General features: G+C 73.3%; 43 protein-coding genes, 1 tRNA gene and 3 pseudogenes. 20 read left to right on the top strand and 27 right to left on the bottom strand.

Features of this window, described 5'->3' with window-relative positions:
* Window positions 1–212: 212 nt before the first annotated feature.
* Window positions 213–374: pseudogene (locus ACFWBY_RS18595) on the top strand (DUF6191 domain-containing protein); the annotation flags it as partial.
* On the opposite strand, the gene ACFWBY_RS18590 reads toward ACFWBY_RS18595, so the two are convergent.
* The 5 genes from ACFWBY_RS18590 to ACFWBY_RS18570 form a co-directional block, all read right to left on the bottom strand.
* Window positions 352–1,107 (bottom strand): hypothetical protein, encoded by a 756-nt coding sequence (locus tag ACFWBY_RS18590; RefSeq protein ID WP_385336718.1) that lies wholly within the window; start codon window positions 1,105–1,107, stop codon window positions 352–354. The pseudogene ACFWBY_RS18595 and the gene ACFWBY_RS18590 overlap by 23 nt on opposite strands.
* Window positions 1,104–2,684 carry a serine/threonine-protein kinase gene (locus ACFWBY_RS18585; protein ID WP_385409675.1) on the bottom strand — a complete coding sequence of 527 codons (1,581 nt, stop codon included), beginning with the start codon at window positions 2,682–2,684 and terminating at the stop codon, window positions 1,104–1,106. The genes ACFWBY_RS18590 and ACFWBY_RS18585 overlap by 4 nt, the downstream gene beginning before the upstream one ends.
* 159 nt (window positions 2,685–2,843) lie before the next feature.
* A complete protein-coding gene (locus tag ACFWBY_RS18580) occupies window positions 2,844–4,106 on the bottom strand; it encodes a Tm-1-like ATP-binding domain-containing protein (RefSeq protein ID WP_385336713.1) in 1,263 nt (420 codons plus the stop codon).
* 48 nt (window positions 4,107–4,154) lie between these two features.
* Complete coding sequence (locus tag ACFWBY_RS18575; RefSeq protein ID WP_385336710.1) at window positions 4,155–4,649, bottom strand: NUDIX domain-containing protein; 495 nt, start codon at window positions 4,647–4,649, stop codon at window positions 4,155–4,157.
* Window positions 4,650–4,683: 34 nt separating this feature from the next.
* Window positions 4,684–5,727 (bottom strand): cation diffusion facilitator family transporter, encoded by a 1,044-nt coding sequence (locus ACFWBY_RS18570; protein WP_385336706.1) that lies wholly within the window; start codon window positions 5,725–5,727, stop codon window positions 4,684–4,686.
* Between the two features lie 171 nt (window positions 5,728–5,898).
* Here ACFWBY_RS18570 and ACFWBY_RS18565 point away from each other — a divergent pair, with 171 nt between their 5' ends.
* From ACFWBY_RS18565 to ACFWBY_RS18555, 3 genes are read left to right on the top strand one after another with little or no spacing between them, the layout of a single operon-like run.
* A complete protein-coding gene (locus tag ACFWBY_RS18565; RefSeq protein ID WP_385336703.1) occupies window positions 5,899–8,253 on the top strand; it encodes an FHA domain-containing protein in 2,355 nt (784 codons plus the stop codon).
* Window positions 8,254–8,259: 6 nt separating this feature from the next.
* Window positions 8,260–8,868: a hypothetical protein gene (locus ACFWBY_RS18560; RefSeq protein WP_385336700.1), complete on the top strand. Its 609-nt coding sequence runs from the start codon at window positions 8,260–8,262 to the stop codon at window positions 8,866–8,868.
* Window positions 8,868–9,842: a serine/threonine-protein kinase gene (locus ACFWBY_RS18555; RefSeq protein ID WP_385336697.1), complete on the top strand. Its 975-nt coding sequence runs from the start codon at window positions 8,868–8,870 to the stop codon at window positions 9,840–9,842. Before ACFWBY_RS18560 ends, ACFWBY_RS18555 begins: the two co-directional genes overlap by 1 nt.
* A 66-nt stretch (window positions 9,843–9,908) precedes the next feature.
* Here the strand turns inward: ACFWBY_RS18555 and ACFWBY_RS18550 are convergent, their stop codons facing one another.
* Together ACFWBY_RS18550 and ACFWBY_RS18545 are read right to left on the bottom strand one after the other, a co-directional pair.
* Window positions 9,909–10,295: a hypothetical protein gene (locus tag ACFWBY_RS18550; RefSeq protein WP_385336694.1), complete on the bottom strand. Its 387-nt coding sequence runs from the start codon at window positions 10,293–10,295 to the stop codon at window positions 9,909–9,911.
* 98 nt (window positions 10,296–10,393) lie between these two features.
* The gene (locus ACFWBY_RS18545) at window positions 10,394–11,662 is read right to left on the bottom strand and encodes a streptophobe family protein (RefSeq protein ID WP_385336691.1); all 1,269 of its coding nucleotides are present in this window, start codon (window positions 11,660–11,662) and stop codon (window positions 10,394–10,396) included.
* 148 nt (window positions 11,663–11,810) lie between these two features.
* Between ACFWBY_RS18545 and ACFWBY_RS18540 the strand changes: the two are divergent.
* A pseudogene (locus ACFWBY_RS18540) lies at window positions 11,811–13,151 on the top strand (DUF6777 domain-containing protein); the annotation flags it as partial.
* A 535-nt stretch (window positions 13,152–13,686) separates the two neighbouring features.
* Here ACFWBY_RS18540 and ACFWBY_RS18535 read toward each other — a convergent pair.
* Window positions 13,687–14,610 (bottom strand): C40 family peptidase, encoded by a 924-nt coding sequence (locus ACFWBY_RS18535; RefSeq protein ID WP_385336688.1) that lies wholly within the window; start codon window positions 14,608–14,610, stop codon window positions 13,687–13,689.
* Between the two features lie 30 nt (window positions 14,611–14,640).
* Window positions 14,641–15,669, bottom strand: coding sequence for an SPFH domain-containing protein (locus ACFWBY_RS18530; RefSeq protein ID WP_385336685.1), 1,029 nt, complete (start codon window positions 15,667–15,669; stop codon window positions 14,641–14,643).
* Between the two features lie 949 nt (window positions 15,670–16,618).
* On the opposite strand from ACFWBY_RS18530, the gene ACFWBY_RS18525 reads away from it, so the two are divergent.
* Window positions 16,619–18,772 carry a SpoIIE family protein phosphatase gene (locus tag ACFWBY_RS18525; RefSeq protein WP_385336682.1) on the top strand — a complete coding sequence of 718 codons (2,154 nt, stop codon included), beginning with the start codon at window positions 16,619–16,621 and terminating at the stop codon, window positions 18,770–18,772.
* A gap of 83 nt (window positions 18,773–18,855) precedes the next feature.
* Here the strand turns inward: ACFWBY_RS18525 and ACFWBY_RS18520 are convergent, their stop codons facing one another.
* From ACFWBY_RS18520 to ACFWBY_RS18505, 4 genes are all read right to left on the bottom strand, one after another.
* Window positions 18,856–19,359 carry an FBP domain-containing protein gene (locus ACFWBY_RS18520; protein WP_385336679.1) on the bottom strand — a complete coding sequence of 168 codons (504 nt, stop codon included), beginning with the start codon at window positions 19,357–19,359 and terminating at the stop codon, window positions 18,856–18,858.
* 113 nt (window positions 19,360–19,472) lie between these two features.
* Window positions 19,473–21,473, bottom strand: a complete 2,001-nt coding sequence (locus ACFWBY_RS18515; protein WP_385336676.1) for an ABC transporter permease — start codon at window positions 21,471–21,473, stop codon at window positions 19,473–19,475.
* A gap of 190 nt (window positions 21,474–21,663) precedes the next feature.
* The gene (gene modA, locus ACFWBY_RS18510; RefSeq protein ID WP_385336673.1) at window positions 21,664–22,491 is read right to left on the bottom strand and encodes a molybdate ABC transporter substrate-binding protein; all 828 of its coding nucleotides are present in this window, start codon (window positions 22,489–22,491) and stop codon (window positions 21,664–21,666) included.
* Window positions 22,492–22,586: 95 nt separating this feature from the next.
* Entirely contained in the window at window positions 22,587–22,982 is a 396-nt protein-coding gene (locus tag ACFWBY_RS18505; protein WP_385336671.1) for a molybdopterin-binding protein, read from the bottom strand.
* A gap of 212 nt (window positions 22,983–23,194) precedes the next feature.
* Between ACFWBY_RS18505 and ACFWBY_RS18500 the strand changes: the two genes are divergently transcribed.
* The 3 genes from ACFWBY_RS18500 to ACFWBY_RS18490 all read left to right on the top strand — a co-directional run bounded on the left by ACFWBY_RS18500 (window position 23,195) and on the right by ACFWBY_RS18490 (window position 27,855).
* Window positions 23,195–23,584 carry an RNA-binding S4 domain-containing protein gene (locus ACFWBY_RS18500; RefSeq protein WP_385336667.1) on the top strand — a complete coding sequence of 130 codons (390 nt, stop codon included), beginning with the start codon at window positions 23,195–23,197 and terminating at the stop codon, window positions 23,582–23,584.
* A gap of 517 nt (window positions 23,585–24,101) precedes the next feature.
* Window positions 24,102–27,137 (top strand): carbohydrate binding domain-containing protein, encoded by a 3,036-nt coding sequence (locus ACFWBY_RS18495; protein WP_385344969.1) that lies wholly within the window; start codon window positions 24,102–24,104, stop codon window positions 27,135–27,137.
* A 91-nt stretch (window positions 27,138–27,228) separates the two neighbouring features.
* Window positions 27,229–27,855 carry an alpha-ketoglutarate-dependent dioxygenase AlkB gene (locus ACFWBY_RS18490; RefSeq protein ID WP_385344966.1) on the top strand — a complete coding sequence of 209 codons (627 nt, stop codon included), beginning with the start codon at window positions 27,229–27,231 and terminating at the stop codon, window positions 27,853–27,855.
* A gap of 9 nt (window positions 27,856–27,864) precedes the next feature.
* Here the strand turns inward: ACFWBY_RS18490 and ACFWBY_RS18485 are convergent, their stop codons facing one another.
* A complete protein-coding gene (locus tag ACFWBY_RS18485; protein ID WP_385344964.1) occupies window positions 27,865–28,161 on the bottom strand; it encodes a YkvA family protein in 297 nt (98 codons plus the stop codon).
* Entirely contained in the window at window positions 28,161–28,625 is a 465-nt protein-coding gene (locus tag ACFWBY_RS18480) for a MarR family winged helix-turn-helix transcriptional regulator (RefSeq protein ID WP_385344961.1), read from the bottom strand. The genes ACFWBY_RS18485 and ACFWBY_RS18480 overlap by 1 nt, the downstream gene beginning before the upstream one ends.
* A 115-nt stretch (window positions 28,626–28,740) precedes the next feature.
* Between ACFWBY_RS18480 and ACFWBY_RS18475 the strand changes: the two genes are divergently transcribed.
* Both ACFWBY_RS18475 and ACFWBY_RS18470 read left to right on the top strand, forming a co-directional pair.
* The gene (locus ACFWBY_RS18475; protein ID WP_385344958.1) at window positions 28,741–29,292 is read left to right on the top strand and encodes a DoxX family protein; all 552 of its coding nucleotides are present in this window, start codon (window positions 28,741–28,743) and stop codon (window positions 29,290–29,292) included.
* A 60-nt stretch (window positions 29,293–29,352) separates the two neighbouring features.
* Window positions 29,353–31,200 carry a glycoside hydrolase family 15 protein gene (locus tag ACFWBY_RS18470; RefSeq protein ID WP_385344955.1) on the top strand — a complete coding sequence of 616 codons (1,848 nt, stop codon included), beginning with the start codon at window positions 29,353–29,355 and terminating at the stop codon, window positions 31,198–31,200.
* Between the two features lie 49 nt (window positions 31,201–31,249).
* Here the strand turns inward: ACFWBY_RS18470 and ACFWBY_RS18465 are convergent.
* From ACFWBY_RS18465 to ACFWBY_RS18430, 8 genes are all read right to left on the bottom strand, one after another.
* A tRNA-Arg gene (locus ACFWBY_RS18465) sits at window positions 31,250–31,368 on the bottom strand.
* A gap of 39 nt (window positions 31,369–31,407) precedes the next feature.
* Window positions 31,408–32,841 (bottom strand): APC family permease, encoded by a 1,434-nt coding sequence (locus ACFWBY_RS18460; RefSeq protein WP_385342425.1) that lies wholly within the window; start codon window positions 32,839–32,841, stop codon window positions 31,408–31,410.
* A gap of 286 nt (window positions 32,842–33,127) precedes the next feature.
* Entirely contained in the window at window positions 33,128–34,033 is a 906-nt protein-coding gene (locus tag ACFWBY_RS18455) for an STM4011 family radical SAM protein (RefSeq protein WP_385342431.1), read from the bottom strand.
* Between the two features lie 17 nt (window positions 34,034–34,050).
* Window positions 34,051–35,379, bottom strand: coding sequence for an STM4012 family radical SAM protein (locus tag ACFWBY_RS18450; protein WP_385342423.1), 1,329 nt, complete (start codon window positions 35,377–35,379; stop codon window positions 34,051–34,053).
* Window positions 35,379–36,209 (bottom strand): STM4013/SEN3800 family hydrolase, encoded by an 831-nt coding sequence (locus ACFWBY_RS18445; RefSeq protein ID WP_385342429.1) that lies wholly within the window; start codon window positions 36,207–36,209, stop codon window positions 35,379–35,381. Before ACFWBY_RS18445 ends, ACFWBY_RS18450 begins: the two co-directional genes overlap by 1 nt.
* Before the next feature lie 77 nt (window positions 36,210–36,286).
* A complete protein-coding gene (locus ACFWBY_RS18440) occupies window positions 36,287–37,237 on the bottom strand; it encodes an STM4015 family protein (protein ID WP_385342421.1) in 951 nt (316 codons plus the stop codon).
* A gap of 117 nt (window positions 37,238–37,354) precedes the next feature.
* Window positions 37,355–39,592 carry a SpoIIE family protein phosphatase gene (locus ACFWBY_RS18435; RefSeq protein WP_385342419.1) on the bottom strand — a complete coding sequence of 746 codons (2,238 nt, stop codon included), beginning with the start codon at window positions 39,590–39,592 and terminating at the stop codon, window positions 37,355–37,357.
* Between the two features lie 42 nt (window positions 39,593–39,634).
* Complete coding sequence (locus tag ACFWBY_RS18430; RefSeq protein WP_385342417.1) at window positions 39,635–41,104, bottom strand: MFS transporter; 1,470 nt, start codon at window positions 41,102–41,104, stop codon at window positions 39,635–39,637.
* A gap of 151 nt (window positions 41,105–41,255) precedes the next feature.
* Between ACFWBY_RS18430 and ACFWBY_RS18425 the strand changes: the two genes are divergently transcribed.
* Complete coding sequence (locus ACFWBY_RS18425) at window positions 41,256–42,269, top strand: LysR family transcriptional regulator (protein WP_385342427.1); 1,014 nt, start codon at window positions 41,256–41,258, stop codon at window positions 42,267–42,269.
* Between the two features lie 631 nt (window positions 42,270–42,900).
* Complete coding sequence (locus tag ACFWBY_RS18420; RefSeq protein WP_385342415.1) at window positions 42,901–43,602, top strand: class I SAM-dependent methyltransferase; 702 nt, start codon at window positions 42,901–42,903, stop codon at window positions 43,600–43,602.
* Between the two features lie 131 nt (window positions 43,603–43,733).
* On the opposite strand, the gene ACFWBY_RS18415 is transcribed toward ACFWBY_RS18420, so the two are convergent.
* Window positions 43,734–44,645 carry an alpha/beta hydrolase fold domain-containing protein gene (locus tag ACFWBY_RS18415; protein WP_385342414.1) on the bottom strand — a complete coding sequence of 304 codons (912 nt, stop codon included), beginning with the start codon at window positions 44,643–44,645 and terminating at the stop codon, window positions 43,734–43,736.
* Window positions 44,646–44,851: 206 nt separating this feature from the next.
* Here ACFWBY_RS18415 and tdh point away from each other — a divergent pair, with 206 nt between their 5' ends.
* The 3 genes from tdh to ACFWBY_RS18400 all read left to right on the top strand — a co-directional run bounded on the left by tdh (window position 44,852) and on the right by ACFWBY_RS18400 (window position 48,217).
* Window positions 44,852–45,883: an L-threonine 3-dehydrogenase gene (gene tdh, locus ACFWBY_RS18410; protein WP_385342412.1), complete on the top strand. Its 1,032-nt coding sequence runs from the start codon at window positions 44,852–44,854 to the stop codon at window positions 45,881–45,883.
* A gap of 134 nt (window positions 45,884–46,017) precedes the next feature.
* Entirely contained in the window at window positions 46,018–47,229 is a 1,212-nt protein-coding gene (locus ACFWBY_RS18405) for a glycine C-acetyltransferase (protein ID WP_385342411.1), read from the top strand.
* Window positions 47,230–47,302: 73 nt separating this feature from the next.
* Window positions 47,303–48,217 carry a LysR substrate-binding domain-containing protein gene (locus ACFWBY_RS18400; protein WP_385342409.1) on the top strand — a complete coding sequence of 305 codons (915 nt, stop codon included), beginning with the start codon at window positions 47,303–47,305 and terminating at the stop codon, window positions 48,215–48,217.
* A gap of 25 nt (window positions 48,218–48,242) precedes the next feature.
* Here ACFWBY_RS18400 and ACFWBY_RS18395 read toward each other — a convergent pair whose 3' ends face one another.
* Window positions 48,243–49,022, bottom strand: a complete 780-nt coding sequence (locus tag ACFWBY_RS18395) for a DeoR/GlpR family DNA-binding transcription regulator (RefSeq protein ID WP_385342408.1) — start codon at window positions 49,020–49,022, stop codon at window positions 48,243–48,245.
* A 182-nt stretch (window positions 49,023–49,204) separates the two neighbouring features.
* Here ACFWBY_RS18395 and ACFWBY_RS18390 point away from each other — a divergent pair, with 182 nt between their 5' ends.
* The 4 genes from ACFWBY_RS18390 (at window position 49,205) to ACFWBY_RS18375 (ending at window position 52,833) form a co-directional block, all read left to right on the top strand.
* On the top strand, window positions 49,205–50,107 hold the full coding sequence (locus ACFWBY_RS18390) for an SIS domain-containing protein (protein WP_385342406.1): 903 nt from the start codon (window positions 49,205–49,207) through the stop codon (window positions 50,105–50,107).
* Window positions 50,104–50,940 carry a ketose-bisphosphate aldolase gene (locus ACFWBY_RS18385; protein WP_385342404.1) on the top strand — a complete coding sequence of 279 codons (837 nt, stop codon included), beginning with the start codon at window positions 50,104–50,106 and terminating at the stop codon, window positions 50,938–50,940. Before ACFWBY_RS18390 ends, ACFWBY_RS18385 begins: the two co-directional genes overlap by 4 nt.
* A gap of 25 nt (window positions 50,941–50,965) precedes the next feature.
* Window positions 50,966–51,487 carry a hypothetical protein gene (locus tag ACFWBY_RS18380; RefSeq protein ID WP_385342403.1) on the top strand — a complete coding sequence of 174 codons (522 nt, stop codon included), beginning with the start codon at window positions 50,966–50,968 and terminating at the stop codon, window positions 51,485–51,487.
* A gap of 155 nt (window positions 51,488–51,642) precedes the next feature.
* Entirely contained in the window at window positions 51,643–52,833 is a 1,191-nt protein-coding gene (locus ACFWBY_RS18375) for an acyl-CoA dehydrogenase family protein (RefSeq protein ID WP_385342402.1), read from the top strand.
* A gap of 316 nt (window positions 52,834–53,149) precedes the next feature.
* Here ACFWBY_RS18375 and ACFWBY_RS18370 read toward each other — a convergent pair whose 3' ends face one another.
* Window positions 53,150–54,325, bottom strand: a complete 1,176-nt coding sequence (locus ACFWBY_RS18370) for a tetratricopeptide repeat protein (RefSeq protein WP_385409677.1) — start codon at window positions 54,323–54,325, stop codon at window positions 53,150–53,152.
* A 426-nt stretch (window positions 54,326–54,751) separates the two neighbouring features.
* Window positions 54,752–56,232 (bottom strand): annotated as a pseudogene (locus tag ACFWBY_RS18365) (tetratricopeptide repeat protein); the annotation flags it as partial.

Genomic DNA, 56,232 nt, shown 5'->3' with positions numbered 1-56,232 from the left:
GCGCCCGGCGGGCCCGCCCCCCCCCCGCCCCGCCCCCCGGGCCAGGCGCGCTCCCACCACACACCCCCGGGGGGGCGCGGGCCGCCCCCGCCCCCCCCCCGACCCCGATCGCCCTGGCCGTAAGACCCGGACGCCAGGCCGCCGCGATAGGCCGAACGGATGACAGGGCCAGGGCCTGGAGACGGCCTAGTGGGGTGGCCATGGCCTTCATCGCCGGCTTCTCGCCGGGCACGCAGAACGAGCTCAAGGAGCGGCAGAGCGCCCTCGTCCTGCGCGACGACGAGGAGGACGGCGCTCCGCCGCGCTCCCGGGTGGACCTCGACGCCGGTCGCGCCGTCATCCGTGTGCCGGCTACGGGCGGCAGCGGTACGTGAACTCCGCCGCGGCGGTCTGCTGCGCCGGCGAGATCAGCTGGAGCTCGGCCTTCGCGGGGTAGGTGCCCGCGCCCTGGAACGTCCACAGCAGGTGGAGGCGGGCCTCGTGCCGCCCGCTCGGCACCCGCTCGGTCAGCTGTTCCGAGCGCGTGCCGTCGCTGCGCACCCAGCGGTAGGTGAGGGTTCCCGGGCGCCCGTTGGTCCGTACGACGGCCACCACGTCGGCGGTCGCGTCACAGCCGGGGCCCTCGGGGGCGGTGGTGACCGCCACGTCGCGGACCTCCAGGGCCGGGCCGTAGCGCTGCCAGCCCAGGTACACGAGGACCGCGAGCAGGATCACCGCCGCCAGGGTGTAGCGCCGCCATTCGCCTGGCCGGCGGGGTGGCGCGGGTGCCGGGGCCACCGGGAAGGGCAGCGGGAGAGCGGCCGTCACTCCGGGGCCGAACCGCAGCACGGACCCCTCGACGCGGTCCGGCCGGGCCCCGCCGGGCAGCCGCCGGGTCCCTTCACCGGCGGGCGCCTCCAGCTGCCGGGTCGCGTTTCCGCCGGGTATGTCCAGCTGTTGGGTCGCGTCCTCGCCCGGCGGGTCGAGCCGCCGCGTCGGGCTCTCGCCGGGCGGGTCCGGCCGCTCGGTCTCGTCCGGGTGCCGGGGCGGGCCGCTGATCCAGTGGCTGCCGAGGACGGTGGCGCTGTACTCGTCGTCTTCGCCCTGCGGGGCGCGGGGATCGCTCATCGGGGCACGACCACGCAGCGCGGGATCTGGGTGGTCGCGTACGCGTACCGCTTGGGCGCCGCGGGTTTCGTGGAGACGCGCACCGTCAGGTGGCAGCCGCTGCCACGCGTGAAGGTGTGCCTCTGCGACAGCGTGCTCGGCGCCCCGGCGGGAGCGGGGAGGCTGTCGGTGCCGTCCGCGACGGCGAGGTCGTTCGGCGCGTTGCCGAGGAACCACTCGAGAACGACGGTCACGGGTCCGCCTTTGGCGTTGAGGTTCACGGTCGCGTCACCGACCGTGGGGCCGGCTTTGAGGGTGACGGACACCGAGGAGACGACCACGCTCGGGCTGGGCGTGGGTGTCGGGGACGCGGTGGGGGACGGCGTCGGGGACGGCGGGACGCTGTAGCTCGGCGTGGCGGACGCGGACGGCGTCGGACTGGGCGTCGGGCTCGGGCTCGGGCTGGTGCTCTGGCTCGGCGAGGCAGACGGCTCCGGGGACGGGGCGGCGGCAGGGGGCGCCGCCGACGCGCTCGACGTCGCGAAGGAGTTCAGGGCCTTCGCCCCGCCCGGCTCCGCGCCGACCGCCTGGTAGCCGAGCACGGCCACGATCCCCAGCACGAGGGTGGCGCCGGCCGCGACCAGGCCGCGCCGGCCCGGGGTCCAGCGCGGCGCGGGAGCCGGCAGCGTCGTCGTGGCCAGCGCGGTGGTGCCCTGCGTCGGGGCGCCGGCCGAGGGGAAGAGCAGCGGCAGCAGCGCGGCCAGCGCGGCCAGCTTGCGCTGGCCGCGCTCCTCCCACTGCGGGCCGTAGGCGGACAGGGCCACCGACTCCAGCTCCGCGACGAACCGCTCGGCGTCTTCGGGCCGCTGCTCGGGGGCCTTCGCCAGCCCCCGCCGGATCAGCGGGCGCACCGGTTCCGGGGCCTCGGTCTCGGGCACCGGCGCCTCGACGTGCTGGACCGCGAGCTCCGCGAAGCTCTGACCGTCGAAGGGCTTGCGGCCGGTCAGGCATTCGAAGAAGGTCGCCGTCGCCGCGTACACGTCCGCCGCGGGCGAGGCCGGCCGGCCCTGCCACTGCTCCGGCGCCATGTAGGCGGGCGTGCCGGCGGCCCCCGGTGTCGTACCCAGCGGCGTGGCGATCCCGAAGTCGACCAGTTTCGAGGTGCCGTCGGCCGCGACCAGCACGTTCGCCGGCTTGTAGTCGCGGTGGACCACACCGGCACGGTGGGCGTCGGCGAGTCCGAGCAGGGAGCCCTTCAGCAGGACCAGTGCGGCTTCGGGACCGGTCTGCCCGCACTGTTTGAGGAGGGCGTTCAGCGGGACGCCGTCCACGAGTTCCATCACGATGCCGGCGCCGCCGGGCGCCTCCACGTACTCGTACAGCCCGACCACGTACGGCGACCTGAGATCACCGAGCAGCTGGGCCTCCGCCCGGAACTCGCGGACGAAGGCCGGGTTCTCGAGCATCCGGTCGTTCAGGTACTTCACCGCGACGGCCGTGCCGGTGCCGTCGTGGACCGCGAGCACCACGCGGCCGCTGGCCCCCGAGCCGAGCGGACGGACCTCCGAGTAACCGGGAACCGACCACATGCCGTTCATACCTTTCCCCCTGCCGTGGCGTGACCGCGCTCCGGGACCGGTCTTCGCAAGGGACCGGCCACCACCTGGGACACGTTCTCGCCACGGCTGGTTCCCGGCAGGGCACCGGACCCGGCCGAGCGCTGGTCCCGGCCGGGTCACGCGAGCGTGGCGGCGGCGTCAGGCCGCCTCCGCCTCCGCCTCCGCGCCGATCATGGCGTGCAGCCGGTCGGCGGCCGCCCGCCCGAAGTCCGGATCGTTGATGTGGGTGTCGTAGTCGTAGAGCCGGGCGGCGCTGCCCCGCAGTCCCTCGCGCAGTGCCGAGAACAACGCCCCGTCGGCGTCGGGGTCATGGTAGGGCCCGCCCGGCGCGCCGAGCGTGGACAGTCCGCGCAGTGGGACGCAGACGGCGGTGGGGCCGGTGGCCGCACGGAGTTTGGCGGCGACCCGGCGGCCCAGTTCGGCGCATTCGGCCCCGGTCGTACGGATCACCGTGATCGAGGGGTTGTGCACGCGGACCCGGCGGAAGCGGACCCGGTCCGGCAGGCTCTCCATCGGGCCGAACTTCACCATGTCCAGCGCCCCCAGGCTCACCACCTGCGGGATCCCGGCCCGACCGGCCGCGCTGAGCCGGTCGGGACCGGCGGTGAGGATGCCGCCGCACAGGTCGTCGGCGAGCTCGCTGAGCGTGAGGTCGAGGACGCCCGCGAAGATCCCCTGGCCGGCGAGGGTCTCCAGGGTCCGCCCGCCGGTACCGCTGACGTGGAAGACCAGTACCTCGTAGCCGAGGTCCGTCAGTCGCTCCCGGGCCGCGTCCACGCCGGTCGTGGTCACCCCCGCCATGCTCGCGGCGATGAGCGGCCGGCCGCCCTCGCCCAGCCGGGCCGGCCGCCGCAGTTCCGTCGAGGCGCGTTCGAAGGCCTTGGCCATGGCCGCGACGGCCGCGACGGCATTGGCCAGGACCGGTGCGGAGACACTGTTGATCCCCGCGATGTCCACGATGCTGTACATCATGGTGAGGTCCGCGGATCCGACGTACGGGGCCACGTCCCCGGACGCCATGGAGGAGACCATCACCTTCGGGACGCCCAGGGGCAGCGCGCGCATCGCCCGGGTGGCGATGGACGTTCCGCCGCTGCCGCCGATGGCGAGGACCCCGTGCAGGCGGCCCTCGGCGTGCAGGCGTAACAAGGTCGCTTCCGCGCCCCGGGCCATCGTCGTCACGGCCGCACCCCGGTCGGCGGCCGCGCGCAGTTCGGACAGTTCCGTTCCCGCGGCCCGCGCCACCGCTTCACGCGGCACATCGGCGGGCACACGGGGCTCGTTCATGATTCCTGTGTCGACCATGACCACTTCGACGCCGGCGCGCAGCAGCCTCTCGCGCAACCAGCCGTACTCCACACCCTTGGTGTCCAGGGTTCCCACCAGCACGACGTTCGTCATAGGTGCAATGTCCATGCAGGTGGGGTTTGCTGGCAAGTAAAGGTCGGGTCAACCCTCGTTGTCGAGGAGTTCCAACAGCCTTTCCAGGAAAGGGATCTGAGAGACCACCAGCTTGTTCCGGGCCGTCTCGGGGCCGAACCACTCCACCCGGTCCAGCTCGGGGAACTCCGCGGTCCGCCCCGATTTCGGCGGCCACTCCATGGTGAAGGTCCCGTGTACGGCCAGCGCCGGATCGAGGTCCGCGCGCACCGCCCAGACCGTCACGAGTTTGCCGCCGGGTATCCGTACCTCGCCCAGCGGCAGGTACGGGCCCTCGGGCGGCGGCAGCCCGACCTCCTCCGTGAACTCCCGGCGCGCGGCGTCGCGCGGAGCCTCCTCGGGCCCGTACTCGCCCTTCGGGATCGACCAGGCGCCGGCGTCGCGCCGCTCCCAGAGCGGGCCGCCCATGTGGCCGAGCAGTACTTCGGCGGCGGCGCCGCCGCCGGTCTCCGTCGTGCCCGTCTGCCTGAACAGGAGCAGTCCGGCGCTGCGCTTCGCGGTCATGGCCTCATGTATGCCCCGTCCGGGCCGGACGGACTCAGTGGTCGTGCGGGCCGTGCCGGTGCACCGGGCCGTGGGAGTCCGCGCAGTGCGGGTCCGGCGGCGGGTAACCGCTCTCGCCCGGGCGGCCGACCGTCAGCAGGGAGTCCTGGACGTGGTCCACCTGGAGGGTGGTGTGCGTGATCCCGTACTCCTTGGCCAGCAGGGCCTCCAGGTCCCGGCGCACGGCGTGGCAGTCGCCCTCCGGCGCCACCAGGACGTGCGCGGACAGCGCGGCCTGTCCGGAGGTGATGGTCCAGATGTGCAGGTCGTGGACCTCGGTGACCGGCGGCTGCCCGACGAGGCGGTCGCCGACCGCGTCCGGGTCCACGTGGGCCGGTGCGGCCTCCAGGAAGATCCGGCCGGACTCCCGGACCAGCCCGTAGCCCGCCTTGACCATCAGGGCGACCACGACGAGCGTGGCGATCGAGTCGGCCTGCCGGAATCCGGTGGTGAGCACGATCAGACCGGCGACGGCGGTGCCGATGAAGGCGAACAGGTCGTTGAGGACGTGCTGGTAGGCGCCCTCCACGGCGAGCGAGGAGCGGTTCGCCTTCGAGATGCACCAGGCCGCCGCGATGTTGACGACGATGCCCGCGAGCGCCGTCACCAGCACGAGACCGCCCTCCACGGGCGGCGGGTCGGCCAGCCGCCGCACCGCCTCGTAGGCCAGCCAGAGCGCCAGCAGGAGCAGGGTGAGCCCGTTGGCCTGCGCGGAGAGTATCTCCGCGCGCTTGAGGCCGTAGGTGAATCCGCCGCGCGCCGGGCGGGCGGCCAGCCGCATCGCGATCAGCGCGAGGACGATCGAGACGGCGTCCGTCAGCATGTGGGCGGCGTCCGAGATCAGCGCCAGGGAGTGGGCCAGGACGCCGATGACCACCTCGATGGCCATGAAGCCGGCGATGAGGCCGAGGGCGATGGCCAGCCAGCGGCGGTCGGCGTCGGCGGCGACACCGTGGCTGTGGCCCGCGTGGCCGTGGCCGCCCTGCGCCGCGTGGCCGGTGGCGTCGTGATCGTGCGGCGCGTGGTCGTGCGCGCTCATGGCGTCCCCCGTGGGTCGGTTCGCGTTCCTGTTCCGCGGAACGCGTCGCCTGAAGTGAAGCGCACCGCACGGCTATGGGCAAAGGCTGCAACGGGGACCGTTGTCATTACCCATAAGACGGCCCTGACCTGCGGTTATGCCGTGCCGGTCGGATCGTGGGAAAATCTCTTCATGGTCCAGCGCCACGGTGCGGGTACCGCACCCGAGCTCGTATTGGAAACCGACGGGGGCTCCACCGCGCTGAGCCCGCGCCAGACGTACCACGTCGGCCGGGACCCTCTCTGCGAGATCTGCCTCGAGGACGCCCGGGTCTCCTGGCACCACGCCGTCCTGCGCCCCGAGGGCGACCACTGGACGCTGCAGGACGACAACAGCACCAACGGCACCTGGGCCGACGGCCACCGGATCCACGAATGGGCCGTCGGAGTCGGCAGCGAACTGCGCTTCGGCAGCGCCGCCGACGGCCCGCGGGTGCGCTTCGTCGATCCCTCGCCCGCCGTCGCCCGCCCCTCCTCGGTCTCCCACCCGAACCTCACCACCACCTTCCGGCAGCCGACGTCGATCCGTCCGCTGGCCCCCGCCGCCGCCGTCCGCATCGGCCGCGCCCCGGACAACGACCTCGTCCTCGACGACCTCGTCGTCTCCCGCTACCACGCCGAACTGCGCGCCCGCGTCGACGGCACGTACGAGATCGCCGACCTGGGCAGCCACAACGGCACCTACCTCAACGGTGCCCGCGTCGCCAGGGCCGTGGTCATAGGCGAAGGCGACGTCGTCGGCATCGGCCACACCGCCTTCTGCCTCGTCGGCGACCAGCTCCAGGAGTACGTCGACACCGGCGAGGTCTCCCTCGACGTCCAGGACCTCGGCGTCGCCGTCGACCACGGCCGCAAAACCCTCCTCGAACACGTTTCCTTCCCCGTCGGCGCCACCACCCTGCTCGCGGTGGTGGGCCCCAGCGGCGCCGGCAAGTCCACCCTGCTCGGCGCGCTGACCGGCCTGCGCCCAGCCGACCACGGCACCGTCCTCTACGACGGCCGCGACCTCTACCGCGACTACGCGGAGCTGCGCAGTCGCATCGGCCTCGTCCCGCAGGACGACATCCTGCACGCGCAGCTCACCGTCCGCCGCGCCCTCGTCTACGCGGCCGAGCTGCGCTTCCCTCAGGACACCGCCAAGGCCGAACGAGAGGCCCGCGTCGACGAGGTGATCGGCGAACTCGGCCTCCAGCAGCGCGCCGACCAGCCCATCCACAGCCTTTCCGGCGGCCAGCGCAAGCGGGTGTCCGTCGCCCTGGAACTGCTGACCAAGCCCTCCCTGCTCTTCCTCGACGAACCCACCTCCGGGCTCGACCCGGGCATGGACCGCTCGGTGATGCACATGCTGCGCGGACTCGCCGACGACGGCCGCACGGTCATCGTCGTGACGCACAGCGTGCTCAACCTCAGCGTCTGCGACCGCCTCCTGGTCCTCGCGCCGGGCGGGCGCATCGCGTTCTACGGCCCACCCGACGAGGCACTCGGATTCTTCGGCTTCGACCAGTGGCCCGAGGCCTTCGAAGCCTTCGAGAACCAGCGCGACCGTGACTGGGCCGGGGGATTTCGGGCCTCACCGGTGCACCAGCGCTACGTCCAGGCCGCCGCCGGCGGGCCCCCGCTCATGGGGCAGCCCGAGCGGGCCGCCGGCCTCGCGCCCAAGCCGCCGCCCAAGGCCCAGAGCTGGGGCTCCCAGCTCTCCACCCTGATCCGCCGGTACTCCGCCGTGCTCTGCGCCGACCGCACCTTCCTGATCATCATGGTCGCGCTGCCGTTCGTCATGGGCGCCATGGCCCGCGCCCTGGCCGGTAGCACCCTCAACGCCGAGACGGCCCTGAACGCCCTGTTCATCCTCTGCGTGGGCGGAGTGCTGACCGGCGCCGCCAACGCGGTGCGCGAACTCGTCAAGGAGCGCGTCATCTACCAGCGCGAGCGCGCCGTCGGCCTGTCCAGATCGGCGTACCTGATGTCCAAAGTGGTCGTCCTGGGCACGGTCACGGTCGGCCAGGCCGTGGTCCTCACCCTGGTCGGCCTCGCCGGAGTCACGACCAACGCCCCGGGCGGCAAAGGCGTCTACATGCCACCGCTGTTCGAGATCACCCTCGCCGTCGCCCTGCTGTCCGTCACGGCCATGCTGCTCGGACTGCTGATCTCCGCCCTCGTGAGCAAGGAGGAGGTCACCATGCCGCTGCTGGTCCTCCTCACCATCGTCCAGGTCGTCTTCTGCGGCTCCCTGCTGAAACTGACCGGCGTCCCCGTCATCGAACAGTTCGCCTGGTTCGTGCCGGCCCGGTGGGCCATGGGGGCGATGGCGAACACCATCGACCTGGGCGCCATCGTGCCCGGCAAGATCACCCAGGACCCGCTGTTCGATCACGAGGCCGACCTGTGGCTGATCGAGATGGGCATGCTGGTCGCCCTGTGCGTGCTGTTCGGCGTACTGGTGGTCCGGGTGCTGCGACGCCACGAACCGGCCATCATGCGGAAGTAGCCGCCCATGACCAGCCCCGGCACGGCCGAGGACTTCAGGCCCACCCACATCGTCCCCCAGCAGGGCCTGCCCGCCTGGGAGACCCCCGACCTGTCCCGCCCCACCGTGCCGCTCGACGGCTTCCTGCCCGTGCAGATGCTGTCCCGGCGCGGCGAGTGGGGGGAGGTCCTGTGCGCGAACGGCTGGGCCGCCTGGGTGGACGGGCGCATGCTCGTCGCCGTGCCGCAGCCCCCGCCCACCGGCGGACGCCCCCTGACGCGCACGGAGGACCCGCAGCCGCTGCTCGAACGGTGCGCCGGCGAGCTGGAACGCTACCGGCGGGCGGTCGCCGAGCTCGCCGACGGGCGGACCGACCCCGATACCTTCCGGCGCACCGTACGGGGACTGCGCGCCGGCGTCGTCGTCGACGGGGAGGCCGTGTGGCTCTACGACGAGACGGCGGGACGGTGGATGTACGCGGACGGCACCCGCATGTCGACCTACGCGGTCGTCGCGGGACCGGGTGCCAGGCCCGGGTCGGAGTCGCCGCCGCGCGAGGCGGACACGGCGCCCGTGCCCGACGTACAGCACGCTCCCACCAGGATCGTGGACGTGCCCGGACCCGAGGCGGGGTGATGGGCTCGGCGCCGGGCGCCGACCCGGTGCACGGGCGCGCATCCGACCTGCGGGGGAGACGGATCGCCGGCTATGTGGTGGAGGCCGAGATCGGGCGCGGCGGGATGGCGGTCGTCTACCGGGCGCACGACGTACGGCTCGACCGGACCGTCGCGCTGAAACTGCTCGCCCCCGAGCTGGCGCGCAACGACACCTTCCGACAGCGGTTCGCGCACGAGTCGAAGGTCGCGGCGGCCATCGACCATCCGCACATCGTGCCGGTCTTCGAGGCGGGGGAGACGGACGGGCTGCTGTACATCGCCATGCGGTACGTGGCCGGGCAGGACCTGCGGGCCATGCTGGACCGGACGGGGCCGCTGCCGGTGGACACGGCGGCGCGGATCGCCGGCCAGGTCGCCTCGGCGCTGGACGCGGCGCACGACCACGACCTGGTGCACCGGGACGTGAAGCCCGGCAACATCCTGGTCGCGGAGGGGACGGACAGCGACCACCCCGAGCACGTCTACCTGACGGACTTCGGGCTGACGAAGAAGTCGCTGTCGCTGACCGGCTTCACGAGCGTCGGGCAGTTCGTCGGCACCCTGGACTACGTCGCGCCCGAGCAGATCGCCGGAAAGCCGGTCGACGGCCGCTGCGACGTCTACAGCCTGGCCTGTGTGGTCTACGAGACGCTGACCGGCGGGCCGCCGTTCCAGCGCGATGACGACTTGGCCCTGCTGTGGGCCCACCAGTACGACCCGCCGCCGCCGGTGAGCTCACGGCGGCCCGGCCTGCCGGCGGGGGTGGACGCGGTGCTGGAGCGTGCCCTCGCCAAGCTACCGGAGGACCGGTGGGACAGCTGCCTGGATTTCACGGGGGCGCTGCGGCGGGCGGGGTCCGGTCCCGCCGTGCCCGTCCGCGAGCCCACCCGGGTGACCCCGGCATCCGGCGAACCCGCGCCGCCACCGCCGCGGTGGGCGCTGCCGGTCTTCTAGGACGGCTGTGGGTCTTCTAAGACGGCTGCCGGTCTTGCAAGACAGGGGAGGGCAGGCCGGGACGGCCTATTCCCCGTCGGGGGAGGGCGCGCACACGACGTGCGCGGTGACCTCCGCGTGCGAGGCCGAGGTGTACCAGCCCGTGCGCCCGTCGCCGTCGACGACGGGGTGGCTGGCAAGGACCGCGTGCGTGGGGGAGCCGTCGCGGGCACGGCCCCAGTGGGCGGTGGAGTACCCGCCGGACTGCACGATCGTGCCGCGCGGGCAGAACACCCGGCTGACGGAGACCGCCTCGGCAGTGGCGTCCTCGCGTCCGGTGTCCCCGGAGAGGTGGCGGACGCCCGAGCCGGTCGCCTGGGTGGGAAGGGCGGTGGAAAGGGTCAGGGCGAGCGCGGAGAGGGCGATCAGGCCAGCGGCGTGAAGCGGCCGGAACAGGCCTTTGGTCATGTTCACGGAGGCGAGCGTGACATGCGGAAACGATCCACCGATGAACCGATATCCGTCCGTTCACCCGGACGGCTCAATGGCCGGCGTGGGAGACAGCCGGCTGGTCAGCCGCGGTGCCGGCGGCGCGGGAACAGGGCGCCGAGGAACCCGGCCGCCCCTCCGGCGACGAAGGCGAGACCGACGTTGCGCCAGAGGACCGGCCGCAGCTCCACCGTGCCGCTGAGGTTGTCGACATCACCGATGCCGAGGAGGGAGAGACCGAACTCGGCCTGGATCCCGGTCAGCAGGCAGACCGTCAGCGTCGCCAGCGCCAGGGCCACGGCCAGGTGGAGGGCGTGCTGCCAGGGCCGTACGTACGCCGGGGAGCGGGCGGCGGCCAGGGCGCCCGCTCCGAGCAGCAGGACGACGGCGAGTGCCACCAGCCACCACGCCCGGGAGTCGCGCTCCGCGAGCGAGGCCACGTCGACGGTGGACAGGTCGGAGCCGGATCCCGTGCCGCGCAGCACCTCGTCCAGGATCCGAGGCATCGGCAGCCCGAACGGCCCCTCGGCCTTGCCCTCCCAGGCGCCGCCGAAGCCGAGCGTGAGGGCGAGCCAGACGAGGTTCGGCAGGCCCAGCAGGACCACCGCCATGGTGCGGGCCGCGTGCCCCTGGGTCAGGGCCACCAGCACGCCGGCGCCGACGCCGATGACCACGTACGCGAGGAGCAGCGCGACCACGGCGGACGCCGCCGGCCGAACCGCCGCGTGGAAGCGGACCAGGCCGCTGGGCAGGGGGGCGCGGCGCGAGACCAGCAGGGCGATCAGCAACAGGCCCAGGATCCACAGCAGTCCGAACAGGAGGGTGGCGGGCACTGCCGCCTCGAAGCCCACCGTCGGGCCCGAGTCGAGGACTTCGGTGATTTCTCCGACGGGCGAATCCCCCGTGGAGATCGCGAAGTCGTGGCGTGCCAGGAGCGCGGCTCCGGTCAGCGCGGCCAGCCAGAGGAGGACCAACGGCGCCGCGCGGGCGAGGAGTTCGCGCGCCCCCGCCACCGCCCGGTTGTGCAGGGGGCGCAGGAAGAGCCATCCGGTGGTCAGCGCGCCGGCCAGGCTGACGGAGAGGGGCAGTACGGACAGGTGCGCGTCGGCTTCCGCCAGGAAACCGGCTCCGCCCGTCACCTCGACCACGCCGCCCGCGGCCATGACGACGACGGCTGCGACCACGTGGGGGAACGCGTCGTCCGGGAGGTCGCCGGCGCCGGCGAGGAAGAGGCCCGCGGCGGCCACGACGGCCATCACCACGAAGCCCGATACCACCGCGACGAGGCCGTCGCGCCAGGCTCGCGCGGCCGATGTCGGTGTGGCTGGGGAGGTCACCTCGGCAGGGCTCACCCTGCCACCGTAGGCACCCTCGGCTTGCGGCCACCACCCGAACGGCGCACACAATGGTCGCCAGGAGTGCAACAAATCAGGAGATTTCCGTGCAGGTACGCGGAGCCTCCGTCGGGACCGGAACTCCTCCGTCTGGGAAGAAGAGCCCGTGACCACTGAACCCGCCGGCCAGCCGCCGCCGCAGCCCTCTTCGCGGCCCTCACAGCCGCCGCCGTCCGAGCGCCCGACGGGCCCGCCTTCAGGGCCACTGTCCGGCGGGCGCGAAGGCCCGCCGCCGCTGCCTCCCCCGCCCCCGTCCGGAGGACCTCCCGCGCCTCCTGGAGGCCCGGGAGGCGGCGCCGGGGGCCCGTCGTCGCAGCCTCCCGCCCGGGGGCCCTGGTGGCGGTCCATGCCCCGGCTCGCCACCGCGGTGGTGGCCCTCGCCGCCGCCGTGACCCTGGCCGTCGTACTGATCCGGCCGTCCGGCGACGGCAGCGGCACCAGGGCGGAGGCCGAGGTGTTCCTGCAGCCCGTCGCAGCGTCCGGGCCCGACCCCTTCACCGAGTCCACCGCCGCCAAGCAGGCCACGCCGCCACCGGAGAGCCCGTCGCCGTCATCGAAGGCCTCCGCCTCCGCCTCCGCCTCCGCCACGCAGACGGGGCCCACGACCACCCGTAGCGTGAGCGGGGCGACGCCCGGCCTGTACGGGGGCACCCAGGGCGCGGCCAGCTGCGACGTCGAGGCGCTGATCAAGGACCTGTCGGCCTCGCCCGCCAAGAACTCCGCCTTCGCCTCGTCGCTGGGTATCCAGCCGGCGGCCGTACCCGGCTACCTGCGCTCGCTCACCCCGGTCCAGCTGCGCAATGACACCCGGGTCACCAACCACGGCTTCCGGGACGGCGGGAACACCAGCTACCAGGCTGTGCTCCAGGCCGGGACGGCCGTGCTCGTGGACGACCGGGGGGTGCCGAGGGTGCGCTGCGCGTGCGGCAACCCGCTGAGCCCGCCGGTGGCGCTGCAGGCCAATCCGAAGCGGTTCGGCCAGCCCTGGACCTCCTACCAGCCCTCGCGGTCCGTGGTCATCGCGCCGTCGGTGACCATCGTGAACACGTTCGTGATCTACAACCACTTCGACCAGCAGTGGTACGAGCGCGACCGGGGCGACCACCACGGCAAGCACGACAAGCCGATCCCGCCGCCGGTGATCCCGACGCTGCCGATCGCCTCGCCGTCGGTGACGTTCCCGACGCCGTCCTCGAAGTCCCCGTCGGTCTCGCCGTCCGGGACCCCGTCGAAGTCGCCGTCGAAGTCGCCGTCGGAGTCCCCGTCCAAGTCCCCGTCGAAGTCGCCGTCGGAGTCCCCGTCGAAGTCGCCCTCGGAGTCGCCGTCGAAGTCCCCGTCGAAGTCGCCGTCTGAGTCGCCTTCGAAGTCGCCGTCTGAGTCCCCGTCCAAGTCACCCTCGGAGTCGCCTTCGAAGTCCCCGTCCGAGTCTCCGTCGAAGTCGCCCGCGCAGTCTCCGTCGAAGTCCGCGTCCCCGTCGAAGTCGCCGTCCCGGTCACCCTCCGTGTCGGCCTCCGGTTCGCCGTCGGCGTCGCCCTCGCAGGCCCCGTCGAAGTCGCCCTCGGGCTCCCCCTCCGCGAGGGTGTCATCCGAGCCGGCCTCGCCGTCGGCGCCGTCGGCGCGGACGGAGCTTCCGCCGTCCGCGCCCGAGCCGTCCGCGCCCGAGCCGTCCGCGCCCGAGCCGTCCGCCCCGCCGCCCGAAGAGCCCTCCCAGGTCGAGCCCTCCCAGCTCGAGCCGCCGCCCCCGCCGCCGTCCCAGGGCGAACCGGAGACAGGTGAGAACGAGGGTACGGACGCGGGTACGGACGCGGGTGCCGCCGGCCGGTGAGTACCGCGCGGCAGCAGTCACCGCGTTGTCGGGGCGCCCGAGTACTCCAGCACTCGGGCGCCCCTCCGCCTTGCCCTGCACGGCGCCGGACACCGCTGGGGGAGATGCACCGCATCCGACGCCGTGCGCCGATCCACCGGGGAGTGCGGGACAGCCTTTAGCGCACGCGGCCGTACAGGTTGGGGTTGTAGGCGCTGAAGCTGGACACGCGGACCGTCTTGCCCGGGCGGGGAGCCTCGACGTACTTGCCGTCGCCGAGGTAGACGGCGACGTGGTGGACGCCGGACGCGCTGCCGTTCGAGGACCAGAACACCAGGTCGCCGCGGCGCAGTTCGGAGCGGGAGACCGGGGTCGTGGCCCGGTACTGGTCGGAGGCGACGCGGGGGAGGGGGATCCCCGCGGAGCGGTAGGCGGCCTGGACCAGGCCCGAGCAGTCCCAGGCGTGCGGGCCGTTGCCGCCCCAGACGTACGGGTCGCCGAGGCGGCTGTTGGCGAAGGAGATCGCGCCCTCCGTGCCCTGGCGCAGGGGGGTGCCGGAGCCGGAGGCGGCACCGCCCGAGCCGCCCGAGGCCCCCGCTGTGCCGGAGGATCCCGAGCCGCCCGTGTTGCGCTCGTACTTGTCCTTGTGGCTGGTCCAGCGCCACCAGCCCGTCGCGTCCTTGTACCAGTACACGCGGTCCGTCGCGTCCCAGCCCGCGCGGCCGCGGAAGGTCGGCTCGGAGGTGCGTACCGAGGAGGAGGCGGCGGACGAGGGCGACGCGGGCGACGAGGGCTTCGCGGCGGCGGAACCACCGCTGTTCGCGGCGTACTTGCTGTAATGCGCGGTCCAGCGCCACCAGCCGGTCGCGTCCTTGTACCAGTACTTCGAGCCGTCCCAGCCCGCTTGGGCCGGCGCCGGCTCGGCGGACGCGGTGGCCGCGCCGGTGCCCATCAGCAGGGTGGCGCCGACAGCCGCGACCACGGCCCCGCGCAGGGTGCAGCGACGGCGGTGGTCCGTGGAGGCCACGGCCGTCGTGCCGCGAGCGCAGCCGGAGCAGTCGCAGCTATCGGGTATTTCCTCGGTGAACTCGGGGGCGCGCATGCCTGGTTCCTCTCCATCGGGGGTGTGTGATCAGCGGGCGTCGGCGGCAGGGCCGCGCGCCGTGTAGAAGGCCACGGTCAAGTCCTTGACCAGTGCCTTGCGTTCGTAGTCGTCGAGGCCCACGAGCCCGCGGTCGGACATCCGGTGAACGGTGTCGTCGACCGCGTCGAGCACGGACGTGAGGACGGAGTCCCGGTGCCGGGCGTCGATCGAGGCGATCCGGCGCCGCTGCATCGCGGCGGCGACCTCGGGGGCGTACTCGACGTGCAGCGGCCGGGCGGAGAAGACCTCGACGCCGACGGCCTTGCACTCGGCGGTGAGCAGTCGGGTCAGTTCGTCGCCGACGGCCTCGGTGTCGCGCAGTGTCCGCGGTTCGGCCGGCTCCGGGCCGAAGGAGTCGGCGGGCATCCGGGAGATCACCCGGGCGGTCGCGGACTCCACCTGACCGCGCAGGTACTCGGCGTGGTCGTCGACGGCGAGCAGGGCGCGGGCGGTGTCCTTGACCCGCCAGACGACGAGGACGACGGCCCGCAGCGCGGTGCCTTCGGCGTCGACGACGCAGAGCGGCTCGCTGCGCCAGTGCCTCAGCCGGACGTCGACCCGGGTGTGCCGGGGCAGCGGGTTGGACCATAGGAGACCGGTACGCCGGATCGTGCCCCGGTAGCGGCCGAAGAGGGTCAGCGACCACGCCTGGCCGGCGCGGCCCCGGCGCAGCCCGGCGAGGGCGGCCAGGGTGAGGGCCGCGGATCCGGCGACGAGGGCGAGCGGCCAGGCCTCGGCGGGTGACGAGGAGGCGCGGAGCTCCTCGTGGCGCGCGAGGACGGCGGCGCCGGCCGTGGCGAGCGCGGCGGTGAGCAGGGCCCACCAGCCGGAACAGGTGCGCGCGGGGCGTTCGGTGAGCCCGGGGTCGAGGACGGGGGGCAGCGTACGCGGTCCGGGCGCGGGTTCCGCCCGGGTGGCGGGCCGGGGTACCGCCCCGCGTACCGGGGCCTGCCGGATCGTGTCGGAACCCGCCGGCCCGCCGACGCCGGTGGCGCGACCGGCGCCGGTGGTTCCCACGTGCCGGTCAGGGTCGTCGAAACCAGTGGGTCCCATGTGTCTGGCGGGATCACCGGGGCTCATGTGGCCAAGGGGCTCCGCGTAGCCGGCGGCCCGGTTCGAGCCGGCGGCGTGGGCGTTCGCGTGGAGCAGGTCGGCCGGTTCCTCGTCGCGGAAGAGCGGGCCGAGGACGAGCGGGTCCCGGTACGGCCGGACGACGAGGCTCCCTCGACCGGTCCGGGTACCACCGCCACTGCCGTCACCCGTGGCAGAGGGCGTGGAGGCGGAGGACGAGTGGCGGTCGGGGCCGAGAGCGGTCCCGGTGTCGCCGGCGGAGCCCGCGCCGTGCCCGGCGCTGCGGCCGGCGCCTGCCCCCGATGCCCCCGAAGGGTCGGCTCCTGCCCCCGAGGGGTCGGCTCCCGCACCCGAAAGGCCCGTTCGCGAACCCGAGGGGCCCGAGCCCGGAGTGCCGACGCCCGGGCCCCAAGGGGAGCCCGCGCCTAGAGCGCCCAGGCCCGGACCCCAAGGGGAGCCCGTGTCCGAGCTCGGGCCGGTGCCGGCCGCGGCCGAGCCGCCGAGCGGGGTGGCCGTCCGCCCCGCGGCCGTCGCCCCGGGCCCCTCCCGCGTTCCTCCCTCCGCTGCCTCGCCCGGCCCTCCGGTCGTCCTCGGCGCTTGCGACAAGCCACACCCCACACAGCCATGGGCGTCAACGACCCCGTGTCGGCGGGTTCCTGACACCACCCAAGATGATCATCAATGGTTCGATCTTCGCGAAATCGAGCAAGACGCCCGTTCGGTGAAGGTCACTACAAGCCAGGACTTTGGTCCCTTTCATGACGATGCGGGGAAGATTTGGGTGGATTAGGCACATCGAGTGCGAATATTCCGGTCGACACGCCGTAGGCGCCCTGCGCGCAACGCGAACAGCACCGGCCCGGCGCGGTCGGCCGAAGAGTGGCACTCTGAAGGTGTGGCGGAGAGGGGACTGACCCCCCAGGTCGAGTGGCCCGCCCGGACGGACACGAGCCTCGCGCTCAACCGCATGGGCACCTTCGACTGGAACCTCGACAGCGGGCAGATGTATCTGGACACCACCGCCCTCGAGGTCCTCGAGCTGCGCCCCGAAGAGTTCACGGGCACCCCCGCCGGGCTGCGCGGACGTCTCGCGCCCGGAGAGGAGGGCCGCCTCGACGCGCGCGTCGCGCAGGCGCTCAAGTCCGGCCGCAGTCACTACGGGGCCTACGTCCGCAGCCGCGCCCGGGACGGCTCGCCGGGCTGGGCGCACATCCAGGGCCACATCCTGAGGGACCCGCACGACCGCCCGTACCGGATCATCGGGATCATCCGCGACGCGGCCGACGACCCCGGCGAGCCCGGAGCCGGCGGCGAGCGGGACGAAGGCCGGCGCCGGCTGACGGGGGTGGTCGAGCGGACCACGGCGATCCTCGCGCACGCCCGCACCGTCAACGACGTCACCGACATCCTCAAGGACCCGGAGGCCCTCGGCCATCTCGGCGCGGTCAGCGTCATGCTCGGCGTCGTCGACGGAGGCCGCATCCACCTCGTCGCGGAGGGCCGGCTCGGCTCGTACGTCCCGGAGATCGAGTACACGCGGATCGACGCGGCACTGCCGATGAGCGAGACCGTACGGACACTGCGGCCGGTGTTCCTCGGCTCCCGCGAGGAGTTCCAGAACCGCTACCCGGTGCTGTGGCCGTACATCGAGCCGTTGGCCGTCCGCAGTGGGGTCTACCTGCCGCTCATCGCCCACGGCCGTGCCATCGGAGCGCTCGGACTGCTCTACACGCGGGACGAGGACTTCACCGCCGAGGAGCGCAACGTGCTGATGGCGCTCGGCAGCGGCATCGCGCAGAGCCTCCAGCGCGCCATGCTCTTCGAGCAGGAGCACGACCTCGCCGAGGGCCTCCAGCGGGCCATGCTGCCGCGCCGGATCCCGGAGGTGCCGGGGGCGCGGATCGCCGTGCGGTACCGGGCCGCCCGGATGGGGCGGGACATCGGCGGCGACTGGTACGACGTCGTCCCGCTCGGCGACGGGCGTGTCGGTGTGATGATCGGAGACGTGGAGGGGCACGACACGGACGCCGCGGCCGTCATGGGGCAGCTGCGCATCGCGCTGCGCGCCTACGTCGCCGAGGGACACACCCCGGGCGCCGCGATGTCGCGGGCCTCGGCCTTCCTGCGGGAACTGGAGACGGAGCGCTTCGCCACGTGCACGTACGCCGACATCGACCTCACGACCGGCATGGCCCGGCTGGTCCGCGCCGGGCACCTCGAACCGGTGGTGCGGCGCGGCGACGGCAGCTGCCACCGGGTCCAGGTCGTGGGCGGGCTGCCGCTGGGCCTGCCCGCGCACGAACCGTCCGGTGCCGGCTCCGGAGCCGGCACGGGGCCAGGGCTCGCCGGAGGCACGGGATACCCCGTCACCAGCCTCGAACTGCACCCCGGGGACACCCTGCTGCTCTGCACGGACGGCTTGACCGAGCGGCCCGACGGCGACCGCGACAGCGGCATGCGATCGCTCATGGAAGCGGTCGCGGGCGGCCCGGCCGACGTGGAGGAACTCGCCGACGTCCTGTGCGACCTGCTCGGGGAATCGGGCGGCGGGGACGACATGGCCCTGCTCGTGCTGCGCCGCCGGGGTACCGCGGCCCCGCGCGGCGGCGGCCCGCTGAGCCACACCCTGACCCCCGGTGACCGGGACGCCCCCGCCATGGCCAGACACCTGATCCGGGCGGCGGTCGCTGCGTGGGGCGCGCGGGACCAGGCCGACGGGATCGAACTGGCCGCGGACGAACTCATGACCAACGCGCTGGTGCACACCGACGGGGTCGGCCACGTCAGCATGCGGCTGACCGCGGACGGCCGGATCCGGATCGAGGTGGAGGACACCAGCAGCGCTCTGCCGCAGCGGCGGGAGGCGGACGACTGGGCGGTGTCGGGACGAGGCCTGATGCTGGTGGACCGGCTGGCGGACTCCTGGGGCGTCGAGCCGCGGGGCGGCGGGAAGTGCGTGTGGTGCGAGTTCGCCATCCCGGGCGCGCCCGCCCCGGGAGGTCCGGCGAGCGGACCGGCCCCGGTACCCGATGGGGGCCGGGACGGGTGACGCGACCGGTCGCGGTGGTCCTCGTCCGCGCCCCCCCGCAGCGGCCGCCCGGCCCCCGCCGGCGACCGGCTCCGGCCGCGGCGCTAGCCGGTGACCCTGGCGGTGAAGGCGTCGAGGTTGCCCAGCGCGCGCTCGATCTTCTCGTCCACGGTCAGCGTCTCCTCGTAGCCCCGGTTCTTGAGCTTCGGCTGCCGCTTGCCCCTGATGTACAGGGAGCAGGCGAGGTCGGAGCAGATGTACGTCCCGACCGTGTTGCCCTCGCGGCCGCGGGCTCCGGCGAGTGGGGCGACGAGGAGGGTGACGCCCGAGGAGGTGTGCCCGGTCAGGCAGATCTGGCAGATGCTGGACTTGAAGCCGCCCACGCGGTTCGCGGCGGGGACGCGCAGCGAGATGCCGACGGCTCCGCCGTCGCGGCCGGGGCGCACGATGTGGGCGCGCAGTGGCGCGGCGGGATCCACCCAGCCGAGGAAGTCGAGGTCCTCCCAGGGGAGTTCGGCGAAGTCCGTCGGCAGCTTGAGGCGCGCGGCCTCGCCCTTGGTGCAGTTCACGAAGGAGGAGCGGATCTGTCGGTCGGTGAGCGGGTCCATGAAACGTACGCTACGTGGCGGTAAGAGCCGTGGTCACCCGCTTTTCCCGGCAGGGCGCGCGCCCCGTCCCGGCCCGGCCCGCAAGGGCGGCGCGCTGCCCGGACGGAGTTGCCCTAAAGGCGGACGAGGGTGACCTCGGTGGCCTTCACGCTGGTCCACACCTCGGCGCCGTCGGTGATGTTCAGCTCGGCGGCCGCCTCGGGCGTGATCTCCGCGACCAGGTCGGGCGTCTGCGCCGAGCCGATCAGCACGCGCAGCCGGCTGCCGACCGAGGTGATCTCCCGCACGGTGCCGGGCCAGACGTTGCGCGGACTGCCGCCCGGGCGGTCCCGGTACACGCCGACCGCCTCGGGGGCGATGATCGCGAGGGCTTGAGCCCCCTCGGGCAGCGCCTCCGCCACCACCAGACTGCCGCCGCCGGCGAGCTCCAGCCCGTGGGCCGACGCCGTGCCGGGCCACGCGTTGCGCCCCAGCATCCGGGCCACCCACGCGGAACGCGGATGCCGGGTGACCTCGGAGGGCGGTGCGTCCTGGAGGGTCTTGCCGTCGGCGAGTACGAGGACCCGGTCGGCCAGTGAGACCGCCTCCACGGGGTCGTGGGTGACGATGAGGCAGACCCCGCCGAAGCCGGCCAGGTGGGTGCGCAGGGTGTGCCGGACGTGGGCACGCGTCGTCTGGTCGAGGGCCGCGAGCGGCTCGTCGAGGAGCAGGAGCCGGGGCCGGGCGGCGAGTGCGCGGGCGAGGGCGACGCGCTGGGCCTGGCCGCCGGAGAGCTGGGCGGGCTTGCGGTGGGCGAGGTGGCCGACGCCCAGCCGGTCCAGCCAGGCCTGGGCCTGCGCGCGGGCCTCGGCGCGCGGAACCTTGCGGGCCCGCAGTCCGTAGGCGGTGTTGGCGAGCGCCGTCAGGTGCGGGAACAGCGCGCCGTTCTGGGGCACCCACGCGACCTGCCGCTTGTGCGGGGGCAGCGCGCTCACGTCGGTGTCGCCGAGCCTGAGGTCGGCGTGGGCGCGGGGGGTGAGACCGAGGAGCGCGCGCAGGAGGGTCGTCTTGCCCGCGCCGTTCTCGCCGACGACGGCGATGGTGGTGCCGGGTCCGGCGTCGAGGGTGAGCTCGTTGAAACCGGTGACCGTCGCGTGCAGCGGCCATCGCCCGCCAGGAGCCGCAGCGGCGGGGGAGTCGGGAGAGTCGGATGAGGCTGAGACGCCCGGGGAAACCGGGCCGGCGGGACCCGCCGGCCATGCCGCCGGTCCCACCGTTCCCGGACGGGGGAACTCGTCGGCGACCGCGGGTGGCTCCGGCGCGTCGCTGCGGGTCACGGGGGCACCCGTCCACCTGCCGCGCAGGGCGACGAGCACGGCCATGGCGATCGCGAGCAGCAGCAGGGAGACGGACGTGGCGGCCTCGGGCTGCTCCTGGAGCAGCAGGTACACCTGGAGCGGCAGGGTCTGGGTGGTGCCGGGCAGGTTGCCGGCGAAGGTGATCGTGGCGCCGAACTCCCCGAGTGCCCGGGCCCAGGTCAGCGCGGCTCCGGCGATCAGGCCGGGCAGGACCATCGGCAGGGTCACCGTGAAGAACACGCGGACCGGCGTGGAGCCCAGAGATGCCGCGGTCTCCTCGTAGCTCTGTTTGAGGCCGCCGAGCGCTCCCTCCAGGCTGATCACCAGGAACGGCATGGCGACGAAGGTGGCCGCGAGGACCGCACCGGAGGTGTGGAAGGGCAGCGTGATGCCGAAGGTGCCCTCGAGCCAGGGACCGAGCAGCCCGCGCCTGCCGAAACCGAGCAGCAGGGCCACGCCACCGACGGTCGGCGGCAGGACCATCGGGAGCAGCACGAGCGAACGCACCAGGGCCTTGCCCTTGAACTCGACGCGGGCCAGCAGCCAGGCCAGTGGCACCCCGAGAACGAGGGAGAAGCCGAGCGCCCACAGGGAGACCAGCAGCGAGAGCCTGAGCGCCTCGACCACACCGGGACTGGTGAGGTGCGTGGCGAGGTCGCCCCACGGGGTGCGCGCGAGGATGCCGAGGAGGGGCATCAGGAGGAACGCCACGGCGAGCAGCGCGGGGATCGCGAGGGCCAGGGGGGGCCGGGAGCGGCGGGTACGGACTGGGCGCATGTGGGTTCCTGGCTGGGGAAACGGTGGCGGCGGGTGAAGCGTAGTGCGGTGTGCGGCGGTCCACGGGCGCCGCGGCCCGGGCCGGTACGCCGCCGCGCGGACACCGCCGTCCGCGCGGCGTGGCACGCGGGCGGGGCTGTCCGTCCCCCCGGACGGGCGGCGCCGCCGCGTCACCGCCGCCGAAGGCCGGTCACGCCTGCTGGAAGCCCGCGTCCTGGAGGATCTTCTGTGCCTCCGGAGTGCTCAGCCACGCCACGAACGCGGCCGCGGCCCCGGCGTTCTTCGACCCCTTGAGCGAGGCGGCCGGGTAGGAGGCCACGGCGTTCTCGGCGTCCGGGATCTCCACGACGGCGACCTTGTCACCGGACTTGACGGTGTCGGTGCGGTAGACCAGACCCGCATCGGCCTCGCCCAGCTCGACCTTGCTCAGCACGGCGCGGACGTTGGGCTCCTGGGAGACCGGCTTCACCTCGATCTTCTGCGCGTCGAGGATCTGCTTGCTGTAGCGGCCTACGGGGACCTCGGGCGCGGCCAGCACGACCTTGATCTTGGTGTCGGCGAGGTCCTTGAGGCCGGCGACCTTGAACGGGTTGCCCTTGCCGGTCGCGATGACCAGGCGGTTCTTCGCGATGACCGCCGGGGCGTTCACCTCGGCCTCGAGGCCGTCCATGGTCCTGGTGTCGGCGGTGACCAGCGCGTCCGCCGGGGCGCCCTGCTTGACCTGGGCCGCGAGCTCCTGCGAACCGGCGAAGGAGAACTTCACCTTCGTGCCCGGGTGCGCCTTCTCGTAGGCGGCGCCGGCGGTCTTGAAGACGTCGGTGAGGGAGGACGCGGCGAGCACCGTCAGCTCGGCGGCCTCGGGTCCGGCGGACGCCGGGGCGCCGGGGGTGGCGCCGGCGGCGTCGTTGCTCTTCTCGTCACCGCTGCCGCAGGCGGCGAGCACCGGTAGGAGGAGGGCGGCGGTCAGGGTGAGGGCGGCGGCGCCGCGACGGGGGTTCAGGGGCAGGATCGGGGACATGGGCTGGTGCTCCTCGGTCGGGTCGGCGGCCGGGCCGGGCCGCGCGGCGGTGACCCGCGCCGGTGACGGCGGAGCGGGCGGGGGTGGCGGGAGGTTCAGGGGCGGTCGATGTGCACGCTCGTGGACTTCACGCGGGCGGTGGCCCGCATGCCGACCTCCAGCCCGAGCTCTTCGACGGCTTCACGCGTGAGCAGGGAGACCAGGCGGTGGGGGCCCGCCTGGATCTCGACCTGGGCGGAGACCTCGCCGAGCTTGACGGCGGTGACGATGCCCGGGAAGGCGTTGCGCGCCGAGGTGGAGGCTTCCCCGTCCTCGGTGTGGGCCCCTTGGCCCACCTCGATGGAGAACGCGGCCAGCGCGCCGCCGTCGATCATGCGGCGGCCGCTCTCGTCGCGGTGGGTCGAGACTCGGCCGGCGTCGGCCCAGCGGCGCGCGGTGTCCGGGCTGACGCCGAGCAAGCGCGCCGCCTGACCGATGGTGTAGGACTGCATGTGCGACACGGTAGAGGCAGCCAGCCGGCATTTGCAATTCTTTTGGGATGATGCACATGGCAGATGCTGCAACCCTTGTTGGAAGCACCAAAAGAGACGCGGGACCGGCCGCCGCGCCAGGACGCCGCGGGCTCGACCTGGACGATCCGAAAGGGACGCCCCCGAGGGCTGTCCCCCGCAATCCCCGGCGGGCCAGCCCTTAGAGTCGGTGTATGGCTGAAGAGGGAACCGCGGGTGCGGGGTCGGCGCGGGTCGACGTGTGGATCTGGTCGGTCCGGCTCACCAAAACACGGGCGATCGCGGCCGCGGCGTGCCGTGCGGGCCACGTCCGGGTCAACGGGGAGCGCGCGAAGCCCGCGCAATCGGTGCGCGCCGGGGACGAGGTGCGCCTGTTCCACGCGGGGCGCGAACGCATCGTGGTGGTCCGGCGCCCGGTGACCAAGCGGGTCGGCCCCCCGGTCGCCGCCGAGTGCCTGATCGACAACAGCCCGCCGCCGCCGACCCCGGTGGAGGCGGCGGTGGTCGGCATCCGCGACCGCGGCGCCGGCCGCCCGACCAAGCGCGAACGCCGCGAGATCGAGACCCTGCGCGGCATTCGCTAGTGCTGTGACCGGGAAGGTCCACCGGGTCGCGGCGCCCGGCACGGCACCTCGCCGCGTTGTCGGGCCACGGCGGTACGTCCAGTACGAGCCGTGGCCCTCCGTCTTGCGCTGCACCGCACCGAACACCGCGACCCGGCACACCTTCCCGGCCACAGCACTAGCGCCCGTCGTCGAAGTCGGGCCCGGCGCCACTGTGACGACGGAGCCCGGCGCCGGGGGATCGCGCGAGCCGAGCGGCCCGCCTGACGACCGAAGCCCGGTCCGGCATCGCGCCGGACCGGGCTTCGGCGTCTCCGTGCGCCCTGCCGCGCGCCGGAAAATTTCTGCAAGAGATTGCTCCACTTCGCCCGAAAAGGGCGCTCGACGTGGAGTCAACACGTGTCAGACCGCGAAATTGCCGGTTCACGAGGGCTTCACGCACTGGTCACACCGCCAGTAGCCTCCCCGCAAAACCTTGCGGCAAGTTTTCAACGCCGCGCCGCCGCAGGGCCGTTGGCCCCGCTTCGAGGAGCAGACCTTGAGATCACGCACACGATCACGCCTCGGGGGGCGGTCGACGGCTCTGGCCCTTGCCGTCACGGGGTGTCTGGCATCGATACCGGCGGCCGCGCTGCCGGCCGCCGGTGCCCCCGCCGACTCCGGGGCGCGGACGACGGCAGCCGCCGCGACGGCCGCCGCCGACAACACGGCGACGGTCTTCTACTACACCAAGACCCGCAACTGGACTGCGTACAACCTGCATTGGGCGCCCGACGGTGGAAGTTGGACGACCGCGCCCGGCACCGGCATGGAGACCGCCTGCACCGACTGGGTGAAGAAGACCGTCAGCCTCGGCTCGGCCGCCGGACTCCAGGCGACCTTCAACAACGGCCAGGGCACCTGGGACAACAACGGGGGCAAGAACTACGCCTTGGGAACGGGTGTGATCACCGTCAAGGACGGGGTGGTGGCGCACAGCGACCCGTGCGCGGCGGACCCCGGAACGGGCACCGGCACCGGCGCGACCGCCACCGTCTACTACTCGACGACCACGGTCGGCTGGCCGACCGTCAACCTGCACTGGGCGCCGACCGGCGGATCCTGGACCACCGTCCCCGGCACCGGCATGGACCCGGCCTGCACGGGCTGGGTGAAGAAGACGGTCGCCCTCGGCTCGGCCGCCGGACTCGCCGCCACCTTCAACAACGGCAACGGCACCTGGGACAACAACAACGGCCGCAACTACGCGCTCGGTACGGGCCTGTCCACCGTGAAGAACACACAGGTCACCGCGAACGCGGCCGACCCGTGCGCCGCCGTGGTCCCCGACACCACCGCGCCCACCGCGCCCACCCGGGTCCAGGCCGCCGCCACCGACGTGTCCGTGGTCGTGACGTGGGACGCGGCCACCGACGACCGGGGGGTGACCGGCTACCAGGTCACCCGCACCGGCGGAACCAAGGGCGCCGTCGTCACCCACGCCACCTCCACCGTGCTCACCGAGTCCGGCCTGGAGGAGCGCACCGCCTACGCCTACACGGTCAAGGCCGTCGACGCGGCGGGCAACCTCTCGCCCGCCTCGGACGAGGCCGTCGCCGGCACCGGTACCCGGCCGCCGGTCCCGGCCGGGTCGGCGCCGCTGGGCGGCGACCCGCGCAAGGATCCGATCTACTTCGTGCTCACCGCCCGCTTCAACGACGGTGACGCGGCCAACAACCGCGGCGGCAGCCAGCACGTGAAGTCCGGGAACGCCGCCAGCAACGACCCCATGTTCCGGGGCGACTTCAAGGGGCTCGTCGAGAAGCTCGACTACGTCAAGGCGCTCGGCTTCTCCGCGATCTGGATCACCCCGGTCGTCCTCAACCGCTCCGACTACGACTACCACGGCTACCACGGCTACGACTTCTACAAGGTCGACCCCCGCCTGGAGTCGGCCGGCGCCTCCTACCAGGACCTGATCAACGCCGCCCATGCCAAGGGCGTCAAGATCTACCAGGACGTCGTCTACAACCACAGCTCCCGCTGGGGCGCCAAGGGCCTGTCCACCCCCACCGTCTACGGGGTCCGCGACGCGCAGTGGTCCTGGTACTACGACGAGAAGCAGACCGGCTTCGAGTACGACGGGCTCACCGTCGAGCCCAAGAGCGGCAAGTCGTACTACAACGGCGACCTGTGGTCGACCGCCGAACCGGCCGGCAACACCTGCGTCAACTGGGGCGTGGCCACCCAGTACAAGAGCGCCGAGGGCTACACCATCTACAACTGCCAGTGGCCGACGCCCACTTCGGGCATGTTTCCCAAGGCCCTGTTCCACCAGTGCTGGATCGGCAACTGGGAGGGCGAGGACGCCCGTTCCTGCTGGATCCACGAGGACCTCGCCGACTTCAACACCGAGAACCCGGCGGTGCAGGACTACCTGATCGGCGCCTACGCCAAGTACATCGACATGGGCGTGGACGGCTTCCGCGTCGACACCGCCGTGCACATCCCCCGCGTCACCTGGAACCGGCGCTTCCTGCCCGCCATCCAAAGTCGCGTCGCCCAGCAGTTCGGGGCCCAGAAGGCGAAGGACTTCTACGTCTTCGGCGAGGTCGGCTCCTTCGTCAACGACAAGTGGAACCGCGGATCGGCCAACCAGTCGGCCCAGTACTACACCTGGAAGGAGTCCGCGACGTACAGCGCGGACGACGCGACCGCCGCCCTCCAGCAGTACACGGGCGACAACGACCCGGCGAAGCAGCCCACCAGCAACAACGCCTTCCTGAGCGGCAACCTCTTCCACGCCCCCGACCACGCCATGGCCTCCGGCATGAACGTCATCGACATGCGCATGCACATGAACTTCGGTGACGCGGACAACGCCTTCCAGAACGGCAAGGACTCCGACGACAGCTACAACGACGCCACGTACAACGTCGTCTACGTCGACAGCCACGACTTCGGCCCGGGCAAATCGTCGACCCGCTACGCCGGCGGCACCGACGCCTGGGCCGAGAACATGGCCCTGATGTGGACCTTCCGCGGCATCCCGACCCTGTACTACGGCTCCGAGATCGAGTTCCAGGTCGGCAAGCAGATCGACTGCGGCCCGACCTGCCCGCTCGCCACCACCGGCCGCGCCTATTACGGGGACAAGATCGCCGGTTCGGTCACGGCCGCCGGATTCTCCAAGGTCGGTGCGGCCTCCGGAGCCGTCGCCGCCACCCTCGAATCCCCGCTCGTCAAGCACCTCCAGCGGCTGAACGAGATCCGGCGGGCCGTCCCGGCGCTCCAGATGGGGCAGTACTCCACCGAGGGCATCTCGGGGGGCATGGCCTTCAAACGCCGCTACACCGACGCCGCGGCCGGCCTGGACAGCTTCGCGCTCGTCGCCGTGACCGGCGCCGCCACGTACACGGGAATCCCCAACGGCACGTACGAGGACGCGGTCACCGGCGACGTGCGGACCGTCACCGACGGCAGGCTGTCCGTCGCGGCGCCGGGGAAGGGCAACCTGCGGGTCTACGTACTGGACCTCCCCGGCGCGGGCGCCGCGCCCGGCAAGGTGGGCGCCGCCGGCCCCTACCTGAAGTAGTCGCCGGTCGTCGCGGCAGCCGCTGCTCCGGGGCTGCCGCGAGGCCGCCGCCGTTCGGGCACATGTTCGAGTGGCGCGCTACCCTGGACCCATGCACGCACTCCAGGGCTCCCTCTTCGATCAGGGCGACGAGATCGGCCCCGCCCCGACGACCGGCCTGCGGCGTACGGACCTGGGCGCCGGCGCCTGGGTGGACCACCGGCCCGGCTGGCTGTCCGGAGCCGACGCGCTGTTCGAGCGGCTCGCGGCCGACGTGCCGTGGCGCGCCGAGCGGCGGCAGATGTACGAGCGGGAGGTCGAGGTACCGCGCCTGCTCGCCTTCTACGGCGAGGACGACCCGCTGCCCCACCCCGCGCTCACCGCGGCCCGCGAGGCGCTGACCCGCCACTACGCGCCCGAGCTGGGCGAACCCTTCGTCACCGCCGGCCTCTGCCTCTACCGCGACGGCCGCGACAGCGTCGCCTGGCACGGCGACCGCGTCGGCCGCTCCGCCACCGAGGACACCATGGTCGCCATCCTGTCGGTGGGCGACCCCCGGGACCTGGTCCTGCGGCCCCGCGACGGCGGCCCCACCCTCCTCCGCCTCCCGCTGGGCCACGGCGACCTGGTGGTGATGGGCGGCTCCTGCCAGCGCACGATGGAACACGCCGTGCCCAAGACGGCCCGTGCGGTGGGTCCCCGCATCAGTGTCCAGTTCCGCCCGCGCGGGGTGCGCTGAGCAACGGGGCTACGCCGCGTCGAGTTCCTTCGCCGGGCGGCCCGCCGTCGCGGCCGCGTGCAGGGAGCGGAGCGCCAGCAGCAGGATGCCGATGTCGTCCAGGTAGACCGGATCCGGGATCAGGTCCACCGGCGAGACGGTGTACGCGACGGCCGCCCAGAACAGTGCCTTGTCGCGCAGCGGGATCCCCGCGCCGCGCAGTAGCCTCCGCGCCGCGAAGACCCGTACGAGGAGCACGGCCGCGGTGATCGCCAAGCCGGTCGCGACGACCGCCGCGACGACGAGCCAGAGCGTCGTCGTGTCCATCAGGCCCCCTGCTCGCGCAGTCGTCGGCTGACCTCGCCCAGTCCGTCCCCGAGCGCGTCGAGCTGCTCGGGGGTGAGTACGTCCACCAGGGCCTCCCGGACCGCGCTCACGTGACCCGGTGCGGCTTGCGCCAGACGGGAGCGGCCGGTCTCGGTGAGCACGGCGTAGACCCCCCGGACGTCGGAGGGGCAGGTGCGGCGGCGGACCAGGCCGGTCTTCTCCATCTGGGTGACCTGGTAGGTCAGGCCGCTCTTGGAGTTGATCAGCCCGTTCGCGAGCTCCGTCATGCGCAGCTCGCCCTGCGGCGCCCTGGCGAGCCGTACGAGGATCTCGTACTGGGGGTGGGAGAGGCCGGATTCGTCCTTGAGCTGCTGGTCGAGGCGGCGGTTGACCAGTGCGGACGCGGCCAGGAAGCCCTCCCAGGCGCGCATCTCGCGGTCGTCGAGCCATCTCGTCTCAGCCATGGAATCAGCCTACACCGGTCGTTCCAATTTGAATCAGACCCCGGTCGGTGGTTAGGGTCGAAGGGAGTCGTTTGAATTTGAACAACCTTTCCCGCCCGACCGGAAGGCCCCCCTCGTGACCATCCCCGCCACCGCCACTCCCGTCGCCCCCGCCGCGACGAGCTCGCCGCTCGCCCCGTCAACGCCCGCCCATGACGTCGGCCTGCTCCTGCTGCGCGTCGTCCTCGGGCTCACCATGGCCGCCCACGGCGCCCAGAAGCTCTTCGGCTGGTTCGGTGGCGGCGGCGTCAGCGGCACCGGTCGGTTCTTCACCGCCAGCGGCTATCCGGCGGGCGACGCCATGGCCGTCCTCGCCGGCCTGACCGAGACCCTCGGCGGCCTCGGGCTCGCCGCGGGGCTGCTCACCCCGCTCGCCGGCGCCGCCGTCGTCGGCACCATGATCAACGCGATCGCCGTCCACGGGGCCGGCTCGTTCTTCGCCCCGCAGGGCGTGGAGTACGAGATCCTGCTCACCACGGGCGCCGGCGCCCTCGCGCTCACCGGTCCCGGCCGCTACGCGGTCGACCGCTTCCTGCCCGTCCTGCGCGGCCACCGCCTCGCCCACGGAGTCCTCGCCGTCGCCCTCGGCGCCGTCATCGCGGGCGCCCTGCTCCTCGTGCGGAACTGACCCGGCGCGCGGACCCGAACGGGCCGATTGCCGCGGGGCATTCGGGGGAAGTGGGCATGAATGACACAACCCATCGAAGACTACGCACTCATCGGCGATCTGATGACCAGTGCTCTGGTCGGCCGCGACGGGTCCATCGACTGGCTGTGCCTGCCGCGCTTCGATTCGGCCGCCTGTTTCGCCGCCCTCCTCGGCGACCAGGAGAACGGCCACTGGCGCATCGCCCCCGCCGCCTCCCCCGAGTTCTCGCACTGCACCCGCCGCGCCTACGTCGACGGCACCCTCGTCCTGGAGTCCTTCTGGGAGACCGGGGACGGCGCCTCCTTCAAGGTCGTCGACTTCATGCCGCAGCGCGACACCGCCCCCGACGTGATGCGGATCGTGGAGGGCCTCACCGGCGAGTCGACCGTGAGCAGCGTCCTGCGCCTGCGCTTCGACTACGGGCACGTGGTCCCCTGGGTCCGCCGCTTCCGGGGCGAAATCGGCGGCGAGCCCGGCCGTGACGGCGACGGCGACCGCGTCGCCGTCGCCGGACCCGACTCCGTGTGGCTGCGCAGCGAACCTCCCGTGCGCACCTGGGGCGAGGAGAACAGCACGCGCTCCGAGTTCACCGTCGCCGCCGGCGAGCGCGTGGCCTTCGTCCTCACCTGGCACCCCTCGCACGAGCCGCGCCCCGAGGCCCTGGACCCGTACGACGCCCTGGAGCAGAGCCTCGCCGACTGGCGGGAGTGGGCGTCCCAGTGCCGGTACGAGGGCCCCTACCGGGAGGCCGTGACCCGCTCCCTGATCACGCTCAAGGCCCTCACCTACGCCCCGACCGGCGGGATCGCCGCCGCCGCGACGACCTCCCTGCCCGAGGAGATCGGCGGAGTCCGCAACTGGGACTACCGCTACTGCTGGCTCCGCGACTCCACCCTCACCCTCGGCTCCCTGCTGGCCACCGGTTTCCTCGACGAGGCCAGGGCGTGGCGGGCCTGGCTGCTGCGGGCCATCGCGGGCGACCCGGCCGACCTGCAGATCATGTACGGCATCGCGGGCGAGCGGCGGCTCCCGGAGAGCGAGCTGCCGTGGCTGAAGGGGTACGCCTCCTCCGCGCCGGTCCGGGTCGGCAACGCGGCCGTCGACCAGCTCCAGCTCGACGTGTACGGGGAGGTCCTCGACTCCCTCTACCTGGCGCGGTCTTCGGGGCTCGCGGCCGAGTGGCACGCCTGGAAGATCCAGCTCGCGCTCCTCGACTTCCTGGAGTCCAACTGGCGCCGGCCCGACGAGGGGCTGTGGGAAGTGCGCGGCCCGCGCCGCCACTTCACGCACTCCAAGGTGATGGCGTGGGTCGCCGCCGACCGGGCCGTGCGCAGCCTGGAGGCCGATCCGCGACTGCCCGGCGACGCGGAACGCTGGCGGGCCATGAGGGACGAGGTGCACCGCGACGTGTGCGAGAAGGGCTACGACCCCGTGCGGGGGACCTTCACCCAGCACTACGGCTCCACCGAACTGGACGCGGCCACCCTCCTCATCCCCCGCGTCGGCTTCCTGCCGCCCGACGACCCCCGCGTGATCGGCACGGTCGACGCGGTGCGCGCGGAGCTCGGCAGCAGCGGGCTCGTGCGGCGATACAGCACCGAGGGGCTGTCCGTGGACGGCCTGCCCGGCGACGAAGGGGCCTTCCTGGCCTGTTCGTTCTGGCTGGCGGACGCACTGCACATGACCGGCCGGGAGAAGGAGGCGCGGGAGCTCTTCGAGAGGCTGCTCGCGGTACGCAACGACGTCGGACTGCTCGCGGAGGAGTGCGACCCCGTCTCCGGCCGCCAACTCGGCAACTTCCCGCAGGCCTTCAGCCACGTGGGCCTGGTGAACACCGCCCTCACCCTGGGCGGCGGCGGCGTGAGGGCCGGTGGCGCGACGGGGTGACGGCGCCGCGGGGACGCTCCGGACCGCGCCGCCGGTCGCCGGCCGGGTGCGGGGCCGACGGGATTCGAACCCGCGGGGCCGGTGGGCGGGTCCGCCGCCCGGCCGCAAGTCGTCGGCGCCGGGGACCCCCGGCGCCGACGATGCAATGGACCGCTCTGCCACGGCCCCGCACCCTGCGGGACCGCGCGATCCCGCCGGCGAGTGAATCTACAGAGCCGCGGCCGCGGGTGCAGCAGGATTTTCCTCGTTCTCCTCGTCCCGCGGAATGCTGACCAGCCAGCGCGTGTCCTTGCGCGGGCGCAGGTACAGCGCCCAGTACAGGGTGGCGACGGCGGTGATCCCGCCCGTCCACAGCAGGTACTGGGTTTCCTGCTGGGTCAGGATGTACGCGAACACCAGGACCAGCACGACGGGGACGGCCGGCCACAGCGGCATCCGCCAGGCCGCCGTGTCGCGGTGCGCCCCGCGCCGGCTGGACAGCGCGGCCACCGCGACCAGCAGGTACATCCCGGTCACCGAGACACCGGTGACCCCGTACAGGGTGTCGAGGTTGACGAAGCACATCGCCGCACCGGGCACGCCGACGAGCAGGGTGGCCACCCAGGGGGAGCCGAACCGGCCGAGCCGCGAGAGCGCGGAGTTGACGGGCGCGGGCCAGGCCTTGTCGCGGGCGGACGCGAAGAGCACCCGGGAGTTCTGGATGACCATGACGATGCCGGCGTTGACGATGGCGAGGGCCACGCAGAGGCTGACGAAGGTACCGACGGCCGAGTTGGACCAGGCGCTCACCATGGCGCCGAGGTCGCCGGAGGCCAGCGCGTCGAGGTCGGGGGCGCCCATGGTGATGGCGATGACCGGGACGAGGATGACGGCGGTGGAGATGGCGAGGGTGGCGAGCACGGTCCGCGGGACGTTGCGGCGCGGGTTCTCCAGCTCCTCGGAGAGGTAGACGGCCGTCGAGAAGCCCTGGGTGATGAACAGGGCGATGGCGAGTCCGGAGACGACCATCATCGCGGTGACGGTGGACGTGCCGCCGCCCTCCGCGGCCACCGAGCCGTGCACGAGGGCGTCCGCACCCCGCTCGCTGTGCGCGAAGCCGAGTACGGCGACGAGCGCGGCCGCCACGACCTCCAGGACGAGGAAGACGCCGGTGATCCAGGCGTTGGCCCGCAGGTCCAGCAGGCCGGCGAGGGTGGCGAGGAGCATCACGCCGGCGCCGGCGGCCGGCGCCGGCACGTCGATCACGGGAGCGAGGTAGTCGGCGGTGCCCATGGCGATCACGGGCGGCACGATCATCACGACCAGCAGGGACAGTACGAAGACCAGCCAGCCGGCGAGCCGTCCGGAGAGGGTCGACACCATCGCGTATTCGCCGCCGGCGCTGGGGATGAGGGTGCCCAGCTCCGAGTAGCAGAACGCGACGCCGATGCAGAGCAGCGAGCCGATCGCGATGGTGAGCGCGGCCCAGGTGCCGAGGCTGGAGAAGAGGTCCGGCACGACGACGAAGAGCGTCGAGGCCGGCGTCACGCACGACAGCGTGAGCAGGGTTCCGCCGACGACGCCGATGGAGCGCTTGAGCTTCGGGGGGATGGGCCCGGTGGCGGGGGCGAGGGCCTGGGGGGCACTGATCGTGTCAGACATCGGTGCTGTGTTCCGATCGGCAGGTGCGGTGAGTGAGAGCGGGAGCGGTATCGCCTCCGGGGCGGTGGTCGGCAAGGGTGGTTCGGTGGCTCCCGGGGCGTCATGCAATCTCCACGAGATCCGCAGGTCAATAGGCGTTCACCTGCGGATTTCGTTGTGCGGCTGCCTACTGACTGCCCTTCGCGGTGTTAAGACCGCGTAAATGCCGTGCAATCACGAGGTGCGATAACCGCACGTGACCGCCGGTAAATTTCCTTCCGCTTTGCCGACCCGCCGCGCTCCCGTGTCACGGGCGGATCGCGACGTCGACAGGGCCGCGGGTCGGACCGCAGGCCGGGACGCCGTCCGGGCCGGGGGCCGGCACGCGCTCCAGGACACCGCCCGCGAAGACGTCGTACAGCGGGAGGGTCTCCAGGTGGACGTATCCGATGTGGCAGTCGCACACCGCCAGCGGGCACGGGCGGGGGCGCAGGGCGCGGCGGTAGGAGCCGTCGTAGAGGTTGCCGAGCTCCGCCTTCACGAAGTGGCAGCGGCGGACCGTGCCGGCGCCGTCCACCGAGATCACGGAGGCGCCGGTGCGGCACGGCAGGCCCGCCGAGCGGTGCGGGTGGCGGCTGAACGGGAAGAGCGGGTCCAGGGCCGTCCAGTCGGCCGCCTCCGGGTCGGTGTAGGTGCGGCCCTCGGCCGCGTTGATCCACAGGTACACCTCGGACGGCAGGGCGCTCCGCAGCCGGCGGGCCTCCTCGAGGTGCTCCGGCAGGCCCACCACGCCCACGCTGAAGCGCACCCCGGCGTCCGCCAGCTCCCGACACTTGCCGAGGAAGCGGTCGTAGGGGGTCTGTCCCGGGTGGTACGTGCACCACAGCGCGAGCGTTTCCGGGTCGGCCTCGGCGGTCCAGCCGGTGCGGCCGCTGAGGTTGGTCTGGATCGCGACCCGGCGCACGTGCGGCAGGTGCGACAGCTCCACGAGGGCGCGCCGGTACCAGGAACGGACCAGGCCCTCGCCCCACGGCGTGAACAGCACGGACAGCCGGTCCCCGGTGTTGCCGGCCGCCCAGGCGGCGAACCGCTCCAGCGCGGCCCGGTCGGCCGTCAGCCGCTCCCGGCTGTCGCGCCGCTTGGCGAACGGGCAGTACGGGCAGTCGTAGTCGCAGGAGGACAGGGGGCCCCGGTAGAGGACCGTCAGGTCCATCGGCCCCTGGGCGCCCGTCACTTGCGCTCGTAAGCGGCCATCGCGGCCCGCACGTCGGCCGAGAACAGCGCGGGGCCGGCCGCGTCGGAGTGCGCCAGTCCCTCCGGGGTCAGCCGCAGCAGCTCCGCGTCGTCCACGAGCCAGCCGCGCTCCCCGAAGGCCGCCAGCTCGACCGGGAAGTCCTCCCGGGGGTGGCTCCCGAACCGCTCCCGGTACTCGGTCACCGGCATGCCCGGCGCCTGCAGCAGGGACTGCAGCAGGTGGCGCCGGCGGGCCTCCCCGGCGTCGATCCACCGGCCGTGGTCGGCCCGCGCGAAGTCCGCCTCCGGGCGCCGGACGTACGCGTCGATGATGCCGCGGATCTCGCCCATGCCGACGGCGTAGTCGAAGGAGTAGTGCAGGTCGGCCGTGTAGGAGCGGGCCCCGCAGCCCAGGCCGATCATGCCGTCCGTCTGGCAGGCGTGGTCGTCGGCGCCCTCCGCCGGAGCGTCCGCCCGGCGGAACATCCGCATCGACACCTGCTCGTACCCGGTGGCCAGCAGGTGGTCGCGCCCGGCCCGGTAGAGCCGCAGCCGCTGCTCGTCCCACCCTGCGGCCGAGGACTCGCCCGGCCGGCGCCCCAGGCCCGTCAGGGGGCGCACGTACAGCGGGTAGAGGTAGAGCTCCTCCGGCCGCCACGCGAGGGCCGCGTCCAGCGAGTGGCGCCAGCTCTCCTCGGTCTGGCCGTCGATGCCGTAGATCAAGTCGATGTTGAGCACCGGTATCGCCGCGTCCCGGATCAGCGACAGCGCCGCCTCCACCGTCGCGCGCTTCTGCGGCCGGGCCGCCGAACGGGCCTCCGCGGCGACGAAGCTCTGCACGCCCAGGCTCAGTCGGGTCGTGCCCCGGTCGGCGAGGACCGCGAGCCGGTCCGCCGTGACGGTGGACGGCGAGGCCTCAACCGACAGCGGGACCGCCCGCAGATCGGCGCCCGCGCGCTTCTCCGCGATGTCGCAGAGCCGCTCCAGCTCCGAGGCCGTCAGGAAGGTCGGCGTCCCGCCGCCGAAGGCGGCCGACGCGAACCGCACGGGCTCCTCGTCGCCCAGCGCCTCGCGGACCGCCGTCGCCTGCCGTTCCAGGGCGTCGAGATAGGCCGTGGTCAGCCCCTCCGGCGCGCCGATCCGGGTGAAGAGGTTGCAGAATCCGCAGCGCACCTCGCAGAAGGGGATGTGGAGGTAGAGCGACAGGGCGTCCTTGGGCTGGTCCGCCCACAGATCGCGCAGCGCCGGCCGGTCGGGCAGCGGCCGGTACGCCGTCTTGTGCGGGTAGGCGTACACGTAACTCTCGTACGGGGTGGTGGATTCCATCAGCCGGTCTGCTCCTCGTGGTTCGGCCCCTCGTGGTCCAGGGGGAACTGCGCGTACGGGACCGTCCAGACCGCCTCGTGGGCGAGCCGGTGCCCGGTGTACCCGTCGTCCCCGTAGGTCGTCCCGTGGTCGGAGCAGACGATCGCGAAGCAGCGGCGCCGTGATCGCATGACGTCGAAGAGCCGGCCGATGTGCCGGTCCACGTACTCCAGCGCGGCCGCGTGCGTCTCCCAGGAGTCCCCGTCGTCCGCCGTCGCCCCGGGGGAGTGGAACCAGTTGGGCTGGTGCATCGCGGAGACGTTGAGGAAGAGGAACAGCCGCCGGTCGTGCGGCAGTCCGGCCACGACACGCTCCGCGCACGCCACCTGCGCCTCGAAGGACGTCGGCGACGCCACCCCGAACTCCGGCTCCCAGTGGCTCTCCTGGAACATCCCGGGCAGTACGGAGCCCAGCGCGGCAGCCTTGTTGAAGAATCCGACGCCTCCCACGCACACGGTCCGGTAGCCGGCTCCGGCCAGCCCGGACACCAGGTCCGGGGTGTCGAACACCCACGTGCGCCCGGCGGTCGTCTCGCTGCCCGGGAACCGGGCCGCGAACAGCCGCGGGTGCGGGCCGGGCCCTTCGGGCGTGGGCAGGAACCCCGCGAACATCGCCTGGTGGGACGCGTAGGTGAAGCTGCCCGGGGCGTGCCGCCGCTCCCAGGCCCCGCCGGGCAGGTGCGCCGCGAGGTGCGGGATCCGGCCTTCGGCGGCCAGCCGTGCGGCGACGTCGTGGCGCAGCGTGTCGAGGGTGACGAGCAGCAGGTCGTCGCGGCCGACGACCTCGTTCATGTCGGGGTTCGTCTCGGGGTTCGTGTCGGGGGATCCGGCGCCGTCGCGCGCGGGCGGGGACGGCCGCACCGTAGGCGTCACTCCGCCACCGCGATGTAGCGGTGCACGTCGCCGCCGTGGACGGACGGGGCCTGGGGGTCACCGAGGTCCACCTCCACACCGTGCGGGGACAGCGCATCCAGGATCCGCATCCGCAACGGCTCGGTGACGTAGTGGTGGTGGAGGTCGAGCTTGGTGAGGTGGGTGAGCGGGCGGCCGGCCAGCAGGGCCGCGGCGCCCTCGTCGTCCAGGACGCCCATGGAGAGGTCCAGGACCTCCAGCCGCTCCACCACCGGAGCGCTGGCGAGCGCCGCCGCGACGGCGTTCTGGATCTCGCTGTTGCGCAGCGCGAGCCGGCGCAGGGCCGGCAGCCGCTCGCCGCTCAGGAACGGTTCGAGGTCGGTGACTTCCGCGTCCCCGCCGTAGTCGGGCGTTCCCAGCCACAGGTCGAGCTCGGTGAGGGCGGGGAAATCGCTCTGCGCGACCCCGCGCACGACCTCCCTGGGGAGCCCGCCGGTCTCGATGCGCAGCACCCGCAGCGCACCGTGCTCCACGGGCGGGAAGACCAGGCCCTCGCCGCCGCGCACCCCGAATTCCTCCAGCGCGGGATACGCCCGGAGCAGCGGGCTCACGTCCGACTGCTGGATCCAGGAGATCTCGCACTCCTCGTACGTGGCATCGCCGACGAACAGTGCCCGCAGCGCGGGGAACCGCTCGGCGGCCTCGACGAGCGCCACGACGATGTCCGCGTTGGGGCTGTCGTAGGCCTCGGACCAGCCGCCCACGATCAGCGACCGCACCTGCCGGGTGTCCACGGAATGAACGAACCGTGCGAAGGCCTGCGTCCACTGCTCATCGGCGTCGTACACGTCCGCCGAGATCCGCCAGGCCACGGCCCCGGCCTCGGGGAGCGCGCGGACGTCCTTCGGCCCCGGGAAGTCGAAGGCCGGCAGGCCTCCCAGCTCGCTCAGGTGGTCCCCGATGGTCATGTGCGCTGCTCCTGACGGTGTGGCGGGCGGTGATCCCTGCCGTGTGGCTCGTGCGACACCAGTTCTACCAACCGCCACCGACAGCGCCGGCGCCCGGTCACCGGCCGTCGACCACGGTCACCCGTCTCGGCCGCCGTCTGCGGGAGGACGCGGGCCGGGGGACGCCAGGAGCAGGGCGATGTCGTCCGGCCGGTCGGCGGAGTTGCCCGCCTCGCCGATCAGCCGGTCCGCGGTCTCCGTCAGCGGGACGGGACCGGCGGCCGCCAGCGCGGCCCGCAACCGCTCCACCCCCGTGTCGATGTCCGTGCCCGGGATCTCCACCAGTCCGTCGGTGTAGAGGGCGAGCACCGCCCCGGGCTCGATCCACAACCGCGTCACCGGATATTCGGCTTCGGCGTCGATGCCGAGCACCACCCCGCCCGGCAGGTCCAGCACCTCGGTCCGGCCGTCCGGATGCCTCAGCAGCGGCTGGGGATGACCGGCCCGGACGGCGAGGACGAGGCCCGTCGCCGGGTCGAGCAGTACGTAGCAGCAGCTGGCGAACTGACCGGGGTCGAGGTCGATGAGCAGCTGGTTCGTGCCGCGCACCACCTGCTCCGGAGTGTTGCCGCTGAGCGCGAAGGCCCGTACGGCGCTGCGTAGTTGGCCCATCGTGGCGGCGGCCGCCACCCCGTGGCCCTGTACGTCGCCGATGACCAGCGCGAGGCGTCCGCCGCCCGCCTCGATGACGTCGTACCAGTCGCCGCCGACGTCCATCCCGGCGGTGCCGGGAAGGTACCGACCCACCGTCACCACGTGCTCGTGCACCGGCAGCCGGTGCGGCAGCAAAGCCGCCTGGAGCCCGCGGGCCAGCGCGGCCTCGCTGTCGTAGCGCCGCGCCCGCTCCAGGGCCTGCGCGATCAGTCCGGCCAGCGCCGTGAGCACCGTACGCTCCTCCGGGCTGAACCCGCGGGGCGCGTCGAACCCGAGGATGCACGAGCCGACCGGCCTGCCCGAAGCGATCAGCGGGAGGAACGCGCGGGCCCCGACATCGGCGTCCAGCGGGATGCCCGGGTAGGCGGAGGCCAGGTGCTGCATCGACTCGAAGAACAGCGGCCGGCCCGAGGTGAGGGTCTCCACCCCCGGCAGCCGGACGTCCAGCGCGACCCCGTCGAAGCGGCTGAGGAAGCCCCTGGGGAAGCCCGTCTCCCAGGCCAGGTGCAGATGCCCCTCGCCGAGCAGGTAGATCGCCAACTGGCGCCCGCCGAAGGCCGGCAGCAGTTCCTCCGTGACCACCGCCGACACCTGTCGGGCCGTCACGGCCTCGGTCAGCGCGATCGCGAGGGCCACCGGGCGGTACAGGACCGAAGCCCGGTCGGCGGGCGAGCCCAAGCCGGGTGCGTCGAGGCGGGCCGAACCGATCCCCCCGCCGGGCCGCCCCATCGACACGGGGGCGTACGCGGGTGCGTCGGTCCCGGCGAGGGTGACGGTGACGCCGTCCGGCCCGGGGTGCAGGCCCACCGCCAGCCACTGCGGGGTCGGCAGGCCGCTGCGGCGGGGGGCCTGGAAGTGGACGGGCGCGGGGGACAGGTACGCGGCCCGGAAATGGTCGTCGTAGGCGGGCTGGCGAAGCCAGGGCAGCGCCTCCCACAGCGGCCGCCCGACCAGTTCGCCCCCTTCGGCGCCGAGCAGGGTCTCGGCGCCCGAGCGGGCGGCGGAGTTGGCGAACACGATGACGCCCCGCCGGTCGACGGACAGGACCGCGTGGTCCAGCCGGTCCACCGCAGTGCGGGCGCTGCTCGGCGATCCGTCCGCCGGGGTGCCCGCCGGGTCGTCCGCGGGTCCGGGGCCGGGCACGCACACCGGGTCGCCCTCCCACATCACCGGGGCCCCGCGCGCGGCGAGCGCGGACAGCTCCCCGGCCAGCCGGTGCGCCACCGCGCGCAGTCGCTCGCGGTCGCCGGGCCCGACCGGGACCCCGGGGGTCGCCGGGCGCAGGACCACCAGCACGCCGTAGCGCTCGGACCCGAGGGTCACCGGCTCGTACAGCGAGCCGAAGGGGAACGGCAGCCCGGCCATCAGCTGGGGAAAGCGCCGCATCGACGATTCCGTGTCGGGCAGGTACACCGGCTGCCCGGCGCGGTACGCCTCGGAGACGGGGTACGGGCGGTTCACGTGCATCCGCCACCAGGCGCGGAACAGCGGCCCCGGAATCCCCGTCAGGGCGGCCATCCGCAGCAGGCCCTCCGTACCGGAGCGCAGGTAGACCCCGCCCGCGTACCCGCCGACGGCCCCCGCGGCATCGAGAGCGGCCCGCGCGAGCACCCGGGCCGTGGCGTCGGAGAAGGGGCCGCCGCTGTCCGGTCTCGCCGTCATCCCTCCAGGATGCGCCCGGGAGGGCCGCTTCGCCCTCACAGGTCAGGCCGACGGCCCCGCTCCGGCCGGGGCGCGGTCCCGGTAGCCCGCCACCACGGCGACCGCCGCCAGCAGGAGCACCGCGGCCGCCGTGCGCAGTCCCGCCCCCATGGCGTCCGTGAAGGCCGTGACCTGGGCGGCGTCGTGCGGCACGCCGTGGAAGCGGGAGGCCAGCACCGTTCCGACCACCGCGACCCCCAGGGCCGCACCGATCTCGCGGGCCGCGGTGTTCAGGCCGGAGCCCAGTCCCGCCTGGTGCGCGGGCAGCTCGGCCACCACGGTCAGCGTCAGCGCGGGCGCGCACAGCCCGGTGCCGACCGACATCACCAGCAAGTAGAGGGCGTACAGGGCGTACGGGGTGCCCGCGTCGGCGGTGGAGACCAGCAGCAGGCCGCCGCCGATCAGGGCGAGTCCGGCCCCCACGGGCAGCCGGGGCCCCGTCCGCTCCTGGAGCCGCGCGCCGAGCCTGGGCACCAGGGCCATGCCGATGGTCAGCGGGACGATCGCGAGGCCCGTCCGGGCGGGGGAGAAGCCCTTGGCGTACTGGAGGTACTGGGCGTTGACGAAGAACAGCGCGAACAGTCCGAAGAACGCGGCGCCGATGCCCAGCGTTCCGGCGCGCAGCCCCCGCGAGGCGAAGATCCGGGGGTCCAGCAGCGGGCGGGCGGCGCGCAGCGCGTGACCGGTGAAGGCGGCGAGCAGCGCCGCGCCCGCGGCGAAGGCGCCGAGTACGCGCACCGAGCCCCAGCCGTACGAAGGCCCCTCGATGATCGCGTAGACCACCGCGAAGAGCGCCCCCGCGAGCAGGGCCGCCCCCACCGGATCGACGGCCGCGTCGGCCCGGGCCGGGGTACGGGGCACCGTGCGGGCGACGGCGAGCGCGAGCAGCGCGCCGAGCGGGACGACCGCCCAGAACAGGGCCCGCCAGGTCAGGAACTCCCCGGCGAGGCCGCCGCCGACGTTGCCCGCCAGGCCCCCGAGGCCCGCGGCCAGCGTCCAGGTGGCCAGTGCCCGCCCGCGCCGCTCGGGCGGGGACAGGTGGACCAGGACCGACATCGTGGCGGGCATGATCAGGGCCGCCCCGGCTCCGCACACCCCGCGCCCGGCGACCAGGACGGCCGGTCCGGAGGCGAGCGCGCTGACCGCGCCGCCCGCGGCGAAGAGGGCCAGCCCGGCCAGGAGGGCGCCCTTGCGGCCGTACCGGTCGCCGAGGGCTCCGGCCGGGATCAGCAGCGCGGCGAAGACGATGACGTAGGCGTCGACGGTCCACAGCAGCTGTTCGGGGGTGGGCTTCAAGGTGGAGGCGGCGAGCTGCGGGATCAGCAGGTTCACGGCGGCGACCATGGCCTGGGCGACCAGGACGCAGGCGCACAGGACCAGCAGCGCGGTACGGCTGAGCGCGGGGGCCGGGCCGGGGGTGGGGCCGGGAGCGGGGTTCGCGGTCGGTTCCCGCTTGAGGGCATGGCGGAGCACGGCTCCTCCTCGGAGTCGGTGGGCGTGATGGGGGAGGGGACGGGAGGGTGCGGCCGAGCCGGCCGGGCGGGCTCGCGGCCGCGGCCCTGATCCCGTGTTCACCGTAGGCTTGGCGTGACCTGCTTTCCAGTGCAAGTTATGCAAGGGATCCCTGCACTTGACGCAATCCAGCGCCTCCGGCCTCGATCTGAACCTCCTGGTCGCCCTGGACGTCCTCCTGGAGGAGTCGAGCGTGTCCCGGGCGGCGGCCCGGCTGCACCTGTCCGAGCCCGCCATGAGCCGCACCCTCGGCCGGATCCGCAAGGCCCTCGGCGACCCCGTCCTGGTCCGGGCCGGCCGCGCCATGGTCCCCACTCCGCACGCACTCGCCGTCCAGGGGGAGGTCCGGGCCGTCGTGGAGCGGGCCCGCGCGATCTTCCTGGCCGGTGGCCGGGTGGACCTGGCGACCTTGACGCGTACGTTCACCGTGCTGGCCAACGAATCCTTCACCGCCGTCTTCGGCGCGGCGCTCCTCGGCCGGGTCACCCGGGAGGCGCCCGGAGTCCGGCTGCGCTTCCTGGCCGAGAGCCACATCGACGTACCGGCCCTGCGCGAGGGCGTCGCCGACCTGGAGCTCGGCATGATCGACACCCGCTCCCCGGAAGTGCGGACCGAGCACCTCGGCGACGAGCGCATGCTGGGCGTCGCGCGCGCCGGACATCCGTTGCTGCGGGGGCCGGTCACCGCTCCACGGTTCGCCGCCGCCCAGCATTTGATCGTCTCCCGGCGCGGCCGCCTGGAAGGCCCCGTGGACGCCGCGCTCGCCCAACAGGGGCTCACGCGGCGGGTGGTGGGCAGTGTCGGCACCTTCCCCGCTTCCCTCTTCGTCCTCCGTGAATCCGACCTGGTCGGGCTGATCACCGGTCAGGCGGAGCCGCTCGCAACCATGCTGGGACTGGAGGTCTTCGAAATCCCCCTCGATCTCCCCCCGTTGCCCCTCGGCATGGCCTGGCACCCGCGCCACGACGCCGACCCCGGCCACGCCTGGCTGCGCGACTGCGCCCGCGCGCTGATGCGACCGGCCCCGCCACGCCCGTCGCCCGGGCCGTCGGCGTCGTCTGCGCCCGGGCCGCCCGTGCTGTCTGCGCTGCCTGCACCGCCTGCACCGCCTGCGCCGGCGGGCTGATGCGATCGGCTCCACCGAGCCCGCCCCTGCGCAGCATGCGCCTGTGCCGTGTGTGCCGGCGCGCCCATGCGACCGGGTCCGTCGCACCGTCCCGGGCCGCCAGCACTGCCTGTGCCCGCGCCGCAGGGCCCTGCGCCACCCGCACACACCGCACGGCCCGCGCCCGGTCTGGGCAGATCGGCGGAGACCGGGCGACCGACGCGGCAGCCCGGGCGCCCCCCCCGTAACCCGCACGGTGGCCGGACGCCAAGGCTGCCCCACAGGGGAGGAGCGCCGGTCTCCGCCGACGCAGACCGAGCGGTCCCGCGGTGCGGCCCGCCCGGCCGCACCGCCCGAGGCCGACGGCGCCGACGCGGACACCGCCGGGCCCGTGTCGGCGCGCCGCACTGCCGCGCGTTCCCGCGCTGCCGCCCCCGCGCTGCCGCGCGTCTTCGCCCCGCGTTCCCGCGCCGGCAGCTACCCGCCCCGGCGGCGCCGTGTCCCGCCTGCCCGTGGCTCCGACCGGTGGCTGAGCCTCGTACGGCCCCGGCCCCGGCCCCGGCGCCGCGCTGAGCCGAACGCCTCGCCCGTCCGGGGGAGGTCCGGGCCCGGGACCGCTCCGGGGTGCCGCCGTCCGGGCAGGCTTGCGAACATGCGACAGCAGTACGACACGTCAACGCCCCCGCCGGCCTTCTCGGTCGCCGACGCCTTCACCCTGCGCACCGCGCTGGACGCCCTCGGAGGGGTCCGCGGACTCGACACCCTCGACGCGGCCTGCGGCCACGGCAGCACCACGCGGCTGCTGGCCAGCGGCGGAGCCCGCCGGACGGTGGGCGTCGACAACTGCCCCGAACGCATCCGACGGGCCAAACAGGGCGGTGGAGACGTCGAGTACGTCGTCGCCGAGGCGGAGGACATCGCGGAGCTGGGCCCCTTCGACCTGGCCACCGCCGTGTACCTGTTCAACCAGGCCCACGACCGGACCGCCCTGCACGCCATGTTCCGGGCCGTGCGCGCGGGTCTGCGCCCCGGCGGACGGCTCCTGGCCATCGTGCCGAACCCGGGCGCCTTCCCCTACGCGGACTGGTCGCCGTACGGGATCAGCGTCGTCGAGCGGACTCCGGGCGGTGACGCCCCACTGCTGCGGGCCCGGCTGGAGACCGATCCGCCGGTCCCCTTCGAATGCCGGGAATGGGCGCACGCCGACTTCGCGGAGGCCGCGGCCGACGCCGGCTTCACGACCGTCTCCTGGCAGCCCACCCGTACCCCGCCGGCGTGCGCGACCCGGGACGAGACGTACTGGGCCCGCTACCGCACGGCCCCGGTGGGCTCCCTGATGAACTGCGTGGCCTGACGGCCCCGCCACGCCGCGAGGACGACGACGCCGCCGCTGTCGCCGGCCGGGGCAACGAGCACCGGGTACGCCGGACCGGTCGCCGCGCCGCCGCTTGCCCCCGCGGCCGCCGGTGCCCGCCGCGCCGAGGCTCAGGCCTCCGCCGCCGCGATGCGGATCAGCTCCACGATCCGGTCGCGGGCCGCCCTGCCCTCCGGGACGGGGAGCAGCGGGTACGCGTGCGGCAGCCCCGGCTCCTCGTGGAACTCCACCTCGACGCCGGCCTCCCGGGCCCGGCGCAGCAGTTCGCGGCTGTCGGTCGTCAGGAGGTCCCGGGTGCCCGTGAACACCGTCAGGGGTGCCAGCCCCGCGAACGACCCGTACAGGGGGCTCACGAGGGGATCGTCGGCCGCCAGGTTGCCCGCGTACAGCCTCCCGGCCTCCCGCAGTCCGGGGCGTGCCAGCAAAGGGTCCCCCGCCTCGATGGCCGCCTGGTCGGGGTGGCTCACGGAGGCGTCCAGCCAGGGCGATATCAGCACGATCCGGGACGGCTGCGCCCCGCTGCCGTCGCGCAGCCGCTGGGCCGCCGCCAGTGCCAGCCCGGCGCCGGCGCAGTCCCCGACGAGTACCGTGCCGCCCGCGCCGCCGCCCGCGATCAGTCCGCTGAGGAGGTCGGCGGCGGCGGGGACGGTCCGGTCGGCGGTCCCGCGCGGGGCCAGTACGTACGCCGGGACGACGACCCGGGCGCGCGCCCGCGTGACCATCGTCCGGATCAACGACCAGTGCGGCCGGACCAGCTCGTTGATGTACCCGCCGCCGTGGACGTAGAGCACCTGGGCGTCCGGCTCGGCCCCGACCGGCGAGACGTCGTACACGGGCCAGGCCCCGACGAAGGTCCGCGAGACCTCCGCGATCCGTCGCAGCGAGCGCGGCGGCAGATGGGACGCCGGCCGCCGGGCCGACTCGGCCACTCGGGTACGGACCGCCTCGGCGCTCCCGAACCGTCTTCGCCGTCCCGCCGCGATCAGCGCGACCGAAAGCGCCCTGCTGCGCAGACTCGGCACGCCCCTCACCTCCCCGTTCCCGCCCCGGACCACTCCCCGGTCCCTGCCCGACACCCCAGGAGCATAGGCGTGAAGCTGGCCTGTGGACCCGCTTAAGAAATCCTCGATGGACTGATCACCTCGCGGGTCGGCAGATTGGTGACGTCCGCACGCTGCCCGGCCCGCACGCCCCGTAGCGCTTCCTTCCGCATGCCTGGAGCCACCCCATGAAGGCACTCGTCAAGCACAAGGCCGAGCCCGGGCTGTGGCTCATGGACGTTCCCGAGCCCGAGTACGGCCCCGGCGACGTGCTGATCAAGGTGCTGCGCACCGGAATCTGCGGGACGGACCTGCACATCCGCTCCTGGGACGGCTGGGCGCAGGGCGCCGTCAAGACCCCGCTCGTGCTCGGCCACGAGTTCGTCGGCGAGGTGGCGGCGCTCGGCGCGGACGTGTCCGACATCGAGATCGGCGCACTGGTCAGCGGCGAGGGCCACCTGGTGTGCGGGAAGTGCCGCAACTGCCTGGCCGGGCGCCGCCACCTGTGCCGCAGCACGGTCGGGCTCGGGGTGGGGCGCGACGGGGCGTTCGCCGAGTACGTGGTGCTGCCCGCGCAGAACGTGTGGGTCCACCGGACCAAGGTCGACCTGGACGTCGCGGCGATCTTCGACCCGTTCGGCAACGCCGTGCACACCGCGCTGTCCTTCCCGCTGGTCGGCGAGGACGTACTGATCACCGGCGCGGGCCCGATCGGGATCATGGCGGCGGCCGTGGCCCGGCACGCGGGCGCTCGCAACGTCGTCATCACCGACGTCAGCCCCGAGCGCCTGGAGATCGCCCGCAAGGCGGGCGCCACGCTCGCGCTCGACGTCTCGAAGGCGACGATCTCCGACGCCCAGGCGCAGCTCGGCCTGCGCGAGGGCTTCGACATCGGCCTGGAGATGTCCGGCCGCGGCGAGGCGATGCGCGACATGATCGACAACATGACGCACGGTGGCCGGATCGCCATGCTGGGCCTGCCGGCGCAGGACTTCGCGGTCGACTGGGCCAAGGTCGTCACCTCGATGATCACGATCAAGGGCATCTACGGTCGCGAGATGTTCGAGACCTGGTACGCGATGACCGTGCTGCTGGAGGGCGGGCTCGACCTCAGCCCCGTCATCACCGGCCGGTACGCCTTCGGGGACTTCGAGGCCGCGTTCGACGAGGCGGCCACCGCCCGCAGCGGCAAGATCATCCTGGACTGGACGCAGGCGTAGCCGGCGCCTCCCGCCGCTCCCGCCCGTCCGTACGTCCCACACGCCATTTCCCTCCGGCCGGGCCCCGCCCACCCTCCCCCTCCGCGGGGTCCGGCCCCCCTCCTTCCGCCGCACCAGGAGAAAGAGAGCACCGCATGTTCGAGACCGTCCGCGCGGACCTCCGCACCACCCTCGACGAGATCCGTGCCGCGGGGCTGCACAAGCCCGAGCGCGTCATCGGCACCCCGCAGAACGCGGCCGTCGCCGTGACCTCGGGCGGCGCGGCCGGTGAGGTCCTCAACTTCTGCGCCAACAACTACCTCGGCCTCGCCGACCACCCCGAGGTCGTCACGGCAGCCAAGGAGGCCCTGGACCGCTGGGGCTACGGCATGGCCTCCGTCCGCTTCATCTGCGGTACGCAGGAGGTGCACAAGGAGCTGGAGGCGCGGCTCTCCTCCTTCCTCGGCCAGGAGGACACGATCCTCTACTCCTCCTGCTTCGACGCCAACGGCGGAGTCTTCGAGACTCTGCTCGGCCCGGAGGACGCGGTCATCTCCGACGCCCTCAACCACGCCTCGATCATCGACGGCATCCGCCTCTCCAAGGCCCGCCGCCTGCGGTACGCCAACCGCGACCTGGCCGAGCTGGAGATGCGGCTCAAGGAGTCGCAGGACGCCCGCCGCCGGCTCATCGTCACCGACGGCGTGTTCTCCATGGACGGCTACGTCGCCCCGCTGGCCGAGATCTGCGACCTCGCGGAGCGCTACGACGCCATGGTGATGGTCGACGACTCGCACGCCGTCGGCTTCGTCGGCCCCGGCGGCCGCGGCACCCCGGAACTGCACGGGGTCATGGACCGGGTCGACATCATCACCGGCACCCTCGGCAAGGCGCTCGGCGGAGCCTCCGGCGGCTACGTCGCCGCGCGCACCGAGATCGTCGAGCTGCTGCGCCAGCGCTCGCGCCCGTACCTCTTCTCCAACTCCCTCGCCCCGGTCATCGCGGCCGCCTCGCTGAAGGTCCTCGACCTGCTGGAGTCGGCGGGCGACCTGCGCGAGCACCTGGCCGCGAACACCGCGCTCTTCCGTACGAAGATGACCGAGGCCGGCTTCGAGATCCTGCCCGGCGACCACGCCATCGCCCCGGTGATGATCGGCGACGCGGCGGAGGCCGCCAAGATGGCCGAGCTCCTGCTCGAGCGAGGCGTGTACGTGATCGGCTTCTCGTACCCGGTCGTCCCGATGGGCGCGGCGCGCATCCGCGTCCAGCTCTCGGCCGCCCACTCCACGGCCGATGTGGAGCGCGCGGTGGCGGCGTTCATCGACGCCCGCTCGGCGCTGGCGGCCCTGACGGGCGCCGGGTCCTGACCCCGGCCCCCGGCCCCGGCCGGGGCGGCGGACGCCGGGGCGGCCGTCCCCTGCGGCCTGCGAGAATGGTGGGGTGATCGACCCCCGCCGGCTGCGCATCCTGCGGGCCGTGGCGGACCACCGTACGGTGACCGCCGCGGCCGCAGCCCTGTACCTGACCCCTTCCGCCGTCTCCCAGCAGCTCGCGGCGCTGGAGCAGGAGACGGGGCACGCGCTGCTGACCCGCAGCGGCCGGGGCGTACGGCTCACCGCGGCCGGTGAGATCCTGCTCGGGCACGCCCACGAGGTGCTGGCCCAGCTGGAGCGCGCCGAGGCCGAACTCGCCGCCTACGCGGGCGGCTCGGCGGGCGAGGTAACCGTCGCCGCCTTCGCCACCGGCATCGCCGAAGTGCTGGCCCCGGCCATCGCCCGGCTGGCCCTCGACCACCCCGGGATCCGGCTGCGCGTGCGCGACGCCGAGGGCGACCAGAGCCTGCCGCTGCTGCTCGACGGCGAGGCGGACCTCGCGCTGGCCGTCGAGTACCGGGGTGCCCCGGGCGCCGGTGACGGCCGGCTGTCCGTGCTCCCGCTCTACGCGGAGCCCTTCGACGCGGTCCTCCCCGCCGGACACCCGCTCGCCGATCCGCCCGAGGTGTCCCTGGCCGACCTCTGCGACGCGGACTGGGTGGGCCAGTACCCCGGCAACCCCTGCCACGACGTGACACAACTGGCCTGTGAACTGGCGGGCTTCCAGCCCCGGTTGGTGCACTCCTCCGACGACTTCCGGGCCGTGGTCGCACTGGTCGGCGCGGGCGCCGGAGTAGCCCTCGTACCGCGCTCGGCGCTGCGCGGCACGGACCTCAAAGAGGTCCAGGTGCGCCCGGTCGCCGGCTCGGCGCCGACCCGGCGGGTCTTCGCCGCCACGCGGCGCGGAGCCGAGGCGCACCCGCTGATCGCACCCGTCCTGGCGGCATTGGCCCGCGAGGCGGGCCGGATCCCGGCGCACTGAGGGCCGGGCCCCGCGGGCCGGCCGCTCAGGCGCGGATGACTTCCACGCCCGCCGCTTCGAAGGCCTCGGCGACCGACGGTGCGAGGCCGGTGTCCGTCACCAGGACGTCCACGGCGGCGGTCGCGACGATACGCGCGAAGGCGCGGACGCCCAGCTTGCTGGAGTCGGCCGCGATCACCACCCGGCGGGCGCGCTCGCACAGCAGCCGGTTCATGGCCGCCTCGTCCTCGTGGCGCGTGGCGGCCCCGTCGGCCGGGTCGAAGGCGTCCACGCCGACGACCGCGGTGTCCACGGAGAGCTGCCCGAGGACCTCCATGGCCAGCGGGCCGGTGAGCTCGTAGGACTGGGGCCTGGCGACGCCGCCCGTCAGGACGATCTTGAACTGCGGTCTGATGACCAGTTCGCTCGCGATGTTGAGGGCGTTGGTGACGACGGTGAGCGCGGGGGAACCGGTGGAGAGGTCGGGGCGGGCGGCCAGCGCGCGGGCCACCTCGGTGGTCGTGGTGCCGCCGGTCAGGCCGATCACCTCTCCCGGGACGATCAGTCCCGCGACGGTCCCGCTGATCCGGCTCTTCTCGGCGGCCCGGCGCGAGGTGCGGTAGCGCAGGGGCAGCTCGTAGGAGACCCCCTGCAGGACGGCTCCGCCGCGGGTGCGCACGAGCAGCTGCTGTTCGGCGAGCTGGTCGAGGTCGCGGCGGATGGTGGCGGCGGACACGCCGAGGGCCTCCGCCGCGGGCTCCACCTCCAGCTCTCCCCGCTCCACCAGCAGGTCCAGCAGTGTCTGCCAGCGTTCCTTGCGGGTCATGGCCGCCCCTTCGGTCAGTGCTTCGATCTTCGCTCGGTTGTTCGCCCCGGCGCGCCCTCTTGGCCTAGGTGTCGACAGTAACCCAGGAGATCATCCCTCAGATGCTTGAAGTTGCGCGAAAAGCCGCAGTATCTTGCAGGAACACGCATTCAGGGTGCACACACCACGCTAGGGGAGCCGCCATGAGCCATGTCGCGCACGAGCTGGGCACGCAGCCCGCATGTTGGGAACGGGCCGCCGAACTGGCCCCGGAGCGGCGGGCGGTGCTGCCACGGCCGGGGGAGCGTACCGCGATCGTCGGCTGCGGGACCTCGTACTACATGGCCCAGGCCGCCGCCGTCCTGCGGGAGGAGGCCGGAGCGGGCGAGACCGACGCCTTCCCCGCCTCGGAGTTCCCCCGCCACCGGCGCTACGACCGGGTCATCGCGCTGACCAGGTCCGGGACCACCACCGAGGTGCTCGACCTACTGGCCGGACTGAGGGACGCGGGCGTCCCCACCACCGCCGTCATCGGGGACCCGGCCACGCCCGTCATCACCCTGGCGGACGAGCTCGTCGTACTGGACTTCGCCGACGAGCGGTCCGTCGTCCAGACCCGGTTCGCCACCACCGCCCTCACCCTGCTGCGCGCCCACGTCGGCCTGCACAGCCCCTCCGTCGTCGCCGACGGGCGCACCGCGCTCGCCGAACCGCTCCCCGCGGAGCTCGAGACCCGGGGGCAGTTCACCTTCCTCGGCCGCGGCTGGGGCGTCGGACTGGCCCACGAGGCCGCGCTGAAGATGCGCGAGGCTTCCCTGTCCTGGGCCGAGTCCTACCCGGCCATGGAATACCGGCACGGCCCCATCAGCGTCTCCGCGCCCGGCACCGCCACCTGGTCGCTCGGCGCCGCGCCCGAAGGCCTCGCCGAACAGGTCCGCGGGACCGGCGCCCAGTGGGTGGCCGGACACCTCGACCCCCTCGCGGAACTGGTCCGCGTACACCGCCTGGCCATCGCCGTCGCCGCCCACCAGGGGCTCGACCCGGACGCGCCGCGCAACCTGACCCGCTCGGTGATCCTGACCACCGGCGAGGAGGCGGTCCGATGAGCCTCGTCTCCGCCGGCACGCTCGTCCTGGAGGCGGCCGCCCAGGGCCGCGCCGTCGCCGCGTTCAACATCATCACGCTGGAGCACGCCGAAGCCGTCGTCGCGGGTGCCGAGGCGGCCGGGCTGCCCGTCGTCCTCCAGCTCAGCGAGAACGCCGTCAAGTTCCGGGCCGGCCGGCTGCTGCCCATCGCCCGCGCGGCCGCCGCCGTCGCCGAGGCCGCCACGGTGCCCGTCGGCCTGCACCTGGACCACGTCAAGAGCTCCGAACTGCTGCGCCAGGCCGTGGACGGCGGATTCAGCTCGGTCATGTACGACGCCGCGCACCTCCCCTACGCCGAGAACCTCGAAGCCACCCGCTCCGCCGCCGACTGGGCGCACGTCAACGGGCTGTGGATCGAAGCCGAGCTGGGCGAGGTCGGCGGGAAGGGCGGGGCCGCGCCGCTGGACCCGCACGCACCGGGCGCCCGTACCGACCCGGACGAGGCGCGGCGCTTCGTCGCCGACTCCGGGGTGGACGCGCTGGCCGTGGCGATCGGCAGCAGCCACGCCATGACCAGCCGGACCGCCGCCCTGGACCACGCCCTGCTCGCCCGGCTCGCCAAGACCGTCGACGTGCCCCTGGTCCTGCACGGGTCCTCCGGCCTGCCGGACGCGGAGCTCGCCGCGGCCGTGGCCGGCGGCATCCGCAAGGTCAACATCGGCACCGCCCTGAACGTGGCGATGACCGAGGCCATCCGCACCCATCTGACCGCCGCCGATCCCCGCCCGTATCTGACTGCCGCACGGGAGGCGATGACGGCGACGGCCGCCGCTATGATCAGCGCCCTGAACTGACGGCGCGGGTACCGGGGGGAACTTGATGGGCGCACAGCGGAGCCTCACCAGCAGACGGCGGCTACTTCTGGGACTGGGGGCCCCGCTGCTCCTCGGCGGAGCCGGCCTCGGCTACGCGTTGTGGCCGCAGACGCCGGACGGCCCGAAGGTCCGCACCGACCTGGAGCCGCTGAACCGCCGCTTCTGGACGGCGCTGGGCGACGTGTCCGACGCGCACTGGCTGGGCTACGACATCGACGAGACCTCCGGCGACCGGACGGTGCCGAGCCCGGACTCCCGCGTCCGCCTGATCGGCCTCGCCAAACTGAAGACGGGCACCGCCAAGCGCATCCTGCGCGATCCCGCCCACAGCTTCGAGCTCACGTCCCTGTCCACCATGCCCGGCGTGCTGAAGCCGTACGTGCCCACCGGAGCGACCTGGCAGCGGAGCGAGACCTACGACAAGGACGCCCTCAAGGAAGGCCTGAACGTGGTCCCGTCGGGCGCGTTCTCCTTCGACGGCATACGCGACCTCGTCTACTTCGACTTCGTCTTCCTCTACACGTGATCCGCGGCCGGCCGAGACCCTGATCCGCCCGGACCACGGGGGATCGGGGTGGAGGCCCGGCGGCCCTTCCGGATTCTTGGAACAAGTTCTAGTCTGCCCCCGCGGTGGCGGTGGTCGGCCGCGAGACCTTGAGCCACGAGAGACCCGGAGGGGCCGTGCACCTCGAATACACGCCTGAGCAGCAGCAGTTGCGCACCGAGCTGCGCGCCTACTTCGCCGAGCTGATCCCCGAGGACGTCTACGCCCGGTACGAGGACCCGGCCGAGCAGAAGCGCTTCTACCGGGAGACCATCCGCAGGCTCGGCGCCGACGGCTGGCTCGGGGTCGGCTGGCCGAAGGAGTACGGCGGGCGCGGGATGTCGCCCATGGACCAGTTCATCTTCTTCGACGAGGCCGCGCAGGCCGTCGTACCGCTGCCGCTGATGGCGCTGAACACCGTCGGGCCGACCATCATGCAGTTCGGCACCGACGAGCAGAAGGCGTACTTCCTCCCCAAGATCCTGGCCGGCGAGATCGACTTCGCCATCGGCTACAGCGAGCCGGACGCCGGCACCGACCTCGCCGCCCTCAAGTGCAAGGCCGTCCGCGAGGGCGACGAGGAGACCGGCACCTACGTGGTCAACGGGCAGAAGATCTGGACCACCAACGGCGACACCGCCGACTGGGTCTGGCTCGCCGTCCGCACCGACCCGGACGCCCCCGCGCACAAGGGCATCACGATGCTCCTCGTGCCGACCGCCGACCCCGGCTACTCCTGCACCCTCATCAACACCCTCGCCTCGCACGACACCACCGCCAGCTACTACGAGGACATCCGCGTCCCCGCGAACCGCCGCGTCGGCCAGGAGAACAAGGGCTGGCGCCTGATCACCAACCAGCTCAACCACGAGCGGGTCACCCTGGCCGCCCACGGCACGATGGCGATCCGCGCCCTGCACGACGTCCAGCGCTGGGCCGCCGGGACCAAGCTCGCCGACGGCCGCCGCGTCATCGACCTGACCTGGGTCCGCGGCCGCCTCGCCCGCACCCACGCCCGCCTCGACGCGATGAAGCTGCTCAACTGGCAGATGGTCAACGCCGTCCAGGACGGCACGCTCACCCCGCAGGACGCCTCCGCCGTCAAGGTCTACGGCTCCGAGGCGCGCCGGGACGCGTACGCCTGGCTGATGGAGGTGGTCGGCGCGGCCGGCTCCCTCAAGGACGGCTCCGCCGGCGCGGTCCTGCACGGAGAGCTGGAGCGCGGTTACCGCAGCGCGGTCATCTTCACCTTCGGCGGCGGCAACAACGAGATCCAGCGCGAGATCATCTCGTGGATCGGCCTCGGCATGCCGCGCGTCCGCCGCTGAACCTGTTGGGCCGGTCGGCCTCGAGGCGGGACCACGGGGCCCCTGCCCGGGGCCGGCGGGAACACCAAGAGCCCCTGGGCTGCCTGGCGTGCCTTTCGCCGGCCGCAAGGCCAGTGCCTCGACCAGGCCGAACGCGAGGGCGGACCCCGAAGGGTGCCGCCCTGTTGTTGCCCGTCTCATCGACTTGCCCGACTGCCTTCGGCACGGCTGAGCCGGAGCGGCTACAGCCGCACTCGTGACCGACGGTCAATCATGTCCATGCACTCCCTCAGCGTCCCCCCCGTCCCACCGCCCACCGGCACGTACACCCATGCCGTCATTGCGTCAGGAGCCGCACGAGCTGCTGGACCATGTGGGTCTCGGGGTGGTCGGGTCCCAGAGCACGCTCGGTATCTGCGGCGAGAGCTGCTGCCAGCGGGGCGGCGTCGGCCAATCCGCCTTCGGCCGCGAGAGAATAGGCGTGGACGAAACGGCTCTTCAGCGTATCGGGGTGGTCGGGGCCGAGAACCCGGGCACTGTCGGCGGCGAGCTCGGCCGCCCGACGACCGGCATCGCCGTACTCGCCGGCGCTCGCAAGACACCCGGTGTGCAGGTGCCGGCTCTTCAGGGTGTCGGGGTGATCGGCGCCGAGGATCCGGTTCTGGTCCGCAGCGAGGCCGGCAGCCAGACGGGCGGCCTCGACATGCTCACCGGCATCGTCGAGGCAGTCTGCGTGCATGAAGCGGCTACCGAGCACGCTGGGATGGTCGGCGCCGAGGATCCGGCTCTGGTCCACCACCACATCGGCGAACAGCCGGGCGGCTTCGGCGTGATCCCCCGCGACACCCACACAGGCAGCGTGCAGGTTCCGGCTCGCCAGCGTATCGGGGTGGTCGGGGCCGAGTACTCGGGCACTGTCGGTGGCGAGCTCGGCCGCCAGACGACCGGCATCGCCGTACTCGCCGGCGCCTACGAGACAGCGAATGTGCTGGCGTCGGCTCTGCAGGGTGTCGGGGTGGTCGGGGCCGAGGATCCGGTTCTGGTCCGCAGCGAGGCCGGCGGCCAGACGAGCGGCCTCGGCGTGCTCACCGGCATGGTCGAGGCAGTCTGCGTGCATGAAGCGGCTACCGAGCACGCTGGGATGGTCGGCGCCGAGGATCCGGCTCTGGTCCACCACCAGCCCGGCGAACAGCCGGGCGGCTTCGGCGTGATCTCCCGCGAGACCCGCACAAGCAGCGTGCAGGTTCCGGCTTTCCAGCGTATCGGGGTGGTCGGGGCCGAGAACTCGGGCACTGTCGGCGGCGAGCTCGGCCGCCAGACGACCGGCATCGCCGTACTCGTCGGCGCCTACGAGACAGCTAATGTGCTGGCGTCGGCTCTTCACGGTGTCGGGGTGGTCTGCGCCGAGAACTCGGGCCCTGTCAGCGGCGAGCCCAGCGCCCAGAGAGATGGCCTCGGCATGATCACCGGCCTCGTTGAGGCTTTCCACCTGCAAGAAGCGGTTACTGAGCACACTGGGGTGGTCGGGGCCGAGAATCCGGCTCGTTTCCACGATGAGCCCGGCGAAGAGGCGAGCGGCTTCGCTGTACTCACCGTTCATCCCCGCGCAGGCCGCCTGGAGGGCCCGGATCAGAAGCGTGAGGGAGTGGTCGGGGCCCAGGGCGCGGGCACTGTCAGCGACAAGATCGGCCGCCAGCTGACCGGCTTCCGCGTGTTCCCCGCTGCTCGCCAGACAACCGACGTGCAGATTCCGGCTTTTCAACGTCTCGGGGTGGTCGGGTCCCAGAAGCCGGGCGTGGTCGGCAGCGAGGGAGCCCGCCAGACGAGCGGCCTCGGCATGTTCACCAGCGTCGTCGAGACGGTCTGCGTGCAGGAAGCGGCTCTTCAGCACATCCGGGTGGTCGGGACCCAGAACGCGGGCCTGATCTGCGGCGACGCCGGCCGCCAGACGGGCAGCCTCGGCATGATCACCAGTGACACCGAGGGAGGCGGCCTGGAGGGTTCGGCTCGTGAGGGTGTCCGGGTGGTCGGGGCCCAGGACCCGGGCATGGTCGGCTACGATCCTGGCTGCCAGACGGGCAGCCTCGACATGATCACCAGTGGCGCTCAGGCAAATGACCTGAAAGCTCCGGCTCCTCAAGGTCCGAGGGTGGTCGGGCCCCAAAACTCCGGAATGGTCGGCGGCGATGCCGGCTGCCAGACGAGCACCCTCGGCATGGTCACCGGCAGCAGCCAGACACACGGCTTCGATGTTCCTGCTCAGCAGCGTATCCGGGTGTTCAGGGCCCAGAATGCGGGTGCAGTCGGCCAAAACGCCGGATGCCAGGCGGGCAGCCTCGGCAAATTCACCGGCAAAGCCTTGGCACGCGACTTCGAGATGCCGGCTGCTCAGGGTTCGAGGGTGCTCGGGACCCAGAACCCGGACGCAGTCACCGGCGACGCCGACTGCCAGACGGACGGCTTCGACACTTTCGCCTGCCTTGCCCAGCCACCACGCGTGGGTGATGCGGCTGCTCAGGGCGTCGGGATGATCGGGGCCCAGAACCCGAATGCAGTCAGCGGCTACGCGGGCTGCCAGTCGCGCGGCTTCGGCTTGTTTGCCGGCCTCCCCCAGACAGATGGCTTGAAGGTTTCGACTGGTGAGGGTGCAAGGGTGTTCGGGACCCAGGATCCGGGCATGGTCCGCAGCGACTTCCGTCGCCAGGCGAGCGGCTTCGGCGAGTCCCCCCGCCTCGCCCAACCACCGGGCGTGCGTCTGGCGGCTCGCGAGGGTGTCGGAGTGCTCCGGACCCAGGATCCGGTCGTGATCAGCAGCAGCGCCGGCCGCCAGGCGTGCGGCTTCGGCGTATTTGCCTGCGGCACCCAGGCACTCTGCCTGGAGCATGCGGCTGATGAGGGTGCGGGGGTGCTCGGGGCCCAGGACCCGGGCATGGTCGGCCACAACGTTGGCAGCCAGACGGGAAGCCTCGCCCACCTCACCCGCCTGGCCGAGCCACCGGGCATGGGTGTGGCGGCTCGCGAGGGTGTCGGGATGCTCCGGGCCGAGGACGCGAGCCTGTTCCGCAGCGGCCCTCGCCGCCAGATGGGCGGCCTCGGCGTATTTGCCCGTCACGCCCAGGCAGTCCGCTTGCAGCCTGAGGCTCGTGAGGGTGTGGCGGTGCTCAGGCCCCAGGATCCGGGCATGGTCCGAAGCCACTCCGGCTGCCAGGCGGGCGGCTTCGGCGTGTTCTCCGGCTTTGCCGAGCCATCGGGCATGGGTGTGGCGGCTCGCGAGGGTGTCGGGATGCTCCGGGCCGAGGATCCGGGCTTGTTCCGAAGCCACTCTGGCTGCCAGGCGGGCGGCTTCGGCGTGTTCTCCGGCTTTGCCGAGCCATCGGGCATGGGTGTGGCGGCTCGCGAGGGTGTCGGGATGCTCCGGGC

Origin of the sequence: Streptomyces sp. NPDC060049 (assembly GCF_042736715.1) — a bacterium.
Lineage (GTDB): Bacteria > Actinomycetota > Actinomycetes > Streptomycetales > Streptomycetaceae > Streptomyces.
Note: the sequence above shows the minus strand (reverse complement) of the source record. Positions and strands in the feature narration are given on the sequence as shown.

Coding starts and splice junctions, on each gene's coding strand:
- ACFWBY_RS18515 (WP_385336676.1), bottom strand. CDS start 21,473: ATGCGCCCAGTCCGTACCCGCCGCTCCCGGCCCCCCCTGGCCCTCGCG.
- ACFWBY_RS18565 (WP_385336703.1), top strand. CDS start 5,899: ATGGTCCAGCGCCACGGTGCGGGTACCGCACCCGAGCTCGTATTGGAA.
- ACFWBY_RS18585 (WP_385409675.1), bottom strand. CDS start 2,684: ATGAACGGCATGTGGTCGGTTCCCGGTTACTCGGAGGTCCGTCCGCTC.
- ACFWBY_RS18535 (WP_385336688.1), bottom strand. CDS start 14,610: ATGCGCGCCCCCGAGTTCACCGAGGAAATACCCGATAGCTGCGACTGC.
- ACFWBY_RS18505 (WP_385336671.1), bottom strand. CDS start 22,982: ATGCAGTCCTACACCATCGGTCAGGCGGCGCGCTTGCTCGGCGTCAGC.
- ACFWBY_RS18420 (WP_385342415.1), top strand. CDS start 42,901: ATGCGACAGCAGTACGACACGTCAACGCCCCCGCCGGCCTTCTCGGTC.
- ACFWBY_RS18500 (WP_385336667.1), top strand. CDS start 23,195: ATGGCTGAAGAGGGAACCGCGGGTGCGGGGTCGGCGCGGGTCGACGTG.
- ACFWBY_RS18395 (WP_385342408.1), bottom strand. CDS start 49,022: ATGACCCGCAAGGAACGCTGGCAGACACTGCTGGACCTGCTGGTGGAG.
- ACFWBY_RS18520 (WP_385336679.1), bottom strand. CDS start 19,359: ATGGACCCGCTCACCGACCGACAGATCCGCTCCTCCTTCGTGAACTGC.
- ACFWBY_RS18445 (WP_385342429.1), bottom strand. CDS start 36,209: ATGAACGAGGTCGTCGGCCGCGACGACCTGCTGCTCGTCACCCTCGAC.
- ACFWBY_RS18555 (WP_385336697.1), top strand. CDS start 8,868: ATGGGCTCGGCGCCGGGCGCCGACCCGGTGCACGGGCGCGCATCCGAC.
- ACFWBY_RS18405 (WP_385342411.1), top strand. CDS start 46,018: ATGTTCGAGACCGTCCGCGCGGACCTCCGCACCACCCTCGACGAGATC.
- ACFWBY_RS18590 (WP_385336718.1), bottom strand. CDS start 1,107: ATGAGCGATCCCCGCGCCCCGCAGGGCGAAGACGACGAGTACAGCGCC.
- ACFWBY_RS18460 (WP_385342425.1), bottom strand. CDS start 32,841: ATGTCTGACACGATCAGTGCCCCCCAGGCCCTCGCCCCCGCCACCGGG.
- ACFWBY_RS18580 (WP_385336713.1), bottom strand. CDS start 4,106: ATGACGAACGTCGTGCTGGTGGGAACCCTGGACACCAAGGGTGTGGAG.
- ACFWBY_RS18440 (WP_385342421.1), bottom strand. CDS start 37,237: ATGACCATCGGGGACCACCTGAGCGAGCTGGGAGGCCTGCCGGCCTTC.
- ACFWBY_RS18560 (WP_385336700.1), top strand. CDS start 8,260: ATGACCAGCCCCGGCACGGCCGAGGACTTCAGGCCCACCCACATCGTC.
- ACFWBY_RS18490 (WP_385344966.1), top strand. CDS start 27,229: ATGCACGCACTCCAGGGCTCCCTCTTCGATCAGGGCGACGAGATCGGC.
- ACFWBY_RS18450 (WP_385342423.1), bottom strand. CDS start 35,379: ATGGAATCCACCACCCCGTACGAGAGTTACGTGTACGCCTACCCGCAC.
- ACFWBY_RS18570 (WP_385336706.1), bottom strand. CDS start 5,727: ATGAGCGCGCACGACCACGCGCCGCACGATCACGACGCCACCGGCCAC.
- ACFWBY_RS18480 (WP_385344961.1), bottom strand. CDS start 28,625: ATGGCTGAGACGAGATGGCTCGACGACCGCGAGATGCGCGCCTGGGAG.
- ACFWBY_RS18470 (WP_385344955.1), top strand. CDS start 29,353: ATGACACAACCCATCGAAGACTACGCACTCATCGGCGATCTGATGACC.
- ACFWBY_RS18435 (WP_385342419.1), bottom strand. CDS start 39,592: ATGACGGCGAGACCGGACAGCGGCGGCCCCTTCTCCGACGCCACGGCC.
- modA (WP_385336673.1), bottom strand. CDS start 22,491: ATGTCCCCGATCCTGCCCCTGAACCCCCGTCGCGGCGCCGCCGCCCTC.
- ACFWBY_RS18455 (WP_385342431.1), bottom strand. CDS start 34,033: ATGGACCTGACGGTCCTCTACCGGGGCCCCCTGTCCTCCTGCGACTAC.
- ACFWBY_RS18485 (WP_385344964.1), bottom strand. CDS start 28,161: ATGGACACGACGACGCTCTGGCTCGTCGTCGCGGCGGTCGTCGCGACC.
- ACFWBY_RS18385 (WP_385342404.1), top strand. CDS start 50,104: ATGAGCCTCGTCTCCGCCGGCACGCTCGTCCTGGAGGCGGCCGCCCAG.
- tdh (WP_385342412.1), top strand. CDS start 44,852: ATGAAGGCACTCGTCAAGCACAAGGCCGAGCCCGGGCTGTGGCTCATG.
- ACFWBY_RS18575 (WP_385336710.1), bottom strand. CDS start 4,649: ATGACCGCGAAGCGCAGCGCCGGACTGCTCCTGTTCAGGCAGACGGGC.
- ACFWBY_RS18380 (WP_385342403.1), top strand. CDS start 50,966: ATGGGCGCACAGCGGAGCCTCACCAGCAGACGGCGGCTACTTCTGGGA.
- ACFWBY_RS18390 (WP_385342406.1), top strand. CDS start 49,205: ATGAGCCATGTCGCGCACGAGCTGGGCACGCAGCCCGCATGTTGGGAA.